This window comes from Methylophilus sp. (assembly GCF_035460085.1).
Lineage (GTDB): Bacteria > Pseudomonadota > Gammaproteobacteria > Burkholderiales > Methylophilaceae > Methylophilus.
The window spans coordinates 1-48,718 of sequence record NZ_DATHWZ010000066.1; the positions used below are offsets into that span (position 1 = coordinate 1).

General features: G+C 49.3%; 56 protein-coding genes and 1 pseudogene. 11 read left to right on the forward strand and 46 right to left on the reverse strand.

Translation table 11 applies throughout. The features are described from left to right. From VK958_RS09845 to VK958_RS09930, 18 genes are all read right to left on the reverse strand, one after another. Nucleotides 1-426, reverse strand: a 426-nt coding sequence (locus tag VK958_RS09845) for a methylated-DNA--[protein]-cysteine S-methyltransferase (protein WP_325241011.1), incomplete at its 3' end; no start/stop codon positions are given. Nucleotides 427-529: 103 nt separating this feature from the next. Beyond that, nucleotides 530-919, reverse strand: coding sequence for a 50S ribosomal protein L19 (gene rplS / locus VK958_RS09850; protein WP_019883633.1), 390 nt, complete (start codon nucleotides 917-919; stop codon nucleotides 530-532). 41 nt (nucleotides 920-960) lie between these two features. Beyond that, nucleotides 961-1,698, reverse strand: a complete 738-nt coding sequence (trmD, locus tag VK958_RS09855) for a tRNA (guanosine(37)-N1)-methyltransferase TrmD (protein ID WP_325241012.1) — start codon at nucleotides 1,696-1,698, stop codon at nucleotides 961-963. 56 nt (nucleotides 1,699-1,754) lie between these two features. Next, complete coding sequence (gene rimM, locus VK958_RS09860; RefSeq protein WP_325241013.1) at nucleotides 1,755-2,306, reverse strand: ribosome maturation factor RimM; 552 nt, start codon at nucleotides 2,304-2,306, stop codon at nucleotides 1,755-1,757. A gap of 22 nt (nucleotides 2,307-2,328) precedes the next feature. Further along, nucleotides 2,329-2,781, reverse strand: coding sequence for a 30S ribosomal protein S16 (rpsP, locus tag VK958_RS09865; RefSeq protein WP_325241014.1), 453 nt, complete (start codon nucleotides 2,779-2,781; stop codon nucleotides 2,329-2,331). Nucleotides 2,782-2,874: 93 nt separating this feature from the next. After that, nucleotides 2,875-3,588, reverse strand: a complete 714-nt coding sequence (queC, locus tag VK958_RS09870) for a 7-cyano-7-deazaguanine synthase QueC (protein ID WP_325241015.1) — start codon at nucleotides 3,586-3,588, stop codon at nucleotides 2,875-2,877. A gap of 1 nt (nucleotide 3,589) precedes the next feature. Next, a complete protein-coding gene (gene queE / locus VK958_RS09875) occupies nucleotides 3,590-4,231 on the reverse strand; it encodes a 7-carboxy-7-deazaguanine synthase QueE (RefSeq protein ID WP_325241016.1) in 642 nt (213 codons plus the stop codon). Between the two features lie 82 nt (nucleotides 4,232-4,313). Continuing rightward, on the reverse strand, nucleotides 4,314-5,174 hold the full coding sequence (locus VK958_RS09880; RefSeq protein ID WP_325241017.1) for a YbgF trimerization domain-containing protein: 861 nt from the start codon (nucleotides 5,172-5,174) through the stop codon (nucleotides 4,314-4,316). Beyond that, nucleotides 5,164-5,712 carry a peptidoglycan-associated lipoprotein Pal gene (pal, locus tag VK958_RS09885; protein ID WP_325241018.1) on the reverse strand — a complete coding sequence of 183 codons (549 nt, stop codon included), beginning with the start codon at nucleotides 5,710-5,712 and terminating at the stop codon, nucleotides 5,164-5,166. The genes VK958_RS09880 and pal overlap by 11 nt, the downstream gene beginning before the upstream one ends. 45 nt (nucleotides 5,713-5,757) lie before the next feature. Further along, nucleotides 5,758-7,104: a Tol-Pal system beta propeller repeat protein TolB gene (gene tolB / locus VK958_RS09890; protein ID WP_325241019.1), complete on the reverse strand. Its 1,347-nt coding sequence runs from the start codon at nucleotides 7,102-7,104 to the stop codon at nucleotides 5,758-5,760. 65 nt (nucleotides 7,105-7,169) lie between these two features. After that, entirely contained in the window at nucleotides 7,170-7,994 is an 825-nt protein-coding gene (gene tolA / locus VK958_RS09895) for a cell envelope integrity protein TolA (RefSeq protein ID WP_325241020.1), read from the reverse strand. Between the two features lie 20 nt (nucleotides 7,995-8,014). Beyond that, a complete protein-coding gene (locus VK958_RS09900) occupies nucleotides 8,015-8,407 on the reverse strand; it encodes a biopolymer transporter ExbD (protein WP_325241021.1) in 393 nt (130 codons plus the stop codon). Between the two features lie 11 nt (nucleotides 8,408-8,418). Next, nucleotides 8,419-9,105: a protein TolQ gene (gene tolQ, locus VK958_RS09905; RefSeq protein ID WP_325241022.1), complete on the reverse strand. Its 687-nt coding sequence runs from the start codon at nucleotides 9,103-9,105 to the stop codon at nucleotides 8,419-8,421. Continuing rightward, nucleotides 9,102-9,512, reverse strand: a complete 411-nt coding sequence (ybgC, locus tag VK958_RS09910) for a tol-pal system-associated acyl-CoA thioesterase (RefSeq protein ID WP_325241023.1) — start codon at nucleotides 9,510-9,512, stop codon at nucleotides 9,102-9,104. The genes tolQ and ybgC overlap by 4 nt, the downstream gene beginning before the upstream one ends. Next, a complete protein-coding gene (ruvB, locus tag VK958_RS09915) occupies nucleotides 9,499-10,545 on the reverse strand; it encodes a Holliday junction branch migration DNA helicase RuvB (protein WP_325241024.1) in 1,047 nt (348 codons plus the stop codon). The genes ybgC and ruvB overlap by 14 nt, the downstream gene beginning before the upstream one ends. 164 nt (nucleotides 10,546-10,709) lie before the next feature. Next, nucleotides 10,710-11,285 carry a Holliday junction branch migration protein RuvA gene (ruvA, locus tag VK958_RS09920; protein WP_325241025.1) on the reverse strand — a complete coding sequence of 192 codons (576 nt, stop codon included), beginning with the start codon at nucleotides 11,283-11,285 and terminating at the stop codon, nucleotides 10,710-10,712. Beyond that, complete coding sequence (gene ruvC / locus VK958_RS09925) at nucleotides 11,282-11,842, reverse strand: crossover junction endodeoxyribonuclease RuvC (protein WP_325241026.1); 561 nt, start codon at nucleotides 11,840-11,842, stop codon at nucleotides 11,282-11,284. Before ruvC ends, ruvA begins: the two co-directional genes overlap by 4 nt. A gap of 26 nt (nucleotides 11,843-11,868) precedes the next feature. Then, nucleotides 11,869-12,597 (reverse strand): YebC/PmpR family DNA-binding transcriptional regulator, encoded by a 729-nt coding sequence (locus VK958_RS09930; RefSeq protein WP_055828748.1) that lies wholly within the window; start codon nucleotides 12,595-12,597, stop codon nucleotides 11,869-11,871. A gap of 361 nt (nucleotides 12,598-12,958) precedes the next feature. Between VK958_RS09930 and VK958_RS09935 the strand changes: the two genes are divergently transcribed. Continuing rightward, complete coding sequence (locus VK958_RS09935) at nucleotides 12,959-14,020, forward strand: hypothetical protein (RefSeq protein WP_325241027.1); 1,062 nt, start codon at nucleotides 12,959-12,961, stop codon at nucleotides 14,018-14,020. 41 nt (nucleotides 14,021-14,061) lie between these two features. On the opposite strand, the gene VK958_RS09940 is transcribed toward VK958_RS09935, so the two are convergent. From VK958_RS09940 to VK958_RS09950, 3 genes are all read right to left on the reverse strand, one after another. Beyond that, entirely contained in the window at nucleotides 14,062-14,970 is a 909-nt protein-coding gene (locus VK958_RS09940; RefSeq protein WP_325241028.1) for a DMT family transporter, read from the reverse strand. An 86-nt stretch (nucleotides 14,971-15,056) separates the two neighbouring features. Then, on the reverse strand, nucleotides 15,057-15,434 hold the full coding sequence (locus tag VK958_RS09945) for a YybH family protein (protein ID WP_325241029.1): 378 nt from the start codon (nucleotides 15,432-15,434) through the stop codon (nucleotides 15,057-15,059). Nucleotides 15,435-15,461: 27 nt separating this feature from the next. Beyond that, entirely contained in the window at nucleotides 15,462-15,974 is a 513-nt protein-coding gene (locus VK958_RS09950; RefSeq protein ID WP_325241030.1) for a MarR family winged helix-turn-helix transcriptional regulator, read from the reverse strand. 109 nt (nucleotides 15,975-16,083) lie between these two features. On the opposite strand from VK958_RS09950, the gene VK958_RS09955 reads away from it, so the two are divergent. Next, a complete protein-coding gene (locus VK958_RS09955; protein WP_325241031.1) occupies nucleotides 16,084-16,515 on the forward strand; it encodes a CBS domain-containing protein in 432 nt (143 codons plus the stop codon). A gap of 283 nt (nucleotides 16,516-16,798) precedes the next feature. Here the strand turns inward: VK958_RS09955 and VK958_RS09960 are convergent, their stop codons facing one another. The 7 genes from VK958_RS09960 to VK958_RS09990 form a co-directional block, all read right to left on the reverse strand. Further along, nucleotides 16,799-17,218, reverse strand: a complete 420-nt coding sequence (locus tag VK958_RS09960) for a secondary thiamine-phosphate synthase enzyme YjbQ (RefSeq protein ID WP_325241032.1) — start codon at nucleotides 17,216-17,218, stop codon at nucleotides 16,799-16,801. 137 nt (nucleotides 17,219-17,355) lie between these two features. Continuing rightward, nucleotides 17,356-18,144, reverse strand: coding sequence for a quinoprotein dehydrogenase-associated SoxYZ-like carrier (locus VK958_RS09965; RefSeq protein WP_325241033.1), 789 nt, complete (start codon nucleotides 18,142-18,144; stop codon nucleotides 17,356-17,358). A 120-nt stretch (nucleotides 18,145-18,264) separates the two neighbouring features. Next, nucleotides 18,265-18,696 (reverse strand): VOC family protein, encoded by a 432-nt coding sequence (locus VK958_RS09970; protein WP_325241034.1) that lies wholly within the window; start codon nucleotides 18,694-18,696, stop codon nucleotides 18,265-18,267. Between the two features lie 75 nt (nucleotides 18,697-18,771). Beyond that, nucleotides 18,772-19,296 (reverse strand): adenine phosphoribosyltransferase, encoded by a 525-nt coding sequence (locus VK958_RS09975; protein ID WP_325241035.1) that lies wholly within the window; start codon nucleotides 19,294-19,296, stop codon nucleotides 18,772-18,774. 93 nt (nucleotides 19,297-19,389) lie between these two features. Then, nucleotides 19,390-21,180 carry an aspartate--tRNA ligase gene (gene aspS / locus VK958_RS09980; RefSeq protein WP_325241036.1) on the reverse strand — a complete coding sequence of 597 codons (1,791 nt, stop codon included), beginning with the start codon at nucleotides 21,178-21,180 and terminating at the stop codon, nucleotides 19,390-19,392. A gap of 30 nt (nucleotides 21,181-21,210) precedes the next feature. Then, the gene (locus VK958_RS09985; protein WP_325241037.1) at nucleotides 21,211-21,810 is read right to left on the reverse strand and encodes a DUF502 domain-containing protein; all 600 of its coding nucleotides are present in this window, start codon (nucleotides 21,808-21,810) and stop codon (nucleotides 21,211-21,213) included. 19 nt (nucleotides 21,811-21,829) lie between these two features. Then, nucleotides 21,830-22,093, reverse strand: a complete 264-nt coding sequence (locus VK958_RS09990) for an FmdB family zinc ribbon protein (protein ID WP_325241038.1) — start codon at nucleotides 22,091-22,093, stop codon at nucleotides 21,830-21,832. A 130-nt stretch (nucleotides 22,094-22,223) separates the two neighbouring features. Here VK958_RS09990 and VK958_RS09995 point away from each other — a divergent pair, with 130 nt between their 5' ends. Then, complete coding sequence (locus VK958_RS09995; RefSeq protein WP_325241039.1) at nucleotides 22,224-22,418, forward strand: hypothetical protein; 195 nt, start codon at nucleotides 22,224-22,226, stop codon at nucleotides 22,416-22,418. Between the two features lie 20 nt (nucleotides 22,419-22,438). Here VK958_RS09995 and VK958_RS10000 read toward each other — a convergent pair whose 3' ends face one another. Next, nucleotides 22,439-22,798: a glycine cleavage system protein H gene (locus VK958_RS10000; protein ID WP_414683877.1), complete on the reverse strand. Its 360-nt coding sequence runs from the start codon at nucleotides 22,796-22,798 to the stop codon at nucleotides 22,439-22,441. 115 nt (nucleotides 22,799-22,913) lie between these two features. Continuing rightward, complete coding sequence (locus tag VK958_RS13950) at nucleotides 22,914-23,312, reverse strand: hypothetical protein (RefSeq protein WP_414683878.1); 399 nt, start codon at nucleotides 23,310-23,312, stop codon at nucleotides 22,914-22,916. On the opposite strand from VK958_RS13950, the gene VK958_RS10005 reads away from it, so the two are divergent. Continuing rightward, nucleotides 23,311-24,114: a serine hydrolase gene (locus tag VK958_RS10005; RefSeq protein ID WP_414683879.1), complete on the forward strand. Its 804-nt coding sequence runs from the start codon at nucleotides 23,311-23,313 to the stop codon at nucleotides 24,112-24,114. The two genes, VK958_RS13950 and VK958_RS10005, sit on opposite strands and share 2 nt — an antisense overlap. A gap of 77 nt (nucleotides 24,115-24,191) precedes the next feature. Here the strand turns inward: VK958_RS10005 and VK958_RS10010 are convergent, their stop codons facing one another. The 3 genes from VK958_RS10010 to VK958_RS10020 are packed head-to-tail and all read right to left on the reverse strand — an operon-like array spanning nucleotide 24,192 to nucleotide 25,705. After that, the gene (locus VK958_RS10010) at nucleotides 24,192-24,701 is read right to left on the reverse strand and encodes a DUF3106 domain-containing protein (protein WP_414683880.1); all 510 of its coding nucleotides are present in this window, start codon (nucleotides 24,699-24,701) and stop codon (nucleotides 24,192-24,194) included. Nucleotides 24,702-24,752: 51 nt separating this feature from the next. Next, a complete protein-coding gene (locus VK958_RS10015) occupies nucleotides 24,753-25,124 on the reverse strand; it encodes a DUF3619 family protein (protein ID WP_325241040.1) in 372 nt (123 codons plus the stop codon). Next, a complete protein-coding gene (locus VK958_RS10020) occupies nucleotides 25,121-25,705 on the reverse strand; it encodes an RNA polymerase sigma factor (RefSeq protein ID WP_325241041.1) in 585 nt (194 codons plus the stop codon). The genes VK958_RS10015 and VK958_RS10020 overlap by 4 nt, the downstream gene beginning before the upstream one ends. A 288-nt stretch (nucleotides 25,706-25,993) precedes the next feature. Between VK958_RS10020 and VK958_RS10025 the strand changes: the two genes are divergently transcribed. Both VK958_RS10025 and VK958_RS10030 read left to right on the forward strand, forming a co-directional pair. Next, complete coding sequence (locus tag VK958_RS10025; protein WP_325241042.1) at nucleotides 25,994-27,595, forward strand: two-component system sensor histidine kinase NtrB; 1,602 nt, start codon at nucleotides 25,994-25,996, stop codon at nucleotides 27,593-27,595. Further along, a complete protein-coding gene (locus VK958_RS10030; RefSeq protein WP_325241043.1) occupies nucleotides 27,596-29,101 on the forward strand; it encodes a sigma-54-dependent transcriptional regulator in 1,506 nt (501 codons plus the stop codon). 93 nt (nucleotides 29,102-29,194) lie between these two features. On the opposite strand, the gene VK958_RS10035 is transcribed toward VK958_RS10030, so the two are convergent. Beyond that, nucleotides 29,195-30,205 (reverse strand): sodium:calcium antiporter, encoded by a 1,011-nt coding sequence (locus VK958_RS10035; protein WP_325241044.1) that lies wholly within the window; start codon nucleotides 30,203-30,205, stop codon nucleotides 29,195-29,197. A gap of 126 nt (nucleotides 30,206-30,331) precedes the next feature. Between VK958_RS10035 and ampD the strand changes: the two genes are divergently transcribed. Beyond that, nucleotides 30,332-30,880, forward strand: a complete 549-nt coding sequence (gene ampD, locus VK958_RS10040) for a 1,6-anhydro-N-acetylmuramyl-L-alanine amidase AmpD (RefSeq protein WP_325241045.1) — start codon at nucleotides 30,332-30,334, stop codon at nucleotides 30,878-30,880. Between the two features lie 116 nt (nucleotides 30,881-30,996). Here the strand turns inward: ampD and VK958_RS10045 are convergent, their stop codons facing one another. From VK958_RS10045 to purM, 6 genes are all read right to left on the reverse strand, one after another. Beyond that, entirely contained in the window at nucleotides 30,997-31,524 is a 528-nt protein-coding gene (locus VK958_RS10045) for a GNAT family N-acetyltransferase (protein WP_325241046.1), read from the reverse strand. Between the two features lie 10 nt (nucleotides 31,525-31,534). After that, on the reverse strand, nucleotides 31,535-32,779 hold the full coding sequence (locus VK958_RS10050; protein WP_325241047.1) for a dicarboxylate/amino acid:cation symporter: 1,245 nt from the start codon (nucleotides 32,777-32,779) through the stop codon (nucleotides 31,535-31,537). Nucleotides 32,780-33,161: 382 nt separating this feature from the next. Further along, nucleotides 33,162-34,469, reverse strand: a complete 1,308-nt coding sequence (locus VK958_RS10055; protein WP_325241048.1) for an RsmB/NOP family class I SAM-dependent RNA methyltransferase — start codon at nucleotides 34,467-34,469, stop codon at nucleotides 33,162-33,164. A gap of 30 nt (nucleotides 34,470-34,499) precedes the next feature. After that, nucleotides 34,500-35,573, reverse strand: coding sequence for a DUF3108 domain-containing protein (locus tag VK958_RS10060; protein ID WP_325241060.1), 1,074 nt, complete (start codon nucleotides 35,571-35,573; stop codon nucleotides 34,500-34,502). A gap of 30 nt (nucleotides 35,574-35,603) precedes the next feature. After that, the gene (locus tag VK958_RS10065; RefSeq protein ID WP_325241049.1) at nucleotides 35,604-36,302 is read right to left on the reverse strand and encodes a DUF3108 domain-containing protein; all 699 of its coding nucleotides are present in this window, start codon (nucleotides 36,300-36,302) and stop codon (nucleotides 35,604-35,606) included. Continuing rightward, nucleotides 36,302-37,348: a phosphoribosylformylglycinamidine cyclo-ligase gene (gene purM, locus VK958_RS10070; RefSeq protein WP_414683881.1), complete on the reverse strand. Its 1,047-nt coding sequence runs from the start codon at nucleotides 37,346-37,348 to the stop codon at nucleotides 36,302-36,304. The genes VK958_RS10065 and purM overlap by 1 nt, the downstream gene beginning before the upstream one ends. Before the next feature lie 175 nt (nucleotides 37,349-37,523). Here purM and VK958_RS10075 point away from each other — a divergent pair, with 175 nt between their 5' ends. Together VK958_RS10075 and VK958_RS10080 are read left to right on the forward strand one after the other, a co-directional pair. After that, entirely contained in the window at nucleotides 37,524-38,654 is a 1,131-nt protein-coding gene (locus tag VK958_RS10075) for an AI-2E family transporter (protein WP_325241050.1), read from the forward strand. A gap of 24 nt (nucleotides 38,655-38,678) precedes the next feature. Further along, nucleotides 38,679-39,293: an HdaA/DnaA family protein gene (locus tag VK958_RS10080; protein WP_325241051.1), complete on the forward strand. Its 615-nt coding sequence runs from the start codon at nucleotides 38,679-38,681 to the stop codon at nucleotides 39,291-39,293. A 4-nt stretch (nucleotides 39,294-39,297) separates the two neighbouring features. On the opposite strand, the gene VK958_RS10085 is transcribed toward VK958_RS10080, so the two are convergent. Continuing rightward, nucleotides 39,298-40,395, reverse strand: coding sequence for a diguanylate cyclase domain-containing protein (locus VK958_RS10085; protein WP_325241052.1), 1,098 nt, complete (start codon nucleotides 40,393-40,395; stop codon nucleotides 39,298-39,300). A 188-nt stretch (nucleotides 40,396-40,583) separates the two neighbouring features. Between VK958_RS10085 and VK958_RS10090 the strand changes: the two genes are divergently transcribed. Then, entirely contained in the window at nucleotides 40,584-42,215 is a 1,632-nt protein-coding gene (locus tag VK958_RS10090) for an NAD(P)/FAD-dependent oxidoreductase (RefSeq protein ID WP_325241053.1), read from the forward strand. 69 nt (nucleotides 42,216-42,284) lie between these two features. Here the strand turns inward: VK958_RS10090 and ahpF are convergent, their stop codons facing one another. The 4 genes from ahpF to VK958_RS10110 form a co-directional block, all read right to left on the reverse strand. Then, the gene (gene ahpF, locus VK958_RS10095) at nucleotides 42,285-43,850 is read right to left on the reverse strand and encodes an alkyl hydroperoxide reductase subunit F (RefSeq protein ID WP_325241054.1); all 1,566 of its coding nucleotides are present in this window, start codon (nucleotides 43,848-43,850) and stop codon (nucleotides 42,285-42,287) included. A gap of 175 nt (nucleotides 43,851-44,025) precedes the next feature. Next, entirely contained in the window at nucleotides 44,026-44,589 is a 564-nt protein-coding gene (gene ahpC / locus VK958_RS10100) for an alkyl hydroperoxide reductase subunit C (protein ID WP_055828833.1), read from the reverse strand. Nucleotides 44,590-44,755: 166 nt separating this feature from the next. After that, the gene (gene soxZ, locus VK958_RS10105) at nucleotides 44,756-45,562 is read right to left on the reverse strand and encodes a thiosulfate oxidation carrier complex protein SoxZ (protein ID WP_325241055.1); all 807 of its coding nucleotides are present in this window, start codon (nucleotides 45,560-45,562) and stop codon (nucleotides 44,756-44,758) included. A 19-nt stretch (nucleotides 45,563-45,581) separates the two neighbouring features. Further along, nucleotides 45,582-47,141, reverse strand: coding sequence for a beta-barrel assembly-enhancing protease (locus VK958_RS10110; RefSeq protein WP_325241056.1), 1,560 nt, complete (start codon nucleotides 47,139-47,141; stop codon nucleotides 45,582-45,584). A gap of 114 nt (nucleotides 47,142-47,255) precedes the next feature. On the opposite strand from VK958_RS10110, the gene moaC reads away from it, so the two are divergent. Next, entirely contained in the window at nucleotides 47,256-47,747 is a 492-nt protein-coding gene (gene moaC, locus VK958_RS10115) for a cyclic pyranopterin monophosphate synthase MoaC (protein WP_325241062.1), read from the forward strand. 839 nt (nucleotides 47,748-48,586) lie between these two features. Here moaC and VK958_RS10120 read toward each other — a convergent pair. Further along, a pseudogene (locus VK958_RS10120) lies at nucleotides 48,587-48,718 on the reverse strand (pseudouridylate synthase); the annotation flags it as partial.

Sequence of the window (48,718 nt, forward strand, 5' to 3'; positions counted from 1 at the left end):
ACCTTCTACACCTTGCATAAACCCGCCTAGGCCATTGCTGGCGACGATACGGTGACAAGGGTTAAACAAAGGCAAGGGATTGGCACCACAGGCGTTGGCGACGGCACGCGGGCCAGACTGGATAGCGGCAGCCAGTTGCCCGTAAGTGCGGGTTTCACCGACTGGAATTTCGCGCATGGCTTGCCAGACGCGTTGCTGGAAAGGCGTACCGCGATTTGGGGTGATCGCTTGCCAGGCGATATTCGGATTTTCCAGGTAAGCGGAAATCTGCTCTGCCACTGCAAGCGCACGCTGATTGGGATTAGCTTTCAGCGGCAAGGCGTTTAACAAGAACTGGAGTTCTTCACCTGCATCATAACAGCGCACACCGACAAAACCGAACGGCGCCGGGACCAAAGCATCAAGTTCATCAGTAAGGCTTTTCATGCACTCATTAAACTGTAATCTTGTGCATGGCGCAACAACCAAACAGGCACATTGAGCAATAAAAAAGCCCTTCCGAAGAAGGGCTTTTTGAGCAACGCTTAAATTAACCGTTGTTTGCAGCGATGTCTTTCTCACGTGCAACCAGTTTCTCTTTAATACGCGCAGATTTACCTGAACGCTCACGCAAGTAGTACAACTTGGCGCGACGTACATCACCACGGCGTTTCACTTCGATAGAAGCGATCTGTGGGGAGTAAGTCTGGAATGTACGCTCTACACCTTCACCTGAAGAGATTTTACGTACGATAAATGAAGAGTTCAGGCCTCTGTTACGCTTGGCGATGACTACGCCTTCGTAAGCCTGTACACGTTTACGTGTACCTTCAACCACGTTTACACCGACGATCACTGTGTCGCCTGGTGCAAAGCTAGGGATGGTTTTGTTCAAGCGGGCAATTTCTTCCTGCTCTAACATTTTGATAATGTCTGCCATGCTACTTCCTTTCGTTCCTTTTAATTGTAAAGAGCTCGTTCCTACTCGACTTCTTTGAGTAGCCTAGCCTCTTCCTTCGTCAACTGCCTTGCGGCGAGTAAATCCGGGCGTTTAGCCCTTGTTAGCAATAGCGATTGTTGTAACCGCCATTGTCTAATTTTTGCGTGGTGCCCCGACAATAACACCGCTGGCACCGCTAATCCTTCAAATACTTCCGGTCGTGTGTAGTGTGGGTAATCCAGTAGCCCGTTTACAAACGAATCTTCCTGCGCTGAATCAGCATCACCTAACGCACCTGGTAACTGGCGGATAATCGCATCCAGTAGCACCATGGCTGGTAACTCGCCCCCACTTAACACATAATCGCCGATAGAGATTTCTTCATCTACCAGTGACTCCAGCACACGCTGGTCTACCCCTTCATAGCGGCTGGCTAATAACACCAGTCCCTGATTTTCTTTTAGCGCCATCACTTTTTCATGGGTGAGTGGCTTTCCTCGTGGTGACAGGTGAATCACCCTGGGCGTTAACCCTTTCGCCTGCAAACTTGCCTTGGCATCTTTAATCGCCGCTGCAAGCGGCTCAGCCATCATCACCATGCCGGGGCCACCACCATAAGGCCGGTCATCAACCGTGTGATGCACATCCTGTGTATATTCACGTGGATTAATCAGGTTTAACTGATACAAACCACGCTGCCTGGCACGACTGGTAATGCCATGCTCGGTCAGAGCTGCAAACATCTCAGGAAACAAACTGATGACTTCAATCTGTATCATGAGACTACCTTTCATTTCCGGCTTTCAATTCCGGGCTTCCAAATTTCAGGCGCTTTTTAAAAATCCGCATCCCAATCAACCAGCACCGTGCCAGCTTTGATATTTACATCAGGCACCGCATCACTGGTAAAAGGAATCAAGCGCTCGCGATATTCCTCATGCAACTTACCATCTTTACCTTTGACGCTGGTGGGCTGCTCTTCACGTACAACCAGCACATCGTTGGCACCAGTTTCAAATACCTGCGTGATTTTCCCGAACACAACGCCTTCGGTATTGGTCACACTCAAACCAACCAAGTCAGACCAGTAATACTCGCCTTCATCAGGCTCTGGTAGTGCTGCACGTGGTACAGCGATTTGCTGGCCTTTCATGCTGAGTGCAGCATCGCGGTCTGCGACCCCTGCCAGCTTGATCAGCAATACGTCGTTGTGAATTTTGGTTTGCTCAACCGAACATTCACGCCAGTTTGGCGCTTTGCCTATCCACCACGCTTCATAATCCAGCAAACCATCCAGATACTGAGTATCAGGCACGACTTTCAGCCACCCATAAACGCCATATGGGGCGACAATGCGCCCCATTACAACCATATCTTCAAACGCCATATGAGATCAGGCGCGAGAAAAATTATTCAGCAGCTGGTGTTTCAGCAGCTGCGGCTTCAGCGGCATCTGCTTCAGCTTTTGCGGCTGCGTCAGCTTTTTCTTTGGCAGCGGCTTCTGCAGCGGCAGCGTCAGCTTCAGCTTTTACTTTAGCAGCAGCATCAGCTTCTTTTTTCGCCTTGGCAGCATCCGCTTTAGCAGCGTCTTTCGCCTTAACAGCAGCCATACCATCAACGCCTTTAGCGTGGAATTTAACCAGGCGTGCAACCGTGTCAGACACTTGTGCACCGGTACCGATCCAGTATTGCGCGCGCTCTTCATTGATACGCAGGCCTTCTGCACCAGCACGCGCTGATGGATTGTAGAAACCGATGCGCTCTACGAAACGACCGTCACGACGGTTGCGGGAATCTGCCACAACTACGCTGTAAAACGGGTTCTTCTTAGAACCACCGCGTGATAAACGAATAACGACCATAATCTTTGTTCTCTTAAAAATGAATTCTTAGCAGAAAGGCGCGGATTATACTTGATGAATAAGCGAACTGGCAAGTGTTTTTCACTTACTTAATCAGGTATTGCGGTAAGGCGTGGGATCATCGACACCCGCCTGTACGAAACCTGTTTTGCGGAACCGGCAGGAATCACATACGCCACAAGCCGCCCCGGCGTCATCTGCCTGGTAGCATGAAACCGTCAGTCCGTAATCCACGCCTAAGGCGTGACCAGTACGGATAATATCCGCTTTGGTCATATCGATCAGTGGCGCATGCACCGTGATTGGCTGCCCTTCCACGGCAGCCTTGGTCGCCAGGTTAGCCATTTGCTGGAATGCTTTCACGTACTCACCGCGGCAATCAGGGTAACCCGAATAATCCAGCGCATTCACGCCGATAAAAATATCGTTCGCTTCTAATACTTCTGCCCAGGCTAATGACAATGACAGCATGATGGTATTGCGGGCCGGCACATAAGTCACCGGGATACCCTGTGTTTCATGCTCAGGCACGGCGATGGCATTATCGGTAAGCGCAGAGCCTCCGAACAAGGATAAATCCAGCTGTACGGTTTTATGTTCTGCTGCGCCTAAGGATTTGGCAACGCGTTGCGCAGCCAGTAATTCGACATTATGGCGCTGGTGATAATCCAGGCTCAGGCAATAGCACTCATAACCCTGAGACTGCGCAATTGCAAGCACGGTGGTTGAATCCAGCCCTCCCGATAATAGAATAACGGCTTTGGGTTTATGTTCGGATGCATTGTTGCATTGAATTTGGTCTGTCAACTTATACCCCTTGCTTCTCGCCCCAAAGGATTTTATGTAATTGCAGTTGCATCCTGACATGCAGCTGATCCTGCAATATCCAGCTGGCCAGGGTCTCGCCGCTCACTTGATTAAAGCTGGGGGACAACAAATGGTCACAGTCCGCAGGGAACGGGTGCTCGGCCATCATTTGCCTGGTCCAATCATAATCTTCCCGGCTACAAATAACCCATTTCACCTCATCGCCCACTTTAAGCAGTTGCAGGTTTTCCCAGCGGTTTTTCAGCATTTCGCCGGAACCGGGGGTTTTCACATCCATGATGACTTTTACTCTTGTATCTACCGGTGTCAGATCCATGGCACCGCTGGTTTCCAGGGAAACCCGGTAGCCGGAATCACACAATCTGGTCAGCAAATCAGCGCAGCCTTTTTGCGCCAATGGCTCACCACCGGTGACACAGACATAGCGCGTACCATACTTCTCTACCTGTTGCATGATTTCATCCAGCGACATGTTGCCACCGCCTTTGAATGCGTATTCAGTATCACAATAAACGCAACGCAACGGGCAACCTGTGAGGCGAATGAAAACCGTCGGCAAGCCGACACGCGAACTTTCGCCCTGCAAAGAATAAAAGATTTCGAAAATTCTGAGTGTGGTCATGGGAGTAATAAAGTAAACGGGCAGATATTGCTATCTGCCCGTTATTATCGCCGAAATAAGGCAATTTCAATAATGCAAAGTGCTATTTAATGCTTTCAAGCACCTTCAGGCGTTTTTGCGCGCTAGGCGTTACTTCTGCTGAAGGGTGGGCCGCAATCAAATCTTTCAAGGTCTTCTTGGCTGCAGGTATCTGGCCCAACTGAATCTGGCTGTTTGCCAGGCTTAGCATGGCATTCGGTGCCAACGGGTGTGATGCATAGCTCTCCAGGAATTTTTGCTGGGTTGCCACTGAAGATTTGTAGCTCTTAAGCGCGAACTGGGTATATCCCATGCCATACAAGGCATCGGGAGCCAATTTGCTGCCAGAGTAGGTTTTCAAAAAGTTGTCATAGGCAGTAAACGCCTCTTTGTATTTACCTGCCTGGTTGAGCGACTCCGCTTCAGAGAAAGCGCGTGCTTCCTGCTGAGATGCATCAGAAGGCTTGTTGGCATCACTTCCGGCCGCGCCAGGCACTGGAACACCCAACTGCCCGGAAACCTGCTGTGCCAGAGACTCAAGGCCTTTTACACGGGTATCCAGATCAGTGTACTGGGCATTTTGCTTGGTGCGCATATCCTCCAGTTGATGGTTGACCACTTCCAGGTCACCCTTCAGCTGTGCGACATCCTGCCGTATCTGTTCCAGCTGGTTCTGCATATCCAGCAAGCCTTTGCCATTGATGAGGGACTCCAGGCTTTGTACCCTTTTATCCAGAGATTGCTGGATACGCGTCAAATCACCAATGGATTTTTGCTGCGCATCATGCTCGGAAGCCTGCTTATTCTCCAACTCAAGAATACGCTTCCTGGCTTCTCCATCATCAAATAAGGCTGCGTGACTGACTGCCGAAACAGTCAGCCCCAATAAGGCTATTGAAATTGCTGTACGCAAATTACTGACCATAGACAACATCTACGCGACGGTCATGCTGGAAGCAATCGTCGTCAGCACAATTTTGCTTGGAGCGCTCTTCACCGTAGCTAACAGTTTCGATCTGGCTATCGCTAACACCCAATACGTTCAAGGCATTTTTAACAGCTACTGAACGGCGTTGACCCAGTGCCAGGTTGTACTCATGCGTACCACGCTCATCGGTATTACCTTGCAGTACCACTTTAGTTTGTGGATGTGCAGCCAGATATTTAGCGTGGTTAGCTACCAGGTCTTTATACTCTGCACGGATTGCGTCACTGTCGTAATCAAAGAAGATTTGACGTTTAGCCAGCTCAGCCGCGCTCAATTGATCTTTGCCGCTATCAACATCAACTGTTTTGATATCAATTTTGTTAGTACCCGCAGAACCATCATTGCCATTGTTCTGTGAGTTTGAAATAGGCTTAGTCACGCTTGAATCTTCAACTTTTGCCGGGTTCATTGGGGTGCTTTTACAAGCGGTTAATACCAATGCAAGAGCTGCGATTTTCCAGATATTATTGTTCATACTTTCTCCTTAAAATTGAGTTACAAAACTAAAAATCATCAATACCTACTTGGGTGCCGCTTGCGCAGGTCCCCAGGCAGGTTCACGAATATCACCGCCAGCTTCAGACAAACGCTGTCTTACCAGGCCATCCACCGCCACAGTCGCCAACGTACCTTTTCCACCCACGCGCGTTGCATACATGATTGTGCGTGAATTTGGTGCAAAGCTAGGGGATTCATCCTGGGAGCCAGTGCTTAGCAGCTTGACGTCACCAGAACCCAAATCCTGTACAGCGACTTTGAACGAGCCACCATCGTTGCGGATATAGGTCAAGTATTTGCCATCAGGAGAAAAGCGCGGACTGACGTTGTAACCACCTTCAAATGTCACGCGGGAAGGAGAGCCCCCTGAAACAGGTACCTTGTAAATCTGCGGGCGGCCACCACGGTCCGAACTAAAATAGATGTACTGTCCATCCCGTGAGAAAGCAGGCTCAGTATCAATAGAATTGCTTTTGGTCACTTGCTGCAGGTTAGCGCCATCCGCTGAAATAGTATAAATCTGTGAGTTTGCGCCATAAGTCAGCACCACAGCCAGTTTACTGCCATCCGGTGACCAGGCTGGCGCGCTATTGTTGCCTTTGAAGTTAGCGACGGCTTTACGCTCACCAGTATATAGCGATTGTACAAAAACAATAGGTTTCTTTTTCTCAAAAGACACATACGCCATTTTGCTGCCGTCAGGTGCCCAGGCCGGTGAAATAATCGGTTCGTTTGAAGACACCAGGGTCTGTGCATTAAAACCATCATAATCTGCAATCTGTAGCGTAAATCGCTTGCCCGCTTTGGTTACGTACGCGATACGGGTCGCAAAAGCCCCAGGCTGGCCGGTGAATTTTTCATAAATCTGGTCAGCGATCAAATGCGCAACATGCCTGTATTGACTAGGAGCCACGGTATATGTGGACTGCAATAATGGTGTCTGGCGTAAAACGTCCATCACCTGTACATTGATTTTCAAGTTACCGTTGGGAGCTTGCTGCACGTCGCCAATACTCAAACCTTGCGCCTTAAGCGCGGTCCAGTCGGTATATTTGATTTGTGCAGCCGTGGCAGGCAATGAAGGCACGCCGCTGGTATTCAGCACGCGGAACATGCCGCTGCCCTTCAAATCATTGCTGATAATCTCGTGAATGCGACTTTTGCCTGGGGCGTTGGCAGGCTCTGCTAATGGCAGGATCGCAATCGGAATCTGTACAGCGCTGCCGCCGCTGATCTCGATTTCCAGCGCAGCTTGTGCAGGATTTGCAAACATCCACACCAGTACGCCGGTACAAAAAAATGTACTCAACATCCAGCGGATGCCTGTCAGGTGGTTTTTAGCAGTTTGCATGGTCAGAATATTCATCATCTTATAAATTTTGCCTGTTAATTCAAGGATTATAACGAAAAGCCCAGTTAGCGTCATTTCTCACGCTAACTGCGTGGTTTGAAGGTGGCCCGTATTTGCTCCAACATTTTTTTTCGCTCTGCCGGATGATCATCACCTGGTAAATCAAAAGGTTTGGCTGCGAGAATTGCCCGCAGAACAGCATCATCACACACCGCATCACCAGAACCTTTAATAAGCTTTGGCATACCGGTAATATCGCCAGTACTTGTTAATTGCATCTCAAACAACAGCGCTGGATTAGAAACAGGGCACAACCCTGGATTCACATTACTCCTGATTTTCCTGCTGAGAAGCCCCATGTAATAGTTGAAAATAGAAGGATCAACTGGTCCGCTGGCAGAAGATTGTTTTTCATCCATATCCTGCTGGCGCATGGCATCCTGGACTTTTTTCAGCTTTTCCTCTTCCTCTTCTTTACGCAAAGCTTCCTGAATTTTCTTCAGTTTTTCTTCCTGTTTCTTCTTTTCTTCTTCTTTCTTTTTGTCTTCTTCTAATTTGCGCTTTTTCTCATCTTCCCGTTTTTTGAGTGCAATTTCCGCTTCTTGTTCCGCTTTGTTCACCTGTGGCTCAGGCGGTGTCACCTTTTCAGGTGGCTTTGGTTGAGGCTCTGGCTCGGGCTCAGGTGGTTTAGGCGGTTCAGGTTTTGGGGGCTCCGGGGTAGGCTTTGGGACCGTTTTGCTGGGCAAACTATCCCATAAAGTGGCTTCCATTACCGAAGGATTTACGTGTACGGCTTTCCAGTCGACCATAAAGATCATGGCCAGAAATAGCAAGATATGCATCAGCACAGACAATATCGCTGCGCGTCTGCGGAATACCTGGTCCTGTTCTGAAAGTTGGGTTTTCATCTAAATATGCGACCTGCCGCTTATTTTTCGTTTTGAAACAACAAGCCAACCTGGTTGACTTGCGCCTGTTTCAGTAAATCCATCACCGCCGCCACTTCGCCATACGGCGTCGCTTTATCAGCGGATACCACGACTGGTTTCTCAGCTTCGGCAAGTTTCTGGCGTATTAATGCCAGCATGTCATCACGCTGCATTTCCCTACCATCCATCAACACAGTACCTTCTTTTTGCACGGTGACCACAATAGGATCGCCACTTTGCTTGAGGGCCTGCCCGACTTTAGGTAATTCAACCATTCCCGGGTTGGTCATTGGCGCGGTTACCATAAAAATCACCAGCAACACCAACGTCACATCAATATAGGGGACAACGTTGATCTGGTTCATCATGCGCCGTTTACGTGTTCTGCTCATAAGCGCTCCGATCAGGCTCTACGTTGCAAAATGTTGGTAAATTCTTCCATAAAGCTTTCGTAGCGGACTAGCAACCTGTCGGCGCTTGCCGCAAATCGGTTGTAGGCGATTACGGCGGGAATCGCTGCAAACAGTCCAATGGCAGTTGCCACCAACGCTTCGGCAATGCCTGGCGCCACCTGGCTTAACGTTGCTTGTGCGACATTAGATAAGCCACGGAAGGAGTTCATAATGCCCCACACGGTACCAAACAAACCGATATATGGACTGACCGAACCAACCGATGCCAGGAATGGCAAATGGGAATCCAGGTAATCCAGCTCACGGTTATACGCTGCGCGCATGGCCCGGCGTGTCGCTTCCATCACATCGCTGATTTCTGCGTCTTTTTGCGTATCTTTCTGCTGTTTGTGGCGGATAAATTCTTTTAGGCCTGCCTGGAAAATACTGGCCATGCCTTGTGGCGTTTTGCGACCTGAACCGATGCGCTCGTATAACTCGTTCAAGTCTCCCCCAGACCAGAACTGTGCTTCAAACTGGTCCACATTTTCAGCGGCGGCTTTCAATGAAAATACTTTAATGAAGATATACCACCAGGATGCCAGCGAGGTCAGCAATAAAATCAGCATGACCACCTGCACGGGCAAACTCGCCCCGCTCACCAGGGTAAAAATCGACATATCGTTTGTTACATTCATGAAGACTCCAGTGCTATTTTGATACGGGGCGGAATACCCGTGGGTTTAAATGAATCCGCATCAACACAGGCAACTTTTACCTGTGCTTCTAATAAAACCAACTCGTCCCGCATAATCTGCTGCTGGCAACTAAAACTGCCGAGGCGCATTTCAGTGACTTGCGAAACAATGGTTAACTCGTCATCCAGCCTAGCCGGCTTTTTGAATTGTATTTGCATGCTATGCACAACAAATAACACCTGATCATGTTGTCGCAACGCGGCTTGGGCAAAACCCAGGCTGCGCAACCATTCAGTCCGCGCACGCTCCATAAAGTTCAGGTACTGGCTGTGGTACACCACGCCGCCGGCATCTGTATCTTCGTAGTAGACACGCACAGGAAACTCAAATGGTTTACTGTCCGCCATCTTGCCATAACTCGCCGCTGACCATACTGGCGGGCGCTTTTAATCCAAAGTGCTGGTAGGTTAACAAAGTGGCGACGCGGCCACGCGGCGTGCGCATCACATAGCCTTGCTGAATCAGGTAAGGCTCCAGCACATCCTCAATCGTATCGCGTTCTTCGCCAATCGCAGCCGCCAGATTATCCAAACCCACGGGGCCGCCGCCAAACTTCTCTATCACGGCTTGCAGCAATTTACGGTCCATCACATCCAGCCCTTGCTGGTCAACATCGAGCATTTTCAAGGCAGCATCGGCAATCAGATTGGTCACAATGCCGTCGGATTTGACCTGCGCATAATCACGCACCCGGCGCAACAGGCGATTGGCAATCCGTGGCGTACCCCGCGCCCTGCGCGCGATTTCGACCGCACCTTCAGGCTGCATTTCAACCTCCAGCAAACTGGCTGAACGCGCGACAATCTTGGCCAGTTCATCATGGCTGTAAAACTCCAGGCGCGCGACAATACCGAATCTATCCCGCAGCGGATTGGTCAGCATACCGGCACGTGTAGTCGCGCCCACCAAAGTAAATGGCGGCAAATCCAGACGTACACTACGCGCTGCCGGGCCTTCACCAATCATGATATCCAGACGGTAATCCTCCATCGCCGGATATAAAATCTCTTCCACCACTGGACTCAGGCGATGGATTTCATCGATAAATAGCACATCATTAGGTTCAAGATTGGTCAGCAACGCCGCCAGGTCACCGGCGCGCTCAAGTACCGGGCCAGAAGTCATGCGCAGGTTGACGCCCATTTCTTTGGCGATGATATGGGCAAGTGTGGTTTTACCTAGTCCAGGCGGGCCGAAAAGCAGCACATGATCCAGCGCTTCCTGACGACCGCGTGCGGCATTGATAAAGATCTCGAGTTGACCGCGTGCTTTTTCCTGGCCGACGTATTCGTCGAGCGCTTTCGGCCGAAGCGCCCGCTCCAGCGCTTCTTCCTGAACGCTGACTGTCGCAGGAGCTACAAGTCGATCGGTTTCTATCATGGGATGGTTGGTGATGAGGTCATGGAACACATAGTGCAATGCACATTAATCAGTGCAAGACTTCATTGCCGCTAATTAAGAAGTTATTTTTCAGGCATCATACCATGGCGCGCCTGACTATCACAGACGCCCGCTGATTCGAGCTTTGGTTTGGTTTTGTGGGATTATTTGGAAAGATATTTCAATGCCTGGCGGATACCATCACTGACGCCCACACCCGGCTCAAGCAATTTGATCGTCGCAGTCGCTTCGCGCTCGTTGTAACCAAGCGCCACCAGCGCATTCAGTATATCGTCGGTGGCCGCTTTAGCCACAGGTTGAGCCGAAGTGGAGCCGGTCACTACAAATTTGTCTTTCAACTCGAGTAACAAGCGCTCTGCTGTTTTCTTGCCCACACCAGGCACACGCGTGAGCATGGAAACCTCTTGCTGGCTGACGGCCAGCACCAAATCATTGACGCTGACACCACTCAGAATTGACAGTGCTGACTTGGCACCAATCCCATTCACTTTTAATAATTGCTTAAAAGTATTTTTCTCCTGCTCGCTGCCAAAACCATAAAGCAATTGCGCATCTTCGCGCACCACCATATGCGTCAGTAACTGCACTGGCTGGCCGAGCTCCGGCAGGTTATAAAAGGTGCTCATCGGCACTTCGACCTCGTAGCCCACGCCATTACAATCCACTACAATCAGCGGAGGTGACTTTTCCAGCAAACGGCCATTCAGGCGTGCAATCATACTAATCTTCCATTCTTGACACGGAATCCGGCGGTTGCCAGAGCCCCTAATCCTTGACCGCCATGCGCATGGCAGATAGCACATGCCAATGCATCCGCTGAATCAGGGCTGGGATTAGCAGACAGTTTTAATAACCGCTTCACCATTTCCTGCACCTGCTCTTTTTGCGCATGCCCATTGCCAACCACAGATTGTTTCACTTGCAACGCGGTGTACTCTGCAACCGATAGTTGTTTAATGACTGCCGCCGAAATCGCTGCACCACGCGCCTGGCCTAACAATAGCGTAGATTGCGGATTCACATTCACAAACACTTTTTCTATCGCTACCTGGGTAGGCTGATAAGTATCAATTACCTCAAACAAGCCATCCAGAATAACCTTCAAGCGCTCTGGCAAAGCTTCTTTTTCTGATTCGCCAGCGGCACTCTTTTTGGCAGCTGCGGTTTTAATCACACCACTGGCGACATAACTCAACTTGCCCCCAAGGGCTTCTATCACACCAAAACCGGTGACACGCAGGCCGGGGTCTATGCCTAAAATACGCTGCATGGTCATGGCAGATTTGCCGCTGAAAAATTCAATTAGCTCTCTTCAATCACGGCAGAAGTATAGACATCCTGCACATCATCCAGGTCTTCCAGCATATCGAGGATTTTTTGCATTTTGACGGCATCGTCGCCGGTAAATACCACTTCATTAAGCGGTTTCATGGTCACTTGCGCCATCACTGCTTTCAGGCCCGCAGCTTCCAATGCTTCCTTTACCGTCACAAAATCATTCGGTGCGGTGATGACTTCAATACTGCCATCTTCATCGGTAATCACATCTTCAGCGCCAGCTTCCAGCGCAGCTTCCATCACAGCATCTTCGGAAACTCCCGGTTCAAATACCAGCTGGCCACAGTGCTTGAACATAAACGCCACGCTGCCATCCGTGCCCAGGTTACCACCGTGTTTGGTCAATGCATGCCGCACATCCATCACCGCACGCTGCCGGTTATCGGTCAGGCAATCAATAATGATAGATGCGCCGTTGATGCCATAACCTTCATAACGGATTTCTTCGTAATTCACGCCTTCCAGCTCACCGGTACCTTTTTTAATGGCACGCGTGATATTGTCAGAAGGCATGTTCTCTTCTTTAGCCGCGGCCACAGCAGCCCGCAAGCGCGGATTCATGGCGATATCGCCACCGCTCAGCCTGGCAGATACCGTGATTTCCTTGATTAACTTGGTGAATATTTTTCCGCGTTTGGCATCCTGGCGACCTTTCCGGTGCTGGATATTGGCCCATTTACTATGTCCCGCCATGTAATGTCCTTATCAGTCTATGCTGCAATGGTTGTTATCTTAAAAGTGGCGATTTTACCACAGCGCACGCACCGGATTTTCATTGTTCAGCCACAATTACCACGATGGTCAATCCTTCACATCTTGATATCCACAAGTCCAAATAAGAAAGCTGGCTTTCGATTTTTCACCACACAACTTCAGAATTTACATATGCAAAACTGGTTTTTTTTGTTTATAAAGAAATGTTAGTATTTGTTTCCCCTTGTAACTTAACGTCCTGATTTCGCTATAAGGGGAACCTTTATAGCGACGTTTTTGTTGATGATAAATATCGCCATAAAGCCTGGAGAAGTAAAGAAAACAAATTAAGGAGAAGTGTATGGCATTACTTAAAACCCTGACTTTTGGATTGTTTGGCACTGTCAATGATGTGATTGATGACACCCAGGCGAAGTTGAATAGCGTACTTCCGCAAGTCATCACCCCAGTGGATAACGCTCTCGACCATGTACTCGGCAGTACCGGCAGCCTGCTCAATGTGGGAGGTTTAGTGAACACAGTGACATGCACTGTCGGTGGTGTGGTCAATACGGTTAACCAAACCGTCGGCCATAGCGTCGCAGAAGTAGGTACGCTGGTAAACGGCACTACGGCTTTTGTTGGCGATGTGGTGGCAGGCACCGGAGACTTGCTGGAAGACGTCACAGGCGTGCTGGCCAATACGACAACGACCCTTGGTGAGGTGGTCGGAAGTACCACCAGCCTGGTGGATGTTGAAGCCGTGGTAGGTGCCGTCAACAACATCGTTGGTGACGTAGTGCATGCCACAAACACGCTTCTGGATCAGACAGCCACTACTGTGGGTGCTACCGTGAATGGCGCGACCGCCACAGTGGGTACTTTGTTAACCGATGTCACCACAGAAATCGCTGCACTGGTGAATGGCGCCGGCGATGGCGCACCACACGATGTCACACCTGTCGTAGGTGGCTTAGTTGGCACCGTTTCAGGTGTGGTTGCAGGCGTGCCAGATACCGTTGGTAATTTACTTGATAGTGCAACCGGCCTGGTAGATATCAGCGGTTTACTGGGTAGCGTCACTACTGTAGTGGATAATGTGACCAGCCAGGTGGATGTCGGTGGTTTGCTGGGTAATGTCACAGGTTTGCTGGATGTGAACGGTGTGGTCAATACCGTCACCGGCGTGGCTCAAGGTGCCACCGGCGAAGTGCTGAATGTTGCGGACGTATTGTTTGAAACCACCGATGGTTTGCTGGACAGCGTGATTGCCGCTGCCGGCGACATTACTGCAACGACACCAGCCGTGACTGCCGGCTTGACACATGCAGTAGGTGATTTAACGCATGCAGTAGGCGACCTGGGTTCAGTACTCGGCAACCTGCTGGGCGGGGTTAACAACGGCTTGCACGAACTGGCTTGATACCCGTCATTAATGGAAAAAGCCCGCAGATGCGGGCTTTTTTATATGGTTTTAGCTGGTTTCGGCTGCTCGCGGATAGTGACCCACGAGATCACCAATAGCGCAAATGCAATCAATACCATGCCGATAGACTCCATTGCATCGGGCACTTCACCCAGTTGTATCCAGGCAGCAATCACACCTATCACCGGCGCCAGCATGGAGCCCATACTTGCCACCCCTGCCGGTAACCTTTGCAATGCAAACAGCCATAATAACCACGCAAAAGCACCGCAGAGAATGACGTTGAACAGGATGGCAACTATCAGGTACGGCTCCCACAGAATCGGTGGTGCAGGCACCAGGAAAGCGATCACCACCAGCGGTAACGACCCGAGCAACATCGGCCAGGCAGTCAGATTAATCAAGTCCAGATCAGGATGACGCCTGTGCAATTTTTTAGTCATGATGACTGACAATGACCAGGAAATTCCGGAAATCACCGCCAGCGTCATGCTAAAAGCATCCGCCCGGATATGCAGAGGGTCAAAAATAAATACCATGCCGAGCACGGCAGAAATCACTGCCAGCCATTGCCAGCCATGCACACGCTCGCCCAACAATGGCCATGCAAATAACAGTGTCCAGAACGGCATTGTGTAAGTAAGCACGGCCGTTTTACCAGCACCGCCCTCTACCAGCGCCCACATCAATACACCGGTAAACCCTACATTCTGTAACATCCCCAATACCAGCATGGTTGGGAATTCAATAAGACGCATGGATCGGCGTGTTACATATAACACCAGGAAAAGCACCAGCGCGCCAAAAAAGGTGCGCATGGCAGCAAATTGAAAAGGCCCTGCATAGTGCAGCGCGCTTTTCATGACCACCCAGTTATAGCCCCAGATAATCGCGAGCACTAACAAGGCGGTAAGCGCCTGAGAACGTTGTTTAACCAATTGATCCATACTATTTGTTTGTAGTGAATGTACCCTAAAAATAATGCTGTGAAAAATGATGCGCCAAGCTGTGACGCATCATTCATCCCAATAATTTAGTTCCAGATATGCGTGACTGCCAACCATTGGCCGTCAGCCTGTTTCTGGAATACGACTTGCACGTTGCCACCAAACTGCTGCTTAACGCCATCTTCACCGACCATCGCGCCGGCCCAATTACCTGTTTGCGTCGCCAAAGTGTCTGTCACCACCGCATTATTCATGGTCAATGAGTGTTCAATGACACCGGCTTGAATCAAGCCGCCAAAGAAATCTGCAATCGCCTGACGGCCTTTGACCGGCTGGCCGGCAGGTGCTGGCAACACCACTGCATTTTCTGCATATAGTGCCGCAATCGCCTCGGTGTTTTTGCTGTTGAACGCAGCATCAAATTGCGTATTCAATGTGGTAAAAGTCTCTACTGTAGTCGCCATGTCTTACTCCTCTAAAAATACTATGAATTACTGATTGAAATCCCAGGCGGACATTCCGTGATCTATCACACCTAAAATATTTTGCAGATCACTGCGCTGGTTTTCCGATAAACCCTGCATGCATAAACGCAAGCGTGAATAATAATCCGGCATCACCGCATCCAGCTTCTTCTGCCCAGCCGGAGTCAGTTTGATTTGCACACTCCGCCTATCCTGAGGTGCAGAAATGCGTTGAACTAATCCGCCTTGCTCAAGACCATCTAACAACCCCGTCATTGTTGCGCGTGAAACACCCACTTTTTCCGCCAAAACTGAAGGCAGTGAAGTGAGGTCTTGCTCGCGCATCAGCAAAATAAGCACCCACCAGCGTCCTTGCAACAGATCGTGCTTGGTCAAACAGGCATCCAGCGCGATTGACAAATCAGTCGCCACCCTCAGTAGCATCAAAAAACTGGAGATGGCTGTGACATCGGCTGCAGGGTAGCGCTCAGCAAAGCGCTGTAATACTTCTTGAGTAGGAAGGTCTCTAAGCTGCAACATAATTAGCATCATTATAGTTAGCTTCCTAATTATGTCAAGTATGTGCAAATATTTACACATTCGCTCATCGGTGTATATTAGGCATTCGTGATGATGAATGGAGGAAGTGATGAAGACTCTTCAACAAGTACTCAATCATAAAACACACCAAGGGATGATTAGCATTGCGCCCAACAGGCCGGTATATGACGCCCTCGTGATTCTTGCCGAGTACAAAATCGGTGCATTGGCGGTGATCAAGGATGGCGAACTGGTCGGCATTTTCTCCGAACGGGATTATGCGCGTGAAATCATCCTGAAAGGTCGCTCATCAAAAACCACCGAAGTCGCCGAGGTTATGACGCAAAAAGTCATTACCGGGAAACCTGATGAACTGGTGGAATCCGCCATGAACACCATGCTCGAAAAACGTTTCCGGCATTTGCCGGTAGTCGATAAAGGCAAAATGCTGGGCATGTTATCGATCGGCGACATTCTCAAAGAAACGATCAGCTACCAGCAGGAACTGATCAAACAATTGGAAAGTTATATCCATAGCTGATTTAACTATTCAAACAGATCGTATGGCCGGGCCGGACAAGGCCCGGCAACCCATAGATATCCTTCTGCAACTGCAACGTCCATTTTTTCCAGAAATTAAGTTGCACGTAACTATTAATTTTTCACCTGACATCTATATAAACAGCACTAAGTGCTCAAAAACGTTTTGCAATGCTAAAGATAAGGCCAAGAATCAGCTAGGCCAGTTACCTAATAAAAAAATAATGCCGCCTTAAATATCAGGCGGCACTCTTTTTTGTTCTTAATGAAGACAGCGCTAACGACTATTCGCCAATAATCTTGACCAGTACGCGCTTGTTACGGCGACCATCGAATTCCCCATAAAATATTTGTTCCCAAGGGCCAAAATCCAGCTGGCCTTGGGTAATCGCTACCACCACCTCGCGGCCCATGATCTGCCTTTTGATATGCGCATCGGCATTGTCTTCACCGGTATCATTATGGCGATAGCCGCTAACCGGTTCATGCGGAGCCAATTTTTCAAGCCACACTTTGTAATCGTGATGCAGGCCACGTTCATCATCATTGATAAATACGCTGGCAGAAATATGCATGGCATTGATAAGTGCCAGCCCTTCCTTCACGCCACTCTCGCGTACACAGGCGATGACATCCTCCGTAATGTTTTTAAAATCCATGCGCGCCGAAATATTGAACCACAACTCTTTACGAAAACTTTTCATCTAACTCTCCTGATCCCCAATCAGATTATTTTACACCTGGAGTGCTTGTTGAAATGCATGAAACCATATGAATACTGAGAAAACTGCAATAAAAAAGGGCCTCATTCGAGGCCCAATTCCATACACAATGTACCTGGTTAGCTGTGTACATCGACACTTTGTGTGAATGATTTACCTTCATTATCGGTGGCGACCACTTCCAGCTTGCCAGGTGCATCGGCGATAAAGCTGAATTTCATATAAGGGTCTTCACTCGTACCCACGCCTACATCTACCGTCATCAGCTCTTTACCGTTATAGGTAAAAGTGGTTTTATTGATGTAAAACGCTGGTACATATCCTTGTGAAACCAGGTCACGCTGCAGACCGGTGCGCATGACATGCCTGATATTAAAAGTAGCTGTTGCCGGCTCGCCGATCTTCGGAGCGTCTACATTGAATTTGATTTTGCCTGCAGCAGCGCGCACTTCCGATTCATTATTGTCAACCGTCCCGCCACAGCCACCGGCCGCGCGGATTTCACGTTTAGCCATGTACAGTTTGCCATCTGCGGTTTCCCCAATCAGTCGCACAAAAGAGTCTGACTCCTGGCGGATCCTGGTAGCCAACTGGAACCCGTTCAAGCTATCCGTAAGATGATAGGTCGAAGCGAGCTGGATGGGATTGGCGTCAACGATGACATACAGTTTTTTAATTGCAATACCATTCGCAGCCGCTTTATCATACATCAGCGTCACCGGTACCTGCGCACCACTCTCGGCACGCCGCGGCGCTTCAATTTTCAGGAAATCCACTTCCTGAATATCGCGTTTAGGGAAAAAAGCTTCTTTCACCACATTCCACAATTTCGGGTCGGCCTCTGCCTGCACCAGCGTACTTAAACACAAGGCCGCCATGCCCGCCAACAATATGCACAATTTCTTCATCGTATTCCCCAATTCGCTTTGTATTTATATGATGTGACCGAAGCCATTCTCTACCGAAAACACAATTCTCATATGTGATTCCCATCACACATTTTCAACACTATTCTCTCCCTGTTCAAATCAGGCAGTTTTGCTTGGATCACCTGAAGGACGCATTTCATAATTGGGGTCAGCCGACTCTTCAAAATTAAGTTCTACACCATTGCCCGCCGGGTCGCGCAGGTTAATCTGCTGTATGCCATTGGCTAATGTACGAGTCGTGTATTCCAATCCATGTAACTTCAACCGCGACTCCATTTCGGGCATATCGGTACAGGTAAATGACACATGATCAAAAGTCCCGTGCACATGCAACTGTGGGGCTTCGGTAGTTTTATATTCAGCCAGATGGATCACGTCGTTGTCGCCGATATAGAGCCAGTAGCCATAAGTAGTACTAGCCACTCGCTTGCCAACGGTCAGCCCCAGCACATCGCAATAAAAATCACGCAGTTTGTGCATGGTGTCGCGATCAGAGCGAAAATTGACATGATTGATTTCGGTTAACGGCATGATTACCTTATAAAAAATGATTACAGTCGGCAACTATAGTACAAAATTTCTAGTGCACAAAACACTACGAAAAAACTATTGGCCTTCAAATTGACAAAGGGCAAATCCTTGTACGCCCGCAGTCGCTAATTGTTGCATGCCGCCCAGCTGAGGCAGGTCAATCACAAAGGCCGCCTGTTGCAATATACCACCCAGTTGCCGGATAAGAGCGACCGCTGCCAAAGCGGTGCCGCCGGTTGCAATCAGATCATCCACCAACAGAATACGTTCACCGGGCTGGATTGCATCTTCATGCATCTCCAATGCATCATTGCCATATTCCAAAGCATAGGATTGGGAAATTGTTGAACAGGGTAATTTGCCAGGCTTACGCGCCGGCACAAAACCGATCCCTAATTTAACTGCCAGCGCCGCGCCGATAATAAAGCCACGCGCCTCCATCGCGACTATTTTGTCAAAGTCTTGCCCTGCGTAATGCTGGCTGAGCGCTTCAATCGCTGCTGAGAAGCCTTGTTTGTCTTGCAGCAAGGTCGTGATATCCCTGAATTGGATACCAGGCTGGGGATAGTCTGGAATCGTACGAATTAGTGTTTTAAACATGGTGATTGCTTAGTAAATAAAAAACGCGTCCAAAGGACGCGCTTGAAATAATCACTGCACTCGCATTATCTAAACATGCAAGCAGACACATGATTAGCCGGCTGCTGTATTCTGCTGGCGCACGCGAATATGCAATTCGCGCAATTGTTTTTCATCCACTTCGTTCGGTGCATTGGTCATCAGGCATTGCGCGCGCTGGGTTTTCGGGAATGCAATTACATCACGGATAGACTCGGCTCCGGTCATTAACGTTACCAGGCGATCCAGGCCGAAAGCCAAACCACCGTGCGGAGGCGCACCATATTGCAATGCATCCAGCAAGAAACCGAATTTCTCTTGCGCTTCCTCCTTGCTGATTTTCAGTGCATCAAAGACTTTGGATTGCACGTCCTGTTTATGAATACGCACAGAACCACCGCCTACCTCCCAGCCGTTCAACACCATGTCATAAGCTTTGGACAAGCAGGCACCTGGATTGCTGACTAGCAAATCTTCGTGACCTTCTTTCGGTGACGTGAAAGGATGATGTAACGCGACCCAACGGTCATTTTCTTCATCATGCTCAAACATCGGGAAATCAACCACCCACAATGGTGCCCACTGACGGCCATCGACATGGCCTTTTTCATGGCCGACTCTGGTACGCAAAGCACCCAAGGCTTCGTTGACGACTTTGGCTTTATCCGCACCAAAGAACACGATGTCGCCATTTTGCGCACCTGTGCGTTCGATAATCGCTTGCAAGGCATTGACGTGAATGTTCTTCACGATCGGGCTTTGCAGGCCTTCTTCATTCAATTTGGTAATGTCGTTGATCTTGATATATGCCAGACCTTTAGCACCGTAGATCTTGACAAACTCTGTATACGCGTCGATCTCGGAACGGCTGATCGAAGCACCGTTTGGCACGCGGATCGCCGCGACACGGCCACCGACCATATTGGCGGCACCGGCAAATACTTTGAAATCGACATCTTTCATGACGTCACTCAGTTCAGTGATTTCCAGCGTTACGCGCATATCAGGCTTGTCTGAGCCGTAACGGTTCATCGCTTCACTGAATGGCATGCGCGGAAATTGCGCTGGCAGGTCTACATCCTGCACTTTTTTCAGCATGCGGCGGATCATCTCCTCGACCAGGTCCATGATATCGTTTTCTTCAAGAAATGAAGTTTCGATGTCGACCTGGGTAAATTCCGGCTGGCGATCAGCGCGCAAGTCCTCATCACGGAAACATTTAGTGATCTGGAAGTAACGGTCAAAACCGGACACCATCAGCAACTGTTTGAACAACTGCGGAGATTGCGGCAATGCAAAGAACATACCATGATGCACGCGTGAAGGAACCAGGTAATCACGCGCACCTTCTGGGGTGGAGCGTGTCAGCATTGGCGTCTCCACTTCGATAAACCCGTTTTCATCGAGGTAATCACGCAGGTTTTTCGCCACTTTGTAGCGCAGCATCAAGTTCTTCTGCATCGCAGGACGACGCAGGTCAATATAACGATGCTCCAGACGCACAGTTTCAGTCAGGTTGTCATCATCCAGCATGAAGGGTGGTGTCAGTGAAGCGTTCAGCACTTCAATCTCGGTCGCCAGCATTTCCACTTCGCCTGTAGGCAAGTTCGGGTTCACCGTGCCTTCAGGGCGGGCACGCACTTTACAGACCACGCGCAGTACAAATTCATTACGTACGGTTTCCGCAATGGCGAACGCTTCTTTGGTGTCCGGGTCGATCACGATTTGCGCCAAACCTTCGCGGTCTCGCAAATCAATAAAAATCACCCCCCCGTGATCGCGACGCCTATGGGCCCAGCCACACAGTGTCACGGTTTGTCCGATATGTTCGCGGTTCAGGTGACCGCAGTAATGTGTACGCATCATATATTTTTTATAAAGTTAAAAGGGTTGTGGTTAGTGCTGTTTTGGCAAAGGCGCCACTGTACCCATGCTGATAATGTATTTCAAGGCTTGATCTACGCTCATATCCAGCGTGATCACGTCTGATTTTGGCAACATCAGGAAAAACCCCGAGGTCGGATTAGGTGTGGTTGGCACATAAACGCTGACATATTCACCTTGCAGGTGGTTGGCAACATCGCCACCTGGCGTGCCAGTCAGGAATGCAATCGTCCATACGCCCTGACGTGGGTATTCAATTAACAGCGCCTGGCGGAATGCATTACCAGAATCAGAAAACAGGGTATCAGACACTTGTTTGACGCTGGAATAGATGGATTTCACCACCGGCACGCGGATTAGCAATCCCTCCCAAAGCTCAATCAGTTGCTGGCCAAAAATATTGGTCGCAACCAAGCCAGTCGCCAGCACAATCGCCACCGTCAATATCACGCCAAAGCCAGGGATATCCACCCCCAGCAATGTAACCGGGCGCCAGGCAGCAGGCAGCAAAAACAAACTCTGGTCCAGCGTTTGTACTAAAGTTTTGAGCACCCAGACCGTAATAAATAACGGGACCAGTACCAGCAAACCTGTGATGAAGTATTTTTTCATGATGTTAGCTTTTTCGCCCCTAGTGACAGGCGCAGCCAGAAGCGCACTTGGCACTGTCTGCAGGGGCGGGCTCTGAAGCTTTACTGGCGCTTGAATTACTGCCGCCTTTGAAGTCAGTGGCATACCAGCCACTGCCGCTCAGCTGGAAATTCGGTGCAGACACTTTTTTAGAAAAAGTCTCTTTTTGACATTGTGGACAGGTGTCCACACTAGGTGCAGAAACTTTGCGCATCAGCTCTTGCTGATACCCGCATTCGCTACATTGAAAATCGTAGATAGGCATATGTAAACGCAACCCGAAGGACAACTTGCTGAAAAAGATTTAATAAGCGGCAAATTATACCTGATTCGCGCTGGAAAACATCAAAACGGCGGCGATGTAATTGAATTAAAAAGACTTTAAGGACTCACGCATGCAATACACAAACAGCAAATCGGTCGCACTTTCTATCCTGTTTATCTTTTTAGGATTAGTCAGCCGCGACCTGAATGCGCATCATCAAAGACTGTCCCTAAATAACGCCAAGCAACATCCGCGTACTTTTTCGGTGCTGGTTAAAGATATTCTGTATGCAGAACCCACATTGACTATCCGCAGGCTAGAATAATCAGTTGATTGTACGGTCTTTTAAACCTGAGCTTCGTAAGTCGCCTGATCCAGCAACAATTCAGCCCCGTTTGCATTTGCTTCCAGCTTAAAAAGCCAGGTAGCGTAAGGATGATCGTTCACTTTTTCAGGTGATGACAAGGCGTCTTCGTTGATCGCTTTTACAACACCAGCCAAAGGCGCATGAATATCTGAACCGGTTTTTACCGATTCGATCAGCCCGCAAACTGCAAACTGAGCCACAGACTGACCGACTTTTGGCAGGTCGATAAACACCACGTCACCCAGCATATTCTGCGCATAATCGCTGATGCCGACCAACCATGTGCCATCATCCGATTGCGCCGCCCACGTGTGTTCTTTAGAAAAGAGGTATTTCAAGCCTGTTGACATAAGTTTAAAAAAAGAAAAATTGAGTGATAATGATTGTGCCATAGACTATTATTCCGACCAAAGCTTATTGAGCTATCGCTGTCACATCACTTGCTTTTACGCTTTAATTTTTTACACTAAAAAATTGCGATAAGTGATTGACGCTGAATAATAACTGGGCAATAATAAAACTGGTTTGTGGAAGGTGGATCATGAGTTTTTTCAAGCATTGTCTTAAAGTTTTACTGGTGAGTTCTATTGCATTTGCGCCAGCAGGCCAAGCAATTGCGAAATCCCCATCTAAAAAACATTCGGTTTCTAGTAGCCAGAAAAAAAACAATCCGCGCGTTTCGTCCGAATATCGCGTTAATCCTAACAAAACCAGGGCTATGCGCCCTGCTAAAGTCAGGGCACACGCAAGAAAAGCTTCAAAACCTGCTGTCGATGCAGAAATGTTCGATTCTTTTACGGGCAAGTCTAGCAACAGTAATCTGGCGATTGCTTCGACAAAAGCACTGGTCATGAACCAGAACACCCACGAAATCATTTATTCCAAGAACCTGGATACCCCTACACCGATTGCTTCAGTCACCAAACTTATGACGGCAATGGTGGTTCTGGATGCCAAACTAAACCTGGCTGAAGAAGTTTCGATTACCGATATGGATGTAGACTACCTCAAAGGGACTTCTTCACGCCTGCCGGTAGGCACAACCATGACCAGGGAAGATCTGCTTAACCTGGCATTAATCGCTTCAGAAAACCGTGCAGCTTCTGCGCTGGCAACCCATTATCCTGGTGGTAAGCAACGCTTTATTCAGGATATGAATGCAAAAGCCGCCAGCCTGGGCATGATGAACACCCACTTCGAAGATTCCACCGGGCTTAACAGCAATAACGTTTCTACTGCGATGGACTTGGCAAGAATGGTGCATGCCGCTTACCAGTACCCTACGATACGCCAGATCACGACTACTTCTGATTACGACCTGAATGTTCACAGAAGGCAACCGCTGCACTTTCACAACACCAATGCCCTGGTGAGGGAAAGTTCAAATAGCAGCTGGGAAATTGGGCTCTCAAAAACTGGCTATATTAGTGAAGCGGGCCGCTGTTTGGTGATGCAGGCGACGATTGCGGGTGAACCATTGATATTGGTCTTACTGGATTCTGTCGGCAAATTGACACGTATTGGTGATGCTAAACGTATCAAAAAATGGATGGAGCATAACTCCAACACATTAAGCTCGCGGAATGATGGTCGCGGCGACATCGTGCTGACAGGCTTATCGATGAGCAAAACGCTGGGTGAAGAAGCCAACTGAGCTGATCGCAATCACCATAAAAACATCAACAAAAAAGCCCGCAAATGATGCGGGCTTTTTTATGTCATTCAGGCAGATTAATTAGGCTCGGCGCCATCAAACTCCGGATCATATCCTTCACTGGCTGCCGCTTTGCGCTGATGCTCTTTCCATTGCTTGCGCAGGGCTTCTTTCTTTTCAGGACTTAAGGCCTGGAACTGCTGATAACGCTTACGCGCATTTTCACGCTCATAAGGCGTCATGCGACTCCATTTTACCAACTGCTTCTGAACACGCTGCTGCTTCTGGGCATCCATTTTTGGATATTGATGCGCAATATCCAGCATTTTTTCGCGTTGCCATGGGCGTAGCGTATCCCATTCACTTTTTAATGGTGCGAGTACCAACCGTTGCTGATCAGTTAATTGCACCCAGGTAACGTTGGCTGCAGGATCGTCTGGTGACAAATCATTCTTGATTGCGCCAATATCCGCCATCGCCAACAATGCCGGGCCACTATCCAGCTCCCCAGCTTGCGCGGGAAGTGCGCTTGCGGCAGCTCCCAAAAACAATACGACACACCCTGATATTAATGAATGATTTAGCATCACTTCTCATTGTTCCAATAATTTAAACCGCTTAACCTCATAGCCCAGGCTTCAAATATGTTCTGAATAGTGCCAGGGTTCAAACCCGTTATCGACGAAGGCTTCTACAGGCAAGTCTGCGCTTAGCAACAAGGCATCATCGTTATGCTGGGCAGAAATCACCAACAGGCTGATTACAAGACACACAGATAAAGCTGCAGCACCCATCATGCGCGGGTGGCCGAATGACGCCCAAGACAAAATATCGCCCATCGCTGGTGATGTTTGCTTGTTTTCGGCAAAGCGGCTTAGCGCAGCTTGCCTGGCTTTGGTTAATCGTGCCTCAACCTCTGCGGATAGTGGCGTGACATCATGTTTCAATAAATCCACACATTCGCGTAGAGGCAGTGGCAAGTCGTCTTCCGGATGACGTTGATCGCTCATGGCTTTACTCCTCTTTTTTGCAACTTCTGACCACCGAGACCAGCTTGCTCTAATAACTGGGACATGGCGCTGACAGCTCGGGAACAATGCGTTTTGACGCTTCCTTGCGAACAACCCATGGCTGCCGCAGTCTCGGCGACATCCAACTCCTCCCAATAACGCAATACGAATGCTTCTCGTTGACGCGCCGGTAACTTTTCTAACGCTTTTCCAATCAGAACCATGGTTTGTGATCGCTCCAATTGGTCAGCAGGGTTATTGTCCGCACCTTCAACATCTATTGTTTCCAGCAGATCAAACTCTTCATCATCCTGCGAACCAAAGGAAGAAAATAAAGAAGTCCACAAATTGCGGACTTTTTGCCGACGCCAATAATCACGGGTAGTATTTTGCAGGATTCGCTGAAATAGCATGGGATATTCTGCAATGGGCTTGCCGGCATATTTATCTGCCAGTTTCAGCATTGCATCTTGCACGATGTCCAATGCAGCGTGGTCATCGCGCACAGCATAAGCTGTTTGCCTGAAGGCCCTTTTTTCAATCTGCCGTAAAAAATCCGATATTTCTTGCGCACTCGCCACTACGGTTCCCAATCCCCGAGATAATCAAAGTTTTCCACTCGCCGATGTGCATTATTCGCCGCATTTATGGTTATTTTCGGCAGTCGAAGAAATAGGCATCGTTTTATCTCCCTGTTGATTGGAGTATATCAGTTTTAATTTTATTACTGATAGAATAAGGATGAATGGCTGCAAAAGTGTGACTCATCCCATGAAAATCAAAAAAGCATTATCCATAAACGACAGCATGCACTCAGATGCCTGGACCACTAGACCATTTCCTCATGCATTTGCACGATGGTTCCCGTTATGAGTGCCACGCATCTGGAAAAAGCACCAGACTTGCAACATCTCAGGCTATACAGCCTGTATCGCCTGTGTGCTTCGGGTATGCTGCTCGGCAGCCAACTATGGCCATATTTGAAACAGACTTATGAGCCGCCTTCTTTTGTGTTCTGGTTATTGGTGGTGTTCTTCTTTTATGCGCTGACAGTCAGCTTCAGTTTCAGGCATCTCCAGTCCAAAAGCGGACTCGCACTAAAACTGCAAACCAGCCTGGATATCGTATTTATTGTGGTGATGATGCATTTCTTGCAAGGTGGCCAAAGTGGCATCGGCTTACTGCTTATCATCAATATCATCTTCGCCGGGCTGATCAGTGATGGCCGCTTCGCCATGTTTTATGCGGCGATCGCCACTATCGGCATCCTGCTCGAAAACACGCACCAGGTGTTAAAACATAGCCTGCAAGACAGTAATTACAATGATTACAGCAGCGCCGTGCTGCTCTCTTTAAGTTGTTTTGCCACTGCCTGGCTGGCACAAACCCTGACGTCCCGTATGCAAAGCAGTGAAAAACTGGCAACTGAACGTGGCCAGGATATTGAACAGCTGGCGCGGACCAATGCCCTGATTACGCAAGAAATGCCGAATGGGGTGCTGGTGATAGATCAACATCAGCGTCTGAAACATTACAATTTGCAGGCATGCAAATTACTCGGACTGGAAGATAGCCAGTGTCAGGAGATCGTCAAATCACAGGCAACCTTAAGCATGCTGACGCCCGCTATCACGCAACTCCTGCAATCGGCCCCGGCCAATAAACTCGCGCCGCAAGATGCCACCAAACTGACGATTAATAACCGTGACCTGGGCATCCGCTTTCATGCGATTTCAGAAAATACCGATAACGGAGTGGTGATCTTCATTGAGGACTGGTCACAGATCCAGACGCAGGCGCACCAGGTGAAACTGGCCGCGCTGGGCAGACTGACCGCCAATATCGCCCATGAAATCCGCAACCCCTTAAGCGCCATCAGCCACGCCACTCAGTTATTGCAGGAAGACTCTGTAGATCCGGGAACGGAGCGCATGTTGCAGATTATTTCTGATAACGTACAACGGCTAGACCAGATCATCAAAGATGTACTTGAGTTAAACCGCCGTGACCGCACCAACCAGGAACAATTCAAGATCAAAAACTTCATACAGGAGTTCTACCAGCAATTTTGTGCGGTAGAAAAAATCGACCCGCAGAATTTCACATTAAGCATCGCAGAGAAACAGGGCTCGGTGGTATTTGATCGCAGACATATCAATCAGATATTATGGAATTTATGTAAAAATGGCTGGAGGCACAGCAAACAGCAAGCGCGTAGTCTGCAACTGAAAGTCACTGGTGACAAAAGCGGCCAGTTCATTCACGTGCTGATCAAAGATGATGGTGACGGCATAGACCCTAAGATACAGCCGCATTTGTTTGAGCCGTTTATGACCACGGAAAAAACCGGTACTGGCCTGGGTTTGTTTATCGCACGTGAACTTGCTGAAGCTAATGGCGCCAAACTGGATTATTCCAGCACCTTAAGCGGCACACAATTTTCACTGACAATTAAAAAGGTACTCGTTTAAATGGCAAACTCCTATCGATGTCTGGTGGTCGATGACGAAACCGATATCCGTGAACTGGTGGTCCTGACGCTGGAGCGTATGGGCATACAGGCCGAGAGCGCCAGCAATGTCACTGATGCCAAACATATGCTGCACTCTTTCAGTTATGACCTGTGCCTGACGGATATGCGATTACCGGATGGGCTGGGACTGGAACTGGTGCAGCATATCAACGCGCAATTTCCGGGGTTACCGGTGGCTGTGATTACCGCGTATGGGAGTGCCGAGAATGCAGTTTCTGCCTTGAAGGCCGGGGCATTTGATTACATCACCAAACCGATCTCACTTAAACAATTACGGCCATTGGTGGAATCCGCACTCAAACTTTCTTCGCAAAAAGAATCGAACGGCGCGAATACTGTAGACCTGATCGGCGCCTCCCCTGCCATGAGTTATGTGCGTATCATGATTGCCAAGCTGGCACGCAGCCAGGCACCTGTGTATATCAGTGGCGAATCCGGCAGCGGCAAAGAGCTCGCTGCCAGGCTGATTCACCAGAACAGCTCGCGCAAGGACCAGGCCTTTATTGCAGTCAACTGCGGCGCCATCCCTGAAAACCTGATGGAAAGCGAATTCTTTGGTTATAAAAAAGGCTCGTTTACCGGCGCTATCCAGGACACACAAGGCCTGTTTCAGGCTGCGAATGGTGGTACTTTATTCCTGGATGAAGTCGCAGACTTACCGCTAGCCATGCAAGTGAAATTATTGCGCGCTATCCAGGAGAAAAAAGTACGCGTGGTCGGCAGCACAGTGGAAGAAACGGTCGATGTGCGCATTATTTCCGCTACCCACAAAAACCTGAACGCCATGATGGAAAAAGGCGAGTTCAGGCAAGATCTGTATTACCGCCTGAATGTGATCCAATTGAAAATGCCTTCATTACGCGAACGGCCGGAAGATATCCCGGAACTGACCGAGCGATTGCTGGCCAAACTCTGCCAGAACCAGAACATCAGCAAACCGGGCATTGCGCCTGAAGCGAAAGTGTATATCCAGCAATTACAGTTTCATGGCAATGTACGTGAACTGGAAAACATGCTGGAACGCGCGCTGGCATTGTGTGATGGCCTGACCATAGCGATAGAGGACTTATCGCTGGAAGATATGCCTGCTGCGCCTATTAGTGACAGACCGGTGATGCCCTGGAATACGCCTGCCATAGAAGATCGCATGAGCTCACCCACAAGCCCTGCGCTATATAACGAGGGAATCGCGCCACTGGAAAGTGTAACAAGCCAGTCAGCAAGTGCTGGCAATACCATGCTGCCTATGGATGTCAGCCTGTCCGACTATCTGGAAGATATTGAGAAACGCACTATCTTGCAGGCACTGGAGAAAACCAATAATAACAAAACTGCTGCTGCCAAATTGCTGGGTATCAGTTTCCGCACCTTGCGCTATCGCTTATCAAAACTCGGCCTATCCAAAGAGCAGGATGTCGATGATAGCGACGGCGAAGAAGAATAAGGGTTATAAGGATATTTGCGAGAGGAACAGAAGAGGATATAACGATTCAAACAACCGTTAATATCCTCTTGTTGCAGCTACTTACGCAATTATTTAACTCAAAACAATCGCCAGATATAGAATGTAGAACAGGCCATTGACCAACAGGTGCCATACCAGCAAACCGCCTTTAGCTACTCGGTAACGTAACCATATCGCTGCCAGCAAGGTGATCAAAATTCCCAGCGCCACCTCTTTTCTTGGCGCCCAATCTGTCAGCATAATCCCGATCGCTGGCAACAATGTCCCCTGGAACACCATGGCACCGGTGATATTACCAAACGCCAGCGTATCCTTGCCTTTGCGTATCCATAAGATACTGTTCACTTTCTCTGGCAGTTCGGTCGCGATTGGGATAATCAATAGTGACAATAGCAAAGCTGACACACCCAGAATCGCTGCCGCTGTTTCAACTTCATTGATAAAGCCTTTGGCACCTGCGATCAGCAAGCCAAGCCCAATCAGCAATTGCAGCACAATAGTGACGATGTTGGTTGGCAGCCCAAGCTTGGACAGCATCATGACATCTTCAGCCTCGGTAGCATGCCCTTCCTCAACCAATCCGCGGGATGCCTTGATAGTCATCAGCACATAAATAAAATAGATCAGCACCATCAGGATGCTGATGCCATATCGCACCATGGCTTCAGTATGTGGCACAAACATGGCAATCGTCGCGAAGATAAATGCCAGTATAAAGAAATTCAGGTCTCGCACCAGGCCGGTACGCTCGGGACGGATATGCCCTGTGCTGCCACGTCGCTTCCAGACCGACAACGCCATCAAACTGAGGGAAAGCGTGGCCAGCATCAGCGGTGCACCCAGGATCGCACCTACGCCAATATCGTGACCGGCATGACTATCGCCAGTCGAGGAGGTATAAGAGAAAATAGCCAGTAATGGCACCAATGTTTCGGGCAACGCTGTACCCACTGCCGCAAAAATGGAACCGGTCACGCCTTCTGAAATCCCCAGACGCTCACCCAGATGCTCCAGTGCATTAGTGAACACTTCCGCAGCAATCAGTATCACCACCAACATTAATAATAACTGTAAGAAAACCATGACTCTTTCCTGTCTGGCGGCAATCAGTTTTTCATGTGGCCTCCGCCAATGCGACATGAAATGACAAACCTGTGGTTGCGGGCGGAATCATAACGCAATTCACGCAAATTCACCTACAATGTTGGCATGTCTCCACCGCTTTCCACCACTATAAAAATTGATGATTCCGGCATGGCGAGTCCATGTCAGGTGCTGTTGTCACCCAATACCGATAGCCGCCCAGCCAATAGCGACATTGATATGATCGTGATCCATAACATCAGCCTGCCACCCAACCAGTTTGGTGGCCCGGGCATCATTGCGTTATTCACGAATCAATTGGATGCCAAAGAACACCCTTATTACGAGACGATCAGCCACTTAAAAGTATCCTCGCATTTTTTAATTCGCCGACAAGGCGAGTTGATTCAATTCGTCAGTTGCAACCAGCGTGCCTGGCACGCAGGCGTATCCCACTGGCAAGGTAGAGAGCGCTGTAATGATTTCTCGATTGGCATAGAGCTGGAAGGCAGTGATGATTGCGCTTTTAATGAGGTGCAGTACCTTACTTTACAAGCGCTGATAGACGCATTGCAAAATCGCTACCCAATCAAGCATATCGTCGGCCATTCAGAGATTGCACCGGGACGCAAAACAGACCCTGGTCCTTTTTTTGATTGGCAACGGATTAAATGACCATATCTGGGAAGTACTAGCGCCTGATTCGCCGGCTTATTGGCGAATGACTGAACGCATATTACAAAGCGGTGAAAAGCATTCTTTAAAATACAGGCTTAATAACCAACAATAAATCACAACACTTTCTGCAAAGCAATCAACTGCATATCCTCAACCTGCGCCTGCCACATATCCGGCTGATGCGGAAACGGCACCGTCTTCCCAGTCGGCTGATATCCCAGCCGCCGATAAAACGCAATCAACGCCTCACGCAGACTAATCACCATCATTTCGGCCCGTTGTGCCTGCCACTGCGCTTTCGCCAACTTCTCTGCTGCGAGTATCATGGTTTTACCATACCCGAGATTCTGCAATAACGGCGAAACAGCAATCATGCCCAGATGGACAGTTTCCAATGATTCTGGATTTTGCTCAAGGCAGATGCAGGCAGCCACCACCCCACCCACTTCTTCACCAAGCAGAATACAGGCATGTTCGCTTTCTATCAGCGCTTGTATCGTACGCTCACTGGTGCGCACCCCAGTCAGCAAATCAGCTTCGGTGGTCCAACCGGCGCGGCTGGTTTCCCCGCGATACGCAGCATTGACTAATGCGCAAATCACGGGGGTGTCTGATACCTGTGCGAGACGTTGTTCTAACATGGCTTAAATTCTAGCGCGAAGAATTGGATTCGGTCACATGCTGCACTACCAGGCTACCTATCATGTCGCCTTCCACATTGACGCTGGTACGCACAGTATCCAGCAACCGGTCTATTGGCAATAATATTGCAATCGCTTCCGCAGGCAAGCCGACGCTTTGCAATACCATTACCATGGTCACCATACCGGCACTGGGGATACCAGGCGCTCCCATCGCGGCAATCATGGTAGTAAAGCACACTACCAGCTGCTGACCGAGCGACAAATCAATGCTTGCCAGTTGTGCCACGAATAGCGCGGCAGCGGCTTCGTACAAGGCTGTGCCATCCATATTCACACTCGCGCCCAGCGGCACGACAAAACCGGCAACCTCTGGCTTCACCTGCATATTTTGCGTGGCGCAGCGCATGGTCACCGGCATGGTTGCATTGCTTGAACTTGTGGCAAATGCCGTCAATAAGGCTTCACGCGCATTGCGTAAAAACCATAGCGGGCGTTTGCCGGTGATGAGGAACAACAGCAATGGTAACACCACCAGCCCATGCAACAATGTGGTGCCAGTGACTAACAGAATGAATTTGGTCAGCGTCGTAAACAGGCTGAGATCTTGCGTGGCGACCAGTTTAAAAAGCAGCGCCGCAATTCCAAAAGGTGCCAGGCGCATGATCCAGTTGATCATCTGCATGCAGACCGCCATGCCTTCTTCAAACAAACCCAATAATTGCGGATAGCGGTCCGACGCCATCACCAGTGCAATCCCCAACACCAGAGCAAACGCCACAATCGCAATGATATTGCCATCCGCCAGGGCTTTGAAAGGGTTCATGAAAATCCCATGCAGAAACTGGGTAAAGAACTCAGGCATAGTCAATTGCTTTGACTCAAACTGTTGCATCGCATCGGCAAACATATCCAAGTGCAAGCCCTCGCCAGGTTTAAAAATATTACTGGCACCCAGACCGATCGCAATGGCTATCAAGGTAGTCGTCGCAAAAAAGAGTAACGTTGTTTTCCATACCAGATTGATCTGGCTATGCTGGCGCAAATTGGCGATGCCGGTCACGATGGCGCAGAACACTAAGGGGATCATCACCATTTTGAGCAGGTCGATAAACAGGGTGCCGACCAGGTTGGCTCCGTAAAGACTCCAGTGCACAGACGCTGCAGTAGCGGGCATCCCATGTACCGCCCAACCGCCAGCCACTCCCAACACCGCAGCAATCAGTATTTGCATATTCAAGGTGAGTTTTGTCATTTGTATGCTTATTAAGAATGTTGGATTCAAGAATAACGCAAAAGCGAACTTTTGGCATATGCCAAATGGGACTCAAGAGGCGTGATAAAAGTAACTCCGGTCAACATACTTAAGGTTTTTTGGCAGGATAACCTGAAGGTTTAAAGTCAAAAGACCCGGCGGCCATAATTAGGCAAGTGTCATGATTAGACAAATAAACAGAGTGTATGAAATACTCAATCGTAAACGTGGATTAACGACCAAAATGATGTGGAGACTACACCAGGATTTGGGAGTTTCAGCAGAGAATTAAATTCGTCCAAGCGGAAACTAATCCACCTGGACGAAACATAGTTTTTTTAATGCTAATGAAAGGCAGCGATTGAGATATTCAAGCGACTGATCAAGTACTCTCTTTTGCAGTATCCGCTGTTGGGCCAGTCTTCTCAAACACCGCCGCAAAGAACCCGTCCGTGCCATGTAAATGCGGGAGCTGTTTTAAATATTCGCCCGTATCCAGCTCAATATTCTGCTGCGCCAACACTTCATTGGCAGGGATGAGTTTAAAGTCCGGATGTGCTTGCAGAAATGCTTCGGCGATTGCTTCGTTTTCATCACGTAACAGGCTGCACGTCGCATAGATGACACGGCCACCGACCTTGCACAGTTTGGCAGCGCGCGCCAGGATGTTGCTTTGCTTCACATTCAGCTCGGCAACGTCCTGTTCGGTCTGGCGCCATTTCAAATCCGGGTTACGTCGCAAGGTACCCAAGCCGCTGCATGGGGCATCTACCAAAACACGGTCAAACTTGCCGTTCAGGCGTTTGAGTTTTAAATCGTTTTCGTTATTAATCAGCTGCGCTTGCAGGTTGGATAATCCGCTGCGTTTCAAGCGGTGGCCCAGATTATTCAGGCGTTTTTCTGATACATCAAACGCATATAACCTACCGGTGTTTTTCATCAGTGCACCCAGCGCCAAGGTTTTACCCCCTGCACCGGCACATAAATCAGCTACCATTTGTCCGCGTTTTGGCGCCACTAAATAACTGAGTAACTGACTGCCTTCATCCTGTACTTCGATTTTGCCTTCGGTAAACAGGATGTGTTTACCGATGTTCAGGCGTGAGCCCATACGGATGCCGACCGGGGAGTAAGGCGTGGTGGTAATCACGTTATCTTTCACGGTGTTTTCGGCCAGCATGCGCGCCATGACTTCTTCACGGTTGGCTTTGATGGTATTCACGCGCAGATCCAGGCTGGCTTGCTCAAACATGCTGCGGCAAATGGTCATGGCTTCGGCTTCGCCATATTGTGCCACCAGCTTGTCCCAAAGCCAGTCGCGCACATCGGCCAGAATCGCCGGGGAAAAGCCTTCGCTGGTTTTGCTTTTAATTTGCACCGCCCATTCTTTTTGCCGCTCATCCAGCATGTCGTCTAGATCACGGATGCTTTTGCCCTCAATCTTGATCAGCAGGGCCAGGATCAGTTTACGCGTATCTTCCTGTTCATCCGGTTCTGTGATGCTGATTTCGCGCAAGTAGCGGTAGCGACGCAATACGCCATAAGCGGTTTCGGCGATCCACGCGCGCTCTTTGGTGCCTAGCTCGCGATGCTGGCGAAAAAACTCACTGAGTTTGCCATCGGCCGGGCTTTCGAATTGCAGCATGTCATTTAATAAAGCCGCCGTCTGGCGCATAAGGGTGGAATTCATGAATGTCTTTCAAATATATTGCGTATTGCGTTATTCAGTGATCAACCGCGTAGCGACCTGTTCAATCACCATGCCGTTTTTTTCCTGTTTTCTGATTTTGACTGGCACATACCGGTAATCGGTGGCCAGCCATAATTCTATTTTTTCGTCCGTTTCACCCCGTGTATGGGCAATATGCACCGTTTGAATGGTCTGGTCGGCAATCACCATGGCGTCTTCACCTTCAAACTCGTATTGGTAGGTGTTCAAGCGCCGCCCGTTGGTGAGCGCAATATGCATTTCCTGCAATGGCGGCACAAACATGAACTGGTACATAAAACTGAGAATGTCCTGCGTGTTACGCGGCAGGTCAACCCGTTGCTCACCCTTGGATGTTTTCAGGGTAATAAAATTGGTTTCCCAATCCAGGTTAGCTTCATATATTTTGTCCGCTTTGCTGCCAAATGCGTAGCGGTAGAAATGCGGCTTCAATCCATGTGGGCCGACATCTCCACGGCTTTGTTGTTCCAGCTTCGGGTAGAGCAATTTCAACAAACCACGCCCTTCAACCACCCAGCGCAGATTGTATTGTCCGGATGGTTCCTGCACATAGTCAATGTTTGCGCTACCTGCGGGCTGCTTTTCACCATTTACATATACAGCATATTCAGTGCTTACCCGCTGATAAGGCGGCGGTAGCGCCGCATCCGGTTCTACAATGGCACTGTCTGTTTCATGCCAGGCAGCGATTTCTGCGTTGCGGGCTTCTTCCTCCTGCGCCATGGCATCTTCACTCGTTTCCGAAGTTGGCGATGCAGCCGCAGCGTCGGCCAGAGGCTCTGGTGGATCTCCAACTGGAGCAGTTTGTGGTGTGGGCTCAGGTGTGGCTGGTGGTGGCTTTTCCTTTGCCTGCGGCTTCACTGGTACTTTGACTGGCGGCTTGGCTGGCGCAGCTTCCAACTGGGCACTTAACAAGGTTGGCGGAGACTCATCCTGTGAGAACCAGCTTTGCCACGAAACCTCTTTCACCAGGACCACATGCACAAGCAAGGATATACATAAAGCCAACGCTAATCGCCAGGGAATGTGTTGCCGCATCCATTTTCGCAGGCTTTGTATATTCATCACGTGTTTTCCCGATGTTGAGAATACCCGTTATTGACCAGCGATACTGGTGATCACTTGTTCCATACGCTTGCCGTCATCCTGCACAACTAATTTCACTGGCAGATAGCCTTTATCTTTGGCCAGATACAGCGTTTTTTCGCCGTCGCTGTCTTCCAGTTTGATCACATGAAATGTGCCGGCCTCGGTTTGTAAAGGCGTCTTTTCTTCAGTGATTACAAATGTGTGTGACGACAGTTTCTTGCCGCTGGTAACAGGCAATTTCACCTGTTTGCCTTTCGGCGGCTGCCACATCCAGCAATACAGTATGCTTAATAGATCCTGCGTCCCTTTGGTCAGCCTCTCGGTTTCCTGAGTGCCTTTGACCTGCATATTGAGGACCTTTTTACTCCAGTCAAAATCACTGATGAGGGTTTTACCTGCGTGTTTTGACTGGCGGGATTCGAAATGGGCAGGGCGTAAAGTGTTGTCAGCCACATTCCCCTGGCTTGAGAGTGTGCGCTCACCCATTAGCTTATAAATGCCTTTGCCTTCAGCCAGTGACTCTATCTGGTATTTATTCCCGGTGACTGTCAGCTGGTCTTTCACACTGCCTATAGTGACGCCTTGCTGTAACAGGTCATATTTCAGCGTGAGTTGCTTGGGCGCTGCCGATACACTCGCGGAAGCTGCAAAAAGTAACGTTGCCAGTCCATTGACGACGAGATGATGAAAGCGCATTGGCGTCATTACACCACCACAGTCGGTGCTTCACCTGCCTGTTGCGCACGAATCTGGCCAATGCGGTAAACCGTTTCACCTGAATCCGCTAACATCTTTTGCGCCTGATCCGCATGTTCGGCAGCGACGATAATCGCCATACCGATACCACAGTTAAATGTACGGTACATTTCTACTGATTCGATATTGCCCTGTGCCTGCAACCATTGGAACAATGGCGGCAATGTCCAACTGGTTTTCTGTACTTCAGCAGTCAGCCCTTCTGGCAACACGCGCGGAATATTCTCGGTAATGCCACCGCCTGTGATATGTGCCATGCCTTTTACCGGCAATGTTTCCAGTAATTTGAGCACGGATTTCACATACAGCCTGGTAGGTGCCATGACGACATCCTTGAATTTGCGGCCGTGGAAATCTGACTCCATATCGATCCCTGATTGTTCTATCAGTTTGCGGATCAGCGAGTAGCCATTGGAATGCGCGCCGCTGGAAGCCAGGCCTAAAATCACATCACCGGCCTTGATGGTTGAACCATCGATGATATTGGCTTTATCGACACAACCGACTGCGAATCCCGCCAGGTCATATTCACCAGCCGGATACATGCCAGGCATTTCAGCCGTTTCACCACCGACCAATGCACAGCCGGATTCTTCACAGCCTTGGGCAATGCCTTTGATGACGGCCGCAGCAGTGCCGACTTCCAGTTTGCCGCAAGCAAAATAATCGAGGAAAAACAGCGGCTCGGCACCCTGCACCAGAATGTCATTCACACTCATGGCCACCAGGTCGATACCGACCGTATCATGCTTGTCCAGCTGGAATGCCAGCTTGAGTTTAGTCCCAACACCATCGGTACCAGAAACCAGAATCGGTTCCTTGAATTTTTTCGGCATGGCGAACAATGAACCAAAGCCGCCGATGCCACCCATCACTTCAGGGCGCATGGTGCGTTTGGCAAATGGCTTGATCTGCTCGACCAGTGCATCACCGGCCTCCATATCCACACCGGCGTCGCGATAGGTGACAGAAGTTTTATCAGAAGAAGTCGTCAAAATACTCTCGTTTCTTTCTATGCTATGAATATTTAATTCAATATAAATTCTATGGATATTGCAACAAAGCGCGTTATATCCACGAAATTCAGTATAATTTTAAGAATAATCATTATTTTAACGCATCTTGCCAGTTCGACCTATGCCGGATTGAGTGTATGCATTACAGGCGCCCATGTCAGATCACGAGTATCAAACGTCCAGTGTGACTCAGTTTGTCAGCGAAAATCGCTGGTGGATCGTGGCCGCGCTGTTCATCTACCTATTTTACTTGCTGGAACCTGTGCTGACGCCCTTTCTGGCAGCCATGGTCATTGCTTACATGCTGGACCCGCTGGTAGACCGGCTCAGTGAAACCGGATACCGTCAGTGGAAAGTCGGCCGTACATTGGCGACTTTGTTAGTGATGGCTGGGGTAATCCTGGCGCTGATTGGCTTGATGCTGATTATCATCCCGCTATTGCAACAGCAATCAATGCTCATTGTGCAACGCTTGCCGGCCGTGGTGGATCATTTCCACCAGCAGGTTGAGCCCTGGCTGCAACAGCGTTTTGGCATCCGTTTCAATGTGAACCCGGCCTATATACAAAAACTGGTGACCGAGCACTGGCAATCAGCGAGCAGCTTTGTTGGCAGCGTATTGTTGAGTGCAGGCCAGAAAGGCCTGAACCTGATCGGCATGCTCGCCAATATTCTCCTTTTGCCCGTAGTGCTGTTTTATTTTTTGCGCGACTGGGACGATATGATGACCGAAATCGGGGAGTTGATTCCACGCGACCTGATCGGCCGTGTCAAAAAAATCGCCAAAGATATTGACAGTGTAGTGGCCGAATTCCTGCGCGGACAGCTATCAGTGATGCTGTCACTATGCGTGTTTTATAGTATTGGGTTATGGCTGGTTGGCCTAGATATGGCGTTGTCAATCGGCATGATTGCCGGGTTACTCAGCTTTGTGCCTTATCTTGGTTTTGCCCTGGCATTTATTTTGGCCATGATGCTCGCCTTACTCCAATTCGCCTCATTGCCGGAAGTGATTCCAGTACTGATCGTGTTCGGTGTCGGCCAGTTTGTGGAAAGCTTTTTCCTGACGCCTATTCTGGTTGGTGATCGTATCGGACTGCATCCGGTATTGGTGATTTTAGCCTTGATGGCAGGTGGCCAGTTATTTGGCTTTGCCGGCGTCTTGCTGGCGTTGCCGGTTAGCGCTGCCATTGCCGTCGGTTTGCGTTACATCAAAAAAAGTTATTTGCGAAGCGAAACTTACTTACACAGCCAAGCGGCTGTGATTCAGATGCCGGATGAATGACATTTCAATTTTAAAGCATCCGCTGTGAAACAATTGTTACTGAATATCCAACCGCCGGCCGCGCCTGGGTTTGACAATTTTATTGTCGGCCAAAACCAGGAAGCACTTAGTAGCTTGCAAGCAGCCCTGGCAGGACAGGCGCCTTCACCCTTTGTGTTTTTGTGGGGCACTGCGGGCAGCGGTAAAACACATTTGTTGCTGGCAGCCCAGGCCATGGGCGCGCATATTGCCGATAACGTGCATACACTGGACGAAGAGTCGCAAATCATCCTGTTTGATACGTTCAACCATATTAAAGCCGAAGGTGGTGTATTAATCACCGCCGGTCATCATGCACCGACACAAATGGGTTTGCGCGATGATTTGGCTACACGGTTAGCGTGGGGGTTGGTCTACCAGCTACATCCATTGAGCGATAATGAAAAGGCCGATGCTTTGCGTGCGCATGCGCGTGAACGGGGGATGAAACTGCCGGATGAAGTGATCGCTTACTGCCTGAAATACCTGCGCCGGGATTTACCGACATTAGTGGCAGTATTGGATGCGCTGGATGAGTGGTCACTGACCACCAAAAAACCTGTGACCGTGCCGCTGCTGAAAAATATGCTGCAGCTAGAGCTCGCAAAACAGGCCGACTAAGCGGTTACTCACCATCAAAACTGTAAGCGCTCTTACCGTTTTTCTTGGACACATACATCGCTTTATCGGCCGCGTGCAATAGCTGCTTCACTTGCTTGCCATGCCGGGGATACTCGGCAATACCTATGCTGACCCCGATATTGAGCGCCATTGTCCTGACAATCACTGGCCGCGAAAATAACAGTATTAACCTTTGGGCCAGTTGCACCAGTTCCATGCGGTGCAGATAACTACCTACCACCAGCACAAATTCATCACCTCCCTGGCGGGCAAGGAAATCCGTTTGCCTGAGTACCTTCTGGAACATATTGGCCACTTCGATGAGCAACGCATCGCCGATTTCATGGCCGTACTGGTCATTGATCTGCTTGAATCCATCCAGGTCCATAAAAAAGATGGCGAATGGTTTTGAGTTATGTTTTGACCGCTGGAAAACAGTCTCCAAATGGTCATCAACGCTGCGCCGGTTTGGCAATCCGGTGAGCAAATCATGATCCACCTGATGACTTAACTGCTCCGTGACGGCCTGGGTTTCCATCACTTTGCCTAACAGATCGGTGGTACTGTGGTAGGAAAACAGCAATACGCCAATAATCAGCATACATAGCAAAATGGCGCCAATCACCGCCTGGACCACACGCTGGCGTATTTCTTTTTCGTAATCAGCCCGCAGCTGTTCCAGCTTGTTATCCATCTCACCAAGGCGGTCATTGATCAGCTTCATCAGCTCACGGCTTTTATCCTTGCTCAAACTCAGGTGCGACGCATACGAGCCGGCGCGCATTTGCACCTGTATGCTGATATCCATGGCATCAAATTTTCGATGGACTAATTGTTTGACTTTTTGGAGTTGCGGCCTTATTTCGCCCACTTTAACGACATGTTTATCCAGACTGGCAAACACCCTTTGCGTATCCATGCGGCCTTGTTCCATGGTATCAAGGAACAAGGTATGCCCGGTAAGCAAATATCCACGCTGGCCGCTTTCTGCGTTGGTGATCGCTTTCCCCAGCGCAGCAATCTCATAGCGTTGCCGGTCTACCGAATCTTTCTGCTCTGAAAAAGCCACCAGCTGATACATAGCGATAAATAGCCATACCATTGACCCGCACAAAATAGTGGCGGCAATGATTAACGGGATAAGTATTTGTCGCTTGTAATTAAACATAAAGTCTATAACGACCAATTCCGACACTAATTAAATAGAACCGATATTAAAATCTACCATACGCTAAGACTGAATGTAATAAAATACGTTTTTGATAGATAACCACTATCCACGAGATATTTATGCTACGAATCACCGAAATAAAATTGCCGCTAGTCCAGGCAGAAACACTAAAGCATCAGGACGACGAGATCAGGGCAGCTATCATCAAGCGGCTGGAAATTCCCGAAAGCGATTTAATCCACTTTGACATTTTCAAGCGCGGGGTGGATGCGCGTAAATCACATGCCATTCTGTATGTGTACAACATCGATGCAGAAGTTAAAAACGAGGCAAAAATTCTTGCCCGGTTTAAAAAAGACCCCCATATCAAACCGGCACCGGATACCAGCTATCAGTTTGTTGCCACCAACAATCAGGCTTCAGAACACAGGCCTGTCGTGGTCGGCTTTGGCCCGGCAGGTATTTTTGCAGCGCTGATACTGGCGCAAGCCGGTTTCAAACCTATCGTACTGGAACGCGGTAAAGAGGTGCGCGAGCGGACCAAAGACACCTGGGGATTATGGCGCAAAGGTAAATTGAATCCTGAATCCAACGTGCAGTTTGGTGAAGGCGGCGCGGGCACTTTCTCCGACGGAAAACTGTATAGCCAGATCAAAGATCCCAAACATTACGGCCGCAAGGTATTACAGGAGTTTGTCAAAGCCGGCGCGCCGGAAGAAATTTTATACGTCAGCCATCCGCATATCGGTACCTTCAAGCTGGTCGGCATGGTCGAGGATATGCGTAGCACCATCATCAGCCTGGGCGGTGAGATACGTTTTGAACAGCGCGTGACTGACATTGATATCCAGGACCAGCAAGTACAAGGTGTTACTCTGCAAACGGGCGAATATTTGCCCACCCGGCATCTGGTATTGGCAGTGGGTCACAGTGCGCGGGATACCTTTGAAATGGTTTACAACAAAGGCATTTTTGTCGAAGCAAAACCGTTTTCAATCGGCTTCCGTATTGAGCATCCACAAAGCCTGGTGGACCGCGCGCGTTATGGCAAAAGCTACAGCGACGACATCCTGCAAAAGCTGGGCGCAGCGGATTATAAACTTGTGCATCATGCGAAGAATGGCCGTAGTGTGTACAGCTTTTGCATGTGCCCAGGTGGCACGGTAGTCGCCGCCACTTCTGAGCCTAACCGTGTGGTGACCAATGGCATGAGCCAATACAGCCGTAACGAGCGCAATGCCAATGCGGGGATTGTGGTCGGCATCACGCCGGAAGTGGATTACCCCGACCATCCATTGGCAGGCATTGAGTTACAACGCCAACTGGAAAGCCATGCGTTTGTGCTGGGCGGCAGCAACTACTCGGCACCAGGACAATTGATTGGTGACTTTCTGGCAAATCGCCCTTCTACCGGGTTTGGTGAAGTCACACCTTCCTATACGCCAGGCGTGCATCTGACTAACCTTGAATCCGCCTTGCCAGAATTTGCGATTACCGCTATCCGTGAAGCGATTCCAGCATTTGCCAAACAGATTCCTAATTTTGATCTGGCGGATGGCATTTTGACTGGCGTGGAAACGCGTACCTCAAGCCCGATACGTATCAAGCGTGACGATGAGACGTTGCAAAGCATCAACACAAAAGGCTTGTTCCCTTGTGGTGAAGGTGCGGGTTATGCTGGCGGTATTTTGTCAGCAGCAGTGGATGGGATTAAGGTGGCTGAAGCGGTTTCATTGTCGCTGATTGCATAGTTACAAGTAATATCCAGAAATAAAAAAACCTGCCGAAGCAGGTTTTTTTATTGTTACTACATCTCTATTTTACTGACGAATCAGGTAATCAAACGCACCCAGAGCGGCATTCGACCCTTCACCCATGGCAATCACAATCTGCTTGTAAGGAATGGTAGTCACATCCCCCGCCGCAAATACGCCTGGCAAAGAAGTCGCATTATGGTTGTTGATTTCAATTTCACCATATTTGCTTAAGTCCAATGTCCCTTTCAACCAGTCACTGTTGGGCACCAGGCCAATCTGGATAAACACGCCTTCCAGTGGCACATGCTTGCTTTCCCCACTCACGCGATCTGTGTAAGTCAATCCATTGACACGTGTTCCGTCACCAGTCACTTCGGTTGTTTGCGCACTGGTCAGAATGGTTACGTTTTGCAGTGAACGCAGTTTGCGTTGTAGTACCGCATCGGCTTTCAGCTCGGTATCAAACTGCAGCAACGTCACATGTCCCACCACACCGGCCAGGTCAATCGCGGCTTCCACACCAGAGTTACCACCACCAACCACTGCCACGTGCTTGCCTTTAAACAGCGGGCCATCACAGTGCGGGCAATAAGCAACGCCTTTGTTTTTGTACTCTGCCTCACCAGGCACGTTCAGGTTCTTCCAGCGTGCACCAGTCGCCAGAATCACGGATTTGCTGCGTAAAGTCGCACCGCTTTCCAGTTTCACTTCGATCAAACCGGCATGTTTGCCATCTGTCTTACCTGGCTCAGCCAGGCCAACGGCACGTTGCAAAGGCATAATGTCAACATCATAGGTTTTCACATGCTCTTCGAGCGCCGCCACCAGTTTTGGCCCTTCAGTTTCTTTCACAGAAATAAAGTTTTCAATCGCCAGCGTGTCATTGACCTGGCCGCCGAAACGGTCAGCCACGATGCCGGTGCGAATACCTTTACGTGCCGCATAAATCGCTGCTGAAGCACCCGCCGGGCCACCACCTACCACCAGCACATCAAACGGTTCCCTGGCGCTGATTTTCTCAGCTTCTTTCGCTACCGCTCCGGTATCGACTTTGGCCAGGAACTCTTCTACCAGCATACGGCCAGAGGCGAACATCTCGCCGTTCAGGAAAGTCGCAGGCACGGCCATGATGTTACGTTCGTTGACTTCGTCCTGATACAGGCCGCCATCAATCACCGTCACATTGATGCGCGGGTTGAATACCGTCATCAATGTAGTGGCTTGCACCACGTCAGGGCAGTTATGGCATGACAGGCTCATATAGACTTCAAAGTTCAAGTCGCTCTCCAGCGCCTTGATCTGGTCGAGCACATCCTGCTCCACTTTTGGTGGATGACCGCCAGTCCACAACAAAGCCAGCACCAGTGAAGTGAATTCATGGCCCAGTGGAATCGCCGCGAAGCGTACGCCATGGGTTTCGCCTTCTTTGGCAATTACGAATGAGGGTTTACGCGCATCATCACCGGTTTCGTCGAGGCTGACTTTGTCTGACAATGCAGTAATCTCTTGCAGGAGTTCACGCATTTTTGCGGCATTGTCGCTGTTATCCAGGGATGCGATCAGACGGATAGGCTGACGCAGCATACCCAGGTAGGTTTGCAGTTGTGTCTTTAAGGTATCGTCTAACATTTTTTATTCTCCAAAATGACTTACTTGTCTGTGTTTATCGGCGACAAGAAGCCGTGGCCATACTAATGGCATTCGAAATGGTTGGGGGAAGCTCAGGTAAAACCACCAATACATTGGTGACTTTACCTGAGCGCCCTGCTATCGCAGGGCAATGCTCAAGCTAATCTCAGAGAGATTAAATCTTACCTACCAAGTCCAGTGATGGTGTCAATGTGGCTGCACCGTCGTTCCACTTGGCTGGGCAAACCTGGCCTGGGTTAGCTGCAGTGTATTGAGCAGCTTTCAACTTGCGCAAAGTTTCTTTAACATCACGGGCGATTTCGTTGCTGTGTACTTCAGCAGTCTTGATCACGCCTTCATTATTGATGACGAATGTGCCGCGCAATGCCAGGCCTTCTTCATCAATATGCACGTCAAATGCACGTGTCAACTGGTGAGTCGGGTCACCAACCAGTGGGAATTTTGCCTTGCCCACTGCTGGTGAAGTCTCGTGCCAAACCTTGTGGGAGAAATGCGTATCGGTGGTCACGATGTACACTTCAGCACCCGCCTTCTGGAACTCTGCGTAGTTGTCAGCCGCATCTTCAACTTCTGTCGGGCAGTTGAATGTGAACGCTGCCGGCATGAAAATCAATACAGACCATTTGCCCTTTAAAGATTCTTCAGTCACTTCGATAAATTTACCGTTGTGAAATGCCTGGGCCTTGAATGGTTGAACTTGTGTATTAATCAATGACATTGTGCTCTCCTTTTAATAATGGTTTAAAACGTTGTTTCACTTAACTAGTGATCTGATACTGCTATTTAAACTTTGTTTGTTTAAGCGAATGCATGCATTGTAGATAACTTTACTACATATGCATAATTGATTGTTTTAATTTTATTGATAAATATTATTTATCAAATTAAAGTGATACGGTGATTTCACCGTGCCCGCTAAAGCCGCGGTTATCCTGCCAGTTAACTGCTATTACATCGCCAATCTTCGCGTCTTTCAAATAAAACGTAAAGTACGGATTACGCGAAATTCCGGTCCCGGTTTGCGCATCAACAATCAGTTGCCCGTTCAAGATCACCTGCATCAATTGCATAAAATGCGCAGGTATTAACTCTCCCTCATCATTTTTGCTGCGCCCTGTACGCATCGGGTGAACAATAATGATCTTCAGCTCGGTAATGTTTTTGCCTAGTGGCCCCTCTTGCAGCGGACGCGCGCGCATTTTCATACTGCTGGCAAACGGTTCTTCGCGCTCATTACCAGCGCAGCCGTCTTCCAGCACGATCACTTCACGCCGCTGTTGCTGAAACTGTCCGCCAGCATTTTGCACCAATGCAATCAACTCACCGGATTGTGCCAGCTTGATACGCGTGACCAGTGTGGGTAACACCTGCTTGCCTAATTCAAAACTGGCAATCAGCGGTGTGGGGTTGGCATCAGCCAGCAAATGCATATGGCTGACAGTCCCTGCAGGCTGCGGGCTGGAGATTTCCACTTGCACAACCGCCCCATTTTCAGCTTTTTGCGGTGCCTCAATATGAATATCCTGAGAAACAGGCACTGCCTTTGCCTGTAATGCAGACATGACTTCAGGGGTATGCTTGGCATCAAACGCCTGCATAAACCAGGTAGCGGCCTGTACTTTCTGGATCACCATCCAGAACGGCAACATCGCCAATGCCAGGCCGCTTTTTAATAACATCCGTCTTTGCATCTAGCGTCCCAGCTTCCTTTCAGCTTTTGTCATCATCTTTTTCCAGTGTTTGCTGCAAGCGGAGCGCTTTCAGTCGAGCTTCGACTTTGGATTGCAAATAAAAATCCCCATCTTTGGCTTTACTGGCAATTTCAAACTGGTCTACCGCACGTGGTAAATCATATTTGCGCACATAAGCCTCACCCAACGCCTGATGCCTGAGCATTTGCTTGCCTTGCGCCTGGTAAGCCGCGGCCAGCCAGTCATACAGCTTTGGATCGTCCGGAAAGGTTTGCAGTTGCTTCTGGATAAACCCCACCGCTGCAGCCCACTGGTTGTTGTTGATCAGAGACTCGGCCTGGCCTTGGGCAAAGATTCTATGCTGCGGATAACGCTGCAGGCCCTGTAAGAACTGCGCCTGCGCTTCAGGCACTTGTCCCAACTTGGCTAGCGTCACGGCTTTCAAAGTAATCATGTAAGGGTTGACCATGCCACGCTGTTCCAGCCATTGCACTTCTTGCAGGGCATTTTTTGCCTGATTTGCCCGCAAGTAAGCATACCCCAGGCCAAAGTGTTCGGATTGCTCATTCTGGAAACGGCCCTCCTCCAGGTTATTCTTGAATTCTTCGACCATTTGCGTGGGAGAACCCTGGAACGCACGTATTTTAGCCCGCATCAAAGAAAAAGCCGGATTTTCAATGACTTGTTTATAGGGCAGGTTTTGCACACGGTTCCCCATATCGGCAATCCGCTCACTGGTCATGGGGTGCGTACGCAAATAACTGGGCATATTGCCATCTGAAAAGCGCGTCGCACGCTGCAAGGTATTAAAAAAAGCGGGCATGGCACGCACATCAAATCCGGCGTCCTGCAGAATAGTCAGGCCGACACGGTCCGCCTCGCGCTCATGTTCGCGGGTGTAATCGATCTGGCGTTGGATACCGGCCGCAGATGCCGCAGTCATCGCGCCCATGCCGGCTTGCGGATTTGAACGCATCACCAGCAAAGCCAAGGCAGTGGCAGCGATATTTTTAAACATATCGTATTTTTGTGACGCCAGCATACGCGCGAGGTGATGTTGGGTGACATGGCCGATTTCATGGCCCAATACACTGGCCAGTTCAGATTCGCTATTGGAAGAAGTAAACAGGCCGGTATGCACGCCGATCACACCACCGGGCATTGCAAACGCGTTGATACTTTTATCCTGCAACACAAAAAAATATAACTTCTGCTGTTTGTCCGGGCTGCTGGCACCCAGGCGTTTGCCTAATGCCTGCAAATAATCAGTGACCTCGGCATCATCAAATACATCCTGGCTGGTTGCCACCTGCTTAAGTATCTGGTTAGCGATTTTTTCTTCATCGCGCGCTGACAATACGGTTTGCGAAGCATCCCCCAATTCAGGCAACTGGTTGGAAGAATCTGCCGGTAAATTTAAATCCAGCTCGGGCTCATAAGGTTTACCGGAGAACTGGCCAACCGCACTTTCTGCCAGCATGGGGAACCCGGATGGCATCAATAAAGCCAACGTCACACTCCATCGCCCAAGTGCGCGGCGCGAGTAGGGATCAACAAGTTTGAGTGGGTTAAAAACCATGTATCTTTGAGTAAAAACGATCCTGAAAATCACATTATTCCTGAATCAGCATGGACCGCTGACCCAAACTTGTTATGATAACGGCTTCACCGCTTGAGTTCATCATTTTTCACCATGTCCGAATTAACGCATTTCAACGCACAGGGCCATGCGCATATGGTCGATATTGGCGATAAAGCGCACAGCAAACGTGTGGCCATTGCTGAAGGCACCATTCATATGCAAGCGGCGACATTGCAAACCATTTTGCAAGGTAATGCAAAAAAAGGCGATGTGCTGGGAATTGCCAGGATTGCAGCCATTCAGGCCAGTAAAAAAACCAGTGACCTGATCCCGCTGTGTCACCCGCTTAGCTTAAGTCGTGTTGATGTGAGCTTTGTGACAGATGAAATTAATCATCGTGTTGTTTGCCGTGTGCAGTGTGAAACTACCGGGCAGACGGGGGTTGAAATGGAAGCATTGACGGCGGTTCAGGTAGGTTTGTTGACGATTTATGATATGTGCAAGGCGATAGATCGTGGCATGACGATGGATAGTATTCGATTGCTGGAAAAGCATGGTGGGAAGAGTGGGGACTGGGTAGCGGCTAAGGAAAATGGCAATTAATTTTTACTATTCCAGTGTTTATTCATTGTCGCTTTTAAGAGTTTATTAAAAAAATAATTCTTCCAGTTCTTCAGTCTGTGGATTTAATTAGCATTCTATTTCGCCTGTAGGCGAGTGTCTTTCCTTTGCTTGCCCAAAGCAAAGTCACCAAAGTAAAGGCACCCTAGCTTCCGCTTATTTCCTGCGTTGCTCGGCTTAGGACTTTCGTCCGTTGCTTTGCCCGACTTGGGCATAAGCGGTCGCGAAACTCATCCTAGCGGCCTGCACAATACGCAGGCCACCGCTGGATTCAGACAGTCACTCCCTTCCTCCTTATTTTGACTCCGCTACTCGGCGCGTCAGATAGGGGCCCGTTGAAAACCACCACGCTGAAACAGATGTGGTAAACAATGGACAGAGGGCGCTAAGCTACCTTATTTAATTCTCAAGACTAAACCCAACACCCAAGTGCGCTGTTTTGTCTTTTGGCCTTGTTTTATTCCATAGGTTAAGCGGGATGCAATCTGAAGCAATAAACCCAAGGAACCGCGTAGTGGTTTCTAATGGGCCCCTATCTGACGCGCCGAGTAGCGCAGTCAGCGTGGGAGCCGTCGGCCAGCGTCTGTTCGAGTTCCGCAACAAGCCACGGTGTATGTGGCTTGTCAGGGCGAGTTTCGTTGGACGCCCACGCTGACGAGCAACACAGGAGATAAGCGGATGCTAGGGTGCCTTTTCTTTTGGTTACTTATTCTTTGGGCAAGCAAAGAAAAGTAACTCGCCTAAGGGCGAAAAAGGAACGTTTAAATCATCCGAAGAAATACCGATTAGAACGTCCACCCGCATCATCCGCACTATTGCCATCAAAACTTCTCATGCTCTCCCAAATATCGCCACTGCCCCGCCGGTAATTTCCCCAAACTTATCCTGCCAATCCGGATCCGCTTCAACCCAACCACTTTCAAGCCCACCAGCTCACACATCCTGCGAATCTG

Excerpts from the sequence above, each read along its gene's own strand:
- trmD (WP_325241012.1), bottom strand. The coding sequence starts at position 1,698 with ATGATACAGATTGAAGTCATCAGTTTGTTTCCTGAGATGTTTGCAGCT.
- VK958_RS09940 (WP_325241028.1), bottom strand. The coding sequence starts at position 14,970 with ATGGATCAATTGGTTAAACAACGTTCTCAGGCGCTTACCGCCTTGTTA.
- pal (WP_325241018.1), bottom strand. The coding sequence starts at position 5,712 with ATGAACAATAATATCTGGAAAATCGCAGCTCTTGCATTGGTATTAACC.
- VK958_RS09990 (WP_325241038.1), bottom strand. The coding sequence starts at position 22,093 with ATGCCTATCTACGATTTTCAATGTAGCGAATGCGGGTATCAGCAAGAG.
- VK958_RS10045 (WP_325241046.1), bottom strand. The coding sequence starts at position 31,524 with ATGTTAGAACAACGTCTCGCACAGGTATCAGACACCCCCGTGATTTGC.
- VK958_RS09945 (WP_325241029.1), bottom strand. The coding sequence starts at position 15,434 with ATGGCGACTACAGTAGAGACTTTTACCACATTGAATACGCAATTTGAT.
- tolQ (WP_325241022.1), bottom strand. The coding sequence starts at position 9,105 with ATGAATGTAACAAACGATATGTCGATTTTTACCCTGGTGAGCGGGGCG.
- VK958_RS09970 (WP_325241034.1), bottom strand. The coding sequence starts at position 18,696 with ATGCCGTTAACCGAAATCAATCATGTCAATTTTCGCTCTGATCGCGAC.
- VK958_RS10035 (WP_325241044.1), bottom strand. The coding sequence starts at position 30,205 with ATGGTTTTCTTACAGTTATTATTAATGTTGGTGGTGATACTGATTGCT.
- soxZ (WP_325241055.1), bottom strand. The coding sequence starts at position 45,562 with ATGCAAAGACGGATGTTATTAAAAAGCGGCCTGGCATTGGCGATGTTG.
- ruvC (WP_325241026.1), bottom strand. The coding sequence starts at position 11,842 with ATGACCATGCAGCGTATTTTAGGCATAGACCCCGGCCTGCGTGTCACC.
- VK958_RS09955 (WP_325241031.1), top strand. The coding sequence starts at position 16,084 with ATGAAGACTCTTCAACAAGTACTCAATCATAAAACACACCAAGGGATG.
- VK958_RS10090 (WP_325241053.1), top strand. The coding sequence starts at position 40,584 with ATGCTACGAATCACCGAAATAAAATTGCCGCTAGTCCAGGCAGAAACA.
- ruvB (WP_325241024.1), bottom strand. The coding sequence starts at position 10,545 with ATGATAGAAACCGATCGACTTGTAGCTCCTGCGACAGTCAGCGTTCAG.
- VK958_RS10015 (WP_325241040.1), bottom strand. The coding sequence starts at position 25,124 with ATGAGCGATCAACGTCATCCGGAAGACGACTTGCCACTGCCTCTACGC.
- VK958_RS10075 (WP_325241050.1), top strand. The coding sequence starts at position 37,524 with ATGTCAGATCACGAGTATCAAACGTCCAGTGTGACTCAGTTTGTCAGC.
- VK958_RS10065 (WP_325241049.1), bottom strand. The coding sequence starts at position 36,302 with ATGACGCCAATGCGCTTTCATCATCTCGTCGTCAATGGACTGGCAACG.
- queE (WP_325241016.1), bottom strand. The coding sequence starts at position 4,231 with ATGACCACACTCAGAATTTTCGAAATCTTTTATTCTTTGCAGGGCGAA.
- VK958_RS10110 (WP_325241056.1), bottom strand. The coding sequence starts at position 47,141 with ATGGTTTTTAACCCACTCAAACTTGTTGATCCCTACTCGCGCCGCGCA.
- tolB (WP_325241019.1), bottom strand. The coding sequence starts at position 7,104 with ATGATGAATATTCTGACCATGCAAACTGCTAAAAACCACCTGACAGGC.
- ybgC (WP_325241023.1), bottom strand. The coding sequence starts at position 9,512 with ATGGCGGACAGTAAACCATTTGAGTTTCCTGTGCGTGTCTACTACGAA.
- rplS (WP_019883633.1), bottom strand. The coding sequence starts at position 919 with ATGGCAGACATTATCAAAATGTTAGAGCAGGAAGAAATTGCCCGCTTG.
- ahpF (WP_325241054.1), bottom strand. The coding sequence starts at position 43,850 with ATGTTAGACGATACCTTAAAGACACAACTGCAAACCTACCTGGGTATG.
- rimM (WP_325241013.1), bottom strand. The coding sequence starts at position 2,306 with ATGGCGTTTGAAGATATGGTTGTAATGGGGCGCATTGTCGCCCCATAT.
- VK958_RS09935 (WP_325241027.1), top strand. The coding sequence starts at position 12,959 with ATGGCATTACTTAAAACCCTGACTTTTGGATTGTTTGGCACTGTCAAT.
- VK958_RS10025 (WP_325241042.1), top strand. The coding sequence starts at position 25,994 with ATGAGTGCCACGCATCTGGAAAAAGCACCAGACTTGCAACATCTCAGG.
- aspS (WP_325241036.1), bottom strand. The coding sequence starts at position 21,180 with ATGATGCGTACACATTACTGCGGTCACCTGAACCGCGAACATATCGGA.
- VK958_RS10085 (WP_325241052.1), bottom strand. The coding sequence starts at position 40,395 with ATGGTATGGCTATTTATCGCTATGTATCAGCTGGTGGCTTTTTCAGAG.
- ampD (WP_325241045.1), top strand. The coding sequence starts at position 30,332 with ATGTCTCCACCGCTTTCCACCACTATAAAAATTGATGATTCCGGCATG.
- ruvA (WP_325241025.1), bottom strand. The coding sequence starts at position 11,285 with ATGATTGCACGCCTGAATGGCCGTTTGCTGGAAAAGTCACCTCCGCTG.
- VK958_RS09950 (WP_325241030.1), bottom strand. The coding sequence starts at position 15,974 with ATGTTGCAGCTTAGAGACCTTCCTACTCAAGAAGTATTACAGCGCTTT.
- VK958_RS09975 (WP_325241035.1), bottom strand. The coding sequence starts at position 19,296 with ATGTTTAAAACACTAATTCGTACGATTCCAGACTATCCCCAGCCTGGT.
- VK958_RS09960 (WP_325241032.1), bottom strand. The coding sequence starts at position 17,218 with ATGAAAAGTTTTCGTAAAGAGTTGTGGTTCAATATTTCGGCGCGCATG.
- VK958_RS09995 (WP_325241039.1), top strand. The coding sequence starts at position 22,224 with ATGCAATACACAAACAGCAAATCGGTCGCACTTTCTATCCTGTTTATC.
- VK958_RS10030 (WP_325241043.1), top strand. The coding sequence starts at position 27,596 with ATGGCAAACTCCTATCGATGTCTGGTGGTCGATGACGAAACCGATATC.
- VK958_RS09930 (WP_055828748.1), bottom strand. The coding sequence starts at position 12,597 with ATGGCGGGACATAGTAAATGGGCCAATATCCAGCACCGGAAAGGTCGC.
- tolA (WP_325241020.1), bottom strand. The coding sequence starts at position 7,994 with ATGAAAACCCAACTTTCAGAACAGGACCAGGTATTCCGCAGACGCGCA.
- VK958_RS09900 (WP_325241021.1), bottom strand. The coding sequence starts at position 8,407 with ATGAGCAGAACACGTAAACGGCGCATGATGAACCAGATCAACGTTGTC.
- VK958_RS10055 (WP_325241048.1), bottom strand. The coding sequence starts at position 34,469 with ATGAATTCCACCCTTATGCGCCAGACGGCGGCTTTATTAAATGACATG.
- VK958_RS09880 (WP_325241017.1), bottom strand. The coding sequence starts at position 5,174 with ATGGTCAGTAATTTGCGTACAGCAATTTCAATAGCCTTATTGGGGCTG.
- ahpC (WP_055828833.1), bottom strand. The coding sequence starts at position 44,589 with ATGTCATTGATTAATACACAAGTTCAACCATTCAAGGCCCAGGCATTT.
- VK958_RS10010 (WP_414683880.1), bottom strand. The coding sequence starts at position 24,701 with ATGCTAAATCATTCATTAATATCAGGGTGTGTCGTATTGTTTTTGGGA.
- VK958_RS10005 (WP_414683879.1), top strand. The coding sequence starts at position 23,311 with ATGAACCAGAACACCCACGAAATCATTTATTCCAAGAACCTGGATACC.
- VK958_RS09985 (WP_325241037.1), bottom strand. The coding sequence starts at position 21,810 with ATGAAAAAATACTTCATCACAGGTTTGCTGGTACTGGTCCCGTTATTT.
- VK958_RS10050 (WP_325241047.1), bottom strand. The coding sequence starts at position 32,779 with ATGACAAAACTCACCTTGAATATGCAAATACTGATTGCTGCGGTGTTG.
- VK958_RS10060 (WP_325241060.1), bottom strand. The coding sequence starts at position 35,573 with ATGAATATACAAAGCCTGCGAAAATGGATGCGGCAACACATTCCCTGG.
- moaC (WP_325241062.1), top strand. The coding sequence starts at position 47,256 with ATGTCCGAATTAACGCATTTCAACGCACAGGGCCATGCGCATATGGTC.
- rpsP (WP_325241014.1), bottom strand. The coding sequence starts at position 2,781 with ATGGTCGTTATTCGTTTATCACGCGGTGGTTCTAAGAAGAACCCGTTT.
- VK958_RS13950 (WP_414683878.1), bottom strand. The coding sequence starts at position 23,312 with ATGACCAGTGCTTTTGTCGAAGCAATCGCCAGATTACTGTTGCTAGAC.
- VK958_RS09965 (WP_325241033.1), bottom strand. The coding sequence starts at position 18,144 with ATGAAGAAATTGTGCATATTGTTGGCGGGCATGGCGGCCTTGTGTTTA.